Annotated in this window: 50 protein-coding genes and 2 pseudogenes (1 of these 52 running past the window's edge); 17 read left to right on the top strand and 35 right to left on the bottom strand. The window is 69.7% G+C overall.

The features are described 5' to 3' along the window. From ABZV93_RS25255 to ABZV93_RS25240, 4 genes are all read left to right on the top strand, one after another. Positions 1-1,545 carry the 3' portion of a DUF222 domain-containing protein gene (locus ABZV93_RS25255; protein WP_354940534.1) on the top strand. 570 nt of this gene lie to the left of the window's left edge, so 1,545 of the gene's 2,115 nt are visible here — the last part of the coding sequence; its start codon lies beyond the left edge, outside the window; it ends in the stop codon at positions 1,543-1,545. 71 nt (positions 1,546-1,616) lie between these two features. After that, positions 1,617-2,120 (top strand): NUDIX domain-containing protein, encoded by a 504-nt coding sequence (locus ABZV93_RS25250; RefSeq protein WP_354940532.1) that lies wholly within the window; start codon positions 1,617-1,619, stop codon positions 2,118-2,120. 327 nt (positions 2,121-2,447) lie between these two features. Beyond that, a complete protein-coding gene (locus ABZV93_RS25245) occupies positions 2,448-4,298 on the top strand; it encodes a transketolase (protein ID WP_354940529.1) in 1,851 nt (616 codons plus the stop codon). Between the two features lie 317 nt (positions 4,299-4,615). After that, on the top strand, positions 4,616-5,641 hold the full coding sequence (locus ABZV93_RS25240; protein ID WP_354940527.1) for an alcohol dehydrogenase: 1,026 nt from the start codon (positions 4,616-4,618) through the stop codon (positions 5,639-5,641). Between the two features lie 303 nt (positions 5,642-5,944). Here ABZV93_RS25240 and ABZV93_RS25235 read toward each other — a convergent pair whose 3' ends face one another. The 9 genes from ABZV93_RS25235 to ABZV93_RS25195 all read right to left on the bottom strand — a co-directional run bounded on the left by ABZV93_RS25235 (position 5,945) and on the right by ABZV93_RS25195 (position 17,122). Beyond that, positions 5,945-6,805, bottom strand: a complete 861-nt coding sequence (locus tag ABZV93_RS25235; protein ID WP_354940524.1) for a hypothetical protein — start codon at positions 6,803-6,805, stop codon at positions 5,945-5,947. 246 nt (positions 6,806-7,051) lie between these two features. After that, entirely contained in the window at positions 7,052-7,474 is a 423-nt protein-coding gene (locus ABZV93_RS25230; protein WP_354940521.1) for a cupin domain-containing protein, read from the bottom strand. Positions 7,475-7,496: 22 nt separating this feature from the next. Further along, positions 7,497-8,252, bottom strand: a complete 756-nt coding sequence (locus ABZV93_RS25225; RefSeq protein WP_354940518.1) for an SDR family oxidoreductase — start codon at positions 8,250-8,252, stop codon at positions 7,497-7,499. A 284-nt stretch (positions 8,253-8,536) separates the two neighbouring features. Continuing rightward, positions 8,537-8,938, bottom strand: coding sequence for a hypothetical protein (locus tag ABZV93_RS25220; protein WP_354940515.1), 402 nt, complete (start codon positions 8,936-8,938; stop codon positions 8,537-8,539). Between the two features lie 31 nt (positions 8,939-8,969). Then, positions 8,970-10,643 carry a sodium:solute symporter family protein gene (locus ABZV93_RS25215; protein WP_354940512.1) on the bottom strand — a complete coding sequence of 558 codons (1,674 nt, stop codon included), beginning with the start codon at positions 10,641-10,643 and terminating at the stop codon, positions 8,970-8,972. Positions 10,644-11,046: 403 nt separating this feature from the next. Then, the gene (locus ABZV93_RS25210; protein WP_354940509.1) at positions 11,047-12,477 is read right to left on the bottom strand and encodes a cytochrome b N-terminal domain-containing protein; all 1,431 of its coding nucleotides are present in this window, start codon (positions 12,475-12,477) and stop codon (positions 11,047-11,049) included. An 844-nt stretch (positions 12,478-13,321) separates the two neighbouring features. Continuing rightward, a complete protein-coding gene (locus ABZV93_RS25205) occupies positions 13,322-15,658 on the bottom strand; it encodes a glycosyl hydrolase (RefSeq protein ID WP_354940506.1) in 2,337 nt (778 codons plus the stop codon). Between the two features lie 44 nt (positions 15,659-15,702). Further along, entirely contained in the window at positions 15,703-16,545 is an 843-nt protein-coding gene (nadE, locus tag ABZV93_RS25200) for an ammonia-dependent NAD(+) synthetase (protein ID WP_354940503.1), read from the bottom strand. Between the two features lie 79 nt (positions 16,546-16,624). Next, positions 16,625-17,122: a GNAT family N-acetyltransferase gene (locus ABZV93_RS25195; protein WP_354940500.1), complete on the bottom strand. Its 498-nt coding sequence runs from the start codon at positions 17,120-17,122 to the stop codon at positions 16,625-16,627. A gap of 88 nt (positions 17,123-17,210) precedes the next feature. Between ABZV93_RS25195 and ABZV93_RS25190 the strand changes: the two genes are divergently transcribed. Next, complete coding sequence (locus tag ABZV93_RS25190; protein ID WP_354940497.1) at positions 17,211-17,555, top strand: hypothetical protein; 345 nt, start codon at positions 17,211-17,213, stop codon at positions 17,553-17,555. A 127-nt stretch (positions 17,556-17,682) separates the two neighbouring features. Here ABZV93_RS25190 and ABZV93_RS25185 read toward each other — a convergent pair whose 3' ends face one another. The 12 genes from ABZV93_RS25185 to ABZV93_RS25130 all read right to left on the bottom strand — a co-directional run bounded on the left by ABZV93_RS25185 (position 17,683) and on the right by ABZV93_RS25130 (position 33,154). Beyond that, positions 17,683-18,741: a Gfo/Idh/MocA family oxidoreductase gene (locus ABZV93_RS25185; RefSeq protein ID WP_354940494.1), complete on the bottom strand. Its 1,059-nt coding sequence runs from the start codon at positions 18,739-18,741 to the stop codon at positions 17,683-17,685. A gap of 46 nt (positions 18,742-18,787) precedes the next feature. Continuing rightward, a complete protein-coding gene (locus ABZV93_RS25180) occupies positions 18,788-19,672 on the bottom strand; it encodes a sugar phosphate isomerase/epimerase family protein (protein ID WP_354940491.1) in 885 nt (294 codons plus the stop codon). Then, a complete protein-coding gene (locus tag ABZV93_RS25175; protein WP_354940488.1) occupies positions 19,669-20,997 on the bottom strand; it encodes an ROK family protein in 1,329 nt (442 codons plus the stop codon). The genes ABZV93_RS25180 and ABZV93_RS25175 overlap by 4 nt, the downstream gene beginning before the upstream one ends. A 188-nt stretch (positions 20,998-21,185) precedes the next feature. Further along, positions 21,186-22,166 (bottom strand): acetoacetate decarboxylase family protein, encoded by a 981-nt coding sequence (locus tag ABZV93_RS25170; RefSeq protein WP_354940485.1) that lies wholly within the window; start codon positions 22,164-22,166, stop codon positions 21,186-21,188. After that, positions 22,163-23,245: an alpha/beta fold hydrolase gene (locus ABZV93_RS25165; RefSeq protein ID WP_354940482.1), complete on the bottom strand. Its 1,083-nt coding sequence runs from the start codon at positions 23,243-23,245 to the stop codon at positions 22,163-22,165. The genes ABZV93_RS25170 and ABZV93_RS25165 overlap by 4 nt, the downstream gene beginning before the upstream one ends. After that, a complete protein-coding gene (locus ABZV93_RS25160) occupies positions 23,242-25,017 on the bottom strand; it encodes a metallophosphoesterase (protein ID WP_354940479.1) in 1,776 nt (591 codons plus the stop codon). Before ABZV93_RS25160 ends, ABZV93_RS25165 begins: the two co-directional genes overlap by 4 nt. Beyond that, positions 25,014-27,491, bottom strand: coding sequence for a GMC family oxidoreductase (locus tag ABZV93_RS25155; protein ID WP_354940477.1), 2,478 nt, complete (start codon positions 27,489-27,491; stop codon positions 25,014-25,016). The genes ABZV93_RS25160 and ABZV93_RS25155 overlap by 4 nt, the downstream gene beginning before the upstream one ends. Positions 27,492-27,768: 277 nt before the next feature. Further along, positions 27,769-29,205: a cysteine--tRNA ligase gene (cysS, locus tag ABZV93_RS25150; RefSeq protein ID WP_354940474.1), complete on the bottom strand. Its 1,437-nt coding sequence runs from the start codon at positions 29,203-29,205 to the stop codon at positions 27,769-27,771. 46 nt (positions 29,206-29,251) lie between these two features. After that, the gene (locus ABZV93_RS25145) at positions 29,252-30,151 is read right to left on the bottom strand and encodes an NAD(P)-dependent oxidoreductase (RefSeq protein ID WP_354940471.1); all 900 of its coding nucleotides are present in this window, start codon (positions 30,149-30,151) and stop codon (positions 29,252-29,254) included. Positions 30,152-30,187: 36 nt separating this feature from the next. Then, positions 30,188-31,165, bottom strand: a complete 978-nt coding sequence (locus ABZV93_RS25140; protein WP_354940468.1) for an aldo/keto reductase — start codon at positions 31,163-31,165, stop codon at positions 30,188-30,190. Positions 31,166-31,169: 4 nt separating this feature from the next. Then, a complete protein-coding gene (locus tag ABZV93_RS25135) occupies positions 31,170-32,090 on the bottom strand; it encodes an aldo/keto reductase (protein ID WP_354940465.1) in 921 nt (306 codons plus the stop codon). Between the two features lie 173 nt (positions 32,091-32,263). Continuing rightward, the gene (locus ABZV93_RS25130) at positions 32,264-33,154 is read right to left on the bottom strand and encodes an NAD(P)-dependent oxidoreductase (protein WP_354940462.1); all 891 of its coding nucleotides are present in this window, start codon (positions 33,152-33,154) and stop codon (positions 32,264-32,266) included. Positions 33,155-33,296: 142 nt separating this feature from the next. Here ABZV93_RS25130 and ABZV93_RS25125 point away from each other — a divergent pair, with 142 nt between their 5' ends. Beyond that, positions 33,297-33,809 carry a hypothetical protein gene (locus ABZV93_RS25125; RefSeq protein ID WP_354940459.1) on the top strand — a complete coding sequence of 171 codons (513 nt, stop codon included), beginning with the start codon at positions 33,297-33,299 and terminating at the stop codon, positions 33,807-33,809. A gap of 24 nt (positions 33,810-33,833) precedes the next feature. On the opposite strand, the gene ABZV93_RS25120 is transcribed toward ABZV93_RS25125, so the two are convergent. The 5 genes from ABZV93_RS25120 to ABZV93_RS25100 all read right to left on the bottom strand — a co-directional run bounded on the left by ABZV93_RS25120 (position 33,834) and on the right by ABZV93_RS25100 (position 40,638). Beyond that, the gene (locus ABZV93_RS25120) at positions 33,834-35,996 is read right to left on the bottom strand and encodes an alpha-amylase family protein (RefSeq protein ID WP_354940456.1); all 2,163 of its coding nucleotides are present in this window, start codon (positions 35,994-35,996) and stop codon (positions 33,834-33,836) included. Beyond that, positions 35,993-37,447, bottom strand: coding sequence for a hypothetical protein (locus ABZV93_RS25115; RefSeq protein WP_354940453.1), 1,455 nt, complete (start codon positions 37,445-37,447; stop codon positions 35,993-35,995). The genes ABZV93_RS25120 and ABZV93_RS25115 overlap by 4 nt, the downstream gene beginning before the upstream one ends. Before the next feature lie 88 nt (positions 37,448-37,535). Then, positions 37,536-38,357, bottom strand: a complete 822-nt coding sequence (locus ABZV93_RS25110; RefSeq protein ID WP_354940450.1) for a carbohydrate ABC transporter permease — start codon at positions 38,355-38,357, stop codon at positions 37,536-37,538. Further along, positions 38,354-39,295, bottom strand: coding sequence for a sugar ABC transporter permease (locus ABZV93_RS25105; RefSeq protein WP_354940447.1), 942 nt, complete (start codon positions 39,293-39,295; stop codon positions 38,354-38,356). The genes ABZV93_RS25110 and ABZV93_RS25105 overlap by 4 nt, the downstream gene beginning before the upstream one ends. A gap of 53 nt (positions 39,296-39,348) precedes the next feature. Beyond that, complete coding sequence (locus tag ABZV93_RS25100) at positions 39,349-40,638, bottom strand: sugar ABC transporter substrate-binding protein (protein WP_354940445.1); 1,290 nt, start codon at positions 40,636-40,638, stop codon at positions 39,349-39,351. A gap of 273 nt (positions 40,639-40,911) precedes the next feature. Between ABZV93_RS25100 and ABZV93_RS25095 the strand changes: the two genes are divergently transcribed. After that, the gene (locus ABZV93_RS25095; protein ID WP_354940442.1) at positions 40,912-41,937 is read left to right on the top strand and encodes a LacI family DNA-binding transcriptional regulator; all 1,026 of its coding nucleotides are present in this window, start codon (positions 40,912-40,914) and stop codon (positions 41,935-41,937) included. On the opposite strand, the gene ABZV93_RS25090 is transcribed toward ABZV93_RS25095, so the two are convergent. Beyond that, a complete protein-coding gene (locus ABZV93_RS25090) occupies positions 41,912-42,838 on the bottom strand; it encodes an aminoglycoside phosphotransferase family protein (RefSeq protein WP_354940440.1) in 927 nt (308 codons plus the stop codon). The two genes, ABZV93_RS25095 and ABZV93_RS25090, sit on opposite strands and share 26 nt — an antisense overlap. Positions 42,839-42,940: 102 nt before the next feature. Between ABZV93_RS25090 and ABZV93_RS25085 the strand changes: the two genes are divergently transcribed. The 3 genes from ABZV93_RS25085 to ABZV93_RS25075 all read left to right on the top strand — a co-directional run bounded on the left by ABZV93_RS25085 (position 42,941) and on the right by ABZV93_RS25075 (position 46,083). Further along, on the top strand, positions 42,941-43,996 hold the full coding sequence (locus ABZV93_RS25085) for a hypothetical protein (protein WP_354940437.1): 1,056 nt from the start codon (positions 42,941-42,943) through the stop codon (positions 43,994-43,996). A gap of 84 nt (positions 43,997-44,080) precedes the next feature. Further along, positions 44,081-44,884 carry a polysaccharide deacetylase family protein gene (locus tag ABZV93_RS25080; RefSeq protein ID WP_354940434.1) on the top strand — a complete coding sequence of 268 codons (804 nt, stop codon included), beginning with the start codon at positions 44,081-44,083 and terminating at the stop codon, positions 44,882-44,884. Then, entirely contained in the window at positions 44,881-46,083 is a 1,203-nt protein-coding gene (locus ABZV93_RS25075) for a hypothetical protein (RefSeq protein ID WP_354940431.1), read from the top strand. Before ABZV93_RS25080 ends, ABZV93_RS25075 begins: the two co-directional genes overlap by 4 nt. A gap of 167 nt (positions 46,084-46,250) precedes the next feature. Here ABZV93_RS25075 and ABZV93_RS25070 read toward each other — a convergent pair whose 3' ends face one another. Then, positions 46,251-47,030 (bottom strand): ElyC/SanA/YdcF family protein, encoded by a 780-nt coding sequence (locus ABZV93_RS25070; RefSeq protein ID WP_354940428.1) that lies wholly within the window; start codon positions 47,028-47,030, stop codon positions 46,251-46,253. Between the two features lie 134 nt (positions 47,031-47,164). Between ABZV93_RS25070 and ABZV93_RS25065 the strand changes: the two genes are divergently transcribed. The 5 genes from ABZV93_RS25065 to ABZV93_RS25045 all read left to right on the top strand — a co-directional run bounded on the left by ABZV93_RS25065 (position 47,165) and on the right by ABZV93_RS25045 (position 51,374). Next, the gene (locus tag ABZV93_RS25065; protein WP_354940425.1) at positions 47,165-48,169 is read left to right on the top strand and encodes an acetamidase/formamidase family protein; all 1,005 of its coding nucleotides are present in this window, start codon (positions 47,165-47,167) and stop codon (positions 48,167-48,169) included. A gap of 102 nt (positions 48,170-48,271) precedes the next feature. Continuing rightward, complete coding sequence (locus ABZV93_RS25060) at positions 48,272-48,490, top strand: hypothetical protein (protein ID WP_354940422.1); 219 nt, start codon at positions 48,272-48,274, stop codon at positions 48,488-48,490. Positions 48,491-48,664: 174 nt separating this feature from the next. Continuing rightward, positions 48,665-48,970, top strand: a complete 306-nt coding sequence (locus ABZV93_RS25055) for a hypothetical protein (RefSeq protein WP_354940419.1) — start codon at positions 48,665-48,667, stop codon at positions 48,968-48,970. Positions 48,971-49,116: 146 nt separating this feature from the next. Then, positions 49,117-49,902 carry an alpha/beta fold hydrolase gene (locus ABZV93_RS25050; RefSeq protein WP_354940416.1) on the top strand — a complete coding sequence of 262 codons (786 nt, stop codon included), beginning with the start codon at positions 49,117-49,119 and terminating at the stop codon, positions 49,900-49,902. Further along, complete coding sequence (locus ABZV93_RS25045; protein ID WP_354940413.1) at positions 49,899-51,374, top strand: NAD(P)/FAD-dependent oxidoreductase; 1,476 nt, start codon at positions 49,899-49,901, stop codon at positions 51,372-51,374. The genes ABZV93_RS25050 and ABZV93_RS25045 overlap by 4 nt, the downstream gene beginning before the upstream one ends. Before the next feature lie 123 nt (positions 51,375-51,497). Here the strand turns inward: ABZV93_RS25045 and ABZV93_RS25040 are convergent, their stop codons facing one another. The 3 genes from ABZV93_RS25040 to ABZV93_RS25030 form a co-directional block, all read right to left on the bottom strand. Next, a complete protein-coding gene (locus ABZV93_RS25040) occupies positions 51,498-52,601 on the bottom strand; it encodes an FAD-dependent oxidoreductase (RefSeq protein WP_354940410.1) in 1,104 nt (367 codons plus the stop codon). Between the two features lie 150 nt (positions 52,602-52,751). Beyond that, positions 52,752-52,931 carry a hypothetical protein gene (locus ABZV93_RS25035; RefSeq protein WP_354940407.1) on the bottom strand — a complete coding sequence of 60 codons (180 nt, stop codon included), beginning with the start codon at positions 52,929-52,931 and terminating at the stop codon, positions 52,752-52,754. A 132-nt stretch (positions 52,932-53,063) separates the two neighbouring features. Beyond that, positions 53,064-53,213: an alcohol dehydrogenase catalytic domain-containing protein gene (locus tag ABZV93_RS25030; protein ID WP_354940741.1), complete on the bottom strand. Its 150-nt coding sequence runs from the start codon at positions 53,211-53,213 to the stop codon at positions 53,064-53,066. 200 nt (positions 53,214-53,413) lie between these two features. Between ABZV93_RS25030 and ABZV93_RS25025 the strand changes: the two are divergent. Then, positions 53,414-53,566: pseudogene (locus ABZV93_RS25025) on the top strand (LysR family transcriptional regulator); the annotation flags it as partial. A gap of 328 nt (positions 53,567-53,894) precedes the next feature. Beyond that, positions 53,895-54,674 carry a methyltransferase domain-containing protein gene (locus ABZV93_RS25020; protein WP_354940404.1) on the top strand — a complete coding sequence of 260 codons (780 nt, stop codon included), beginning with the start codon at positions 53,895-53,897 and terminating at the stop codon, positions 54,672-54,674. Positions 54,675-54,756: 82 nt separating this feature from the next. On the opposite strand, the gene ABZV93_RS25015 is transcribed toward ABZV93_RS25020, so the two are convergent. The 4 genes and pseudogenes from ABZV93_RS25015 to ABZV93_RS25000 all read right to left on the bottom strand — a co-directional run. Next, positions 54,757-56,454, bottom strand: coding sequence for an FAD-dependent oxidoreductase (locus ABZV93_RS25015; RefSeq protein WP_354940401.1), 1,698 nt, complete (start codon positions 56,452-56,454; stop codon positions 54,757-54,759). Positions 56,455-56,527: 73 nt separating this feature from the next. Next, positions 56,528-56,791: a UBP-type zinc finger domain-containing protein gene (locus ABZV93_RS25010; RefSeq protein WP_179788576.1), complete on the bottom strand. Its 264-nt coding sequence runs from the start codon at positions 56,789-56,791 to the stop codon at positions 56,528-56,530. A 54-nt stretch (positions 56,792-56,845) separates the two neighbouring features. After that, on the bottom strand, positions 56,846-57,310 hold the full coding sequence (trxA, locus tag ABZV93_RS25005; RefSeq protein ID WP_354940398.1) for a thioredoxin: 465 nt from the start codon (positions 57,308-57,310) through the stop codon (positions 56,846-56,848). Between the two features lie 28 nt (positions 57,311-57,338). Further along, positions 57,339-57,671 (bottom strand): annotated as a pseudogene (locus ABZV93_RS25000) (type VI secretion system ATPase TssH); the annotation flags it as partial.

Raw genomic sequence — 57,671 nt, 5'->3', positions numbered from 1 at the left:
GACCCCGAAGCCGCCGCCAAACGCCACCGCGAAGCCCGCACCGGGCGCAACGTCGCGATCTGGCCCGCCGTCGACGGCGTCGCCGACCTCGCCATCCGCGGACTGTCCGCGGACCAGGCCGCGGAGGCGTACGGCTACATCGACGCCATCGCCCGGGCCGTCAAGTCCAGCGGCGACCCCCGCAACCTCAGCCAGTTGCGCGCGGACGTGGCCTACTCCCTGCTCGCCGGCACCGCCGACATCACCGACTGCTCGGCCCCCAGGCAATCCGGCCAGCCGCAGGGTAAGACCAAGCAGAACCAGGCGGCGCAGAACCCGGCGGCACAGAACCAGGCGGCACAGGACCAGGCGGCACATGACGAGCCTGGGCAGGAGCAGTCTGAGCAGGACGAGTCTGAGCAGTGCACCGCGGAGGGTGAGCCGCCGCAGGAACGCCCCCACAGCGAGCAGGACGACCCCGAGCCGGTCGACCCCGAGACGGTCGACCCCGAGCCGGTCGACGGTGAGCAGTCGGCGAACGAGCAGGGCCAGAACGAGCAGGGCGAGAACGAGCAGGGCGGGCAGGGGCACTGTGGTGTTCACCGGTTCCCCGACCACGATCTGCACGACAGTTGGTGTGAGTGTGGCGACTGTTCTCCTGTGCCGGTCGCCACGTGCACGGTGTGCGGCGGCGCCGCGACGACCGGCGTTCCGGTCCATGACACCGCAGCTCACCTTGCCGCCGACCGCGGCTCGGCTGGGGAGAGCGCGACGGAGTGCGGCGACGTGGCCGGGGAGAACGTGGCCGGAAGCGGTGCAACCGGTGAGAGTGCGGCTTCTGCGACCGGGCTTTCGGCTGCGGGTCAGATCCCGCTGCAGAACCGGCCACCGGATGAGACGGCCGACCCGCCGGGTCCACCAGATCCACCCGACCCGCCACCGGACAACTCGACACCACCACCCTGGTCTTCCACGCAGCCAAGCTGGGGTGCCATCCGAACACGCGCCAAGATCCAGCTGAACGTGCCGTTGACCACGTTGATGGGACTGTCCGCGCAGCCCGCTGAACTTGGCGGGTTCGGACCGATCATCACCGAAGTGGCCGAGCGGCTGGTGGCGAACAATCTCACCAACCCCGAAGCCAGATTCAGTGTCGGTGTCACCCACCCGGTCACCGGACGCCTGTTGCATCTGCATCCGCTACCGGCGAGGTTCCTGCGCGGACTCCAAGCCGAGTTGGTGGCTGCCCGCGACCAGCGGTGCGTATGGACCACCTGCCGCAGGCCCGCCGCCACCTGCCACCTCGACCACAACACCGAATACCGGGACGGCGGGGAAACCGGCGTGGACAACATCGCACCCCTGTGCCCCCGCCACCACAAAGCCAAAACAGAACGCGACTGGAAACTGAAGCAGACCGGGCCTGCCGAACACACCCTCACCGACCCCTTCGGCCGCAGCTACAGCAGCCGGGCGCCCTCCCTCACCGACCCGGCGACACCCGCCGAGGCCGCAACGGCCACCGCCGGCGCCCGAACGGCCAAGGATGACCTGCCGCCGTTCTGAGGATCAACTACCACGAGCGAAACGGTAGGTTGACGCCCATGGAACCACCGGGCACGGCAGTCGGAGCAGGCATGACGGACGCCGGAAGGGTTCCCCGGCACTCCGGACGCGTGATCGTGGTGGACGACAATGAGCGGGTACTCCTCTTCGGTATGGACAACCCGGAGGGGCCGGGTCGGCAGTGGATCACTCCGGGCGGACGCCTCGAGCCCGGCGAATCCCCTCGCGACGCCGCGGTTCGCGAGCTCGCGGAGGAGACCGGGCTCGTCGTCACCGCGGATAAACTCGGCAGCCCGGTCGCGTACTTCGAGACGTCGTGGGACGCGCCGGACGGCGTCCAATACGAGGTACGGGACGACTTCTGGCTCCTCCGTACGACGTCGTTCACCCCGGACACCACAGGCATGGTCACCGGCGAGGAGGACGTGCTGACAACGCACCGCTGGTGGCCGATCGCGGAGCTGTCGCCCACACCGGAAGAAGTCTTTCTGCCCGTCGGGCTCGGTGATCTCACGGCAAACCTTCTCGGGAGCGGCGTCTCGAGCGAGCCCAGGCGGCTCACGGGCGGAGCGTGACGCCCCCGTGCGACGGTGCGTACGAACTCCTCCAGCTCCGCGTTGACGAGTGTGCCTCCGGCGCCGCGAGCCGTGTCAGCGTTTCCGGCACCCGAAGATCTGCCGGTGTTCGTTCCCGCCGCGGCGGCACCGATCGTCCCCGTCGAACCGATGACCACGCTTCACCCGCCCAGCACAGGCAGTCCGGAGGCCGTCCGGAGAGGCCGCCAGCGCACCGTCGGCCCGTACGCGCAGGACGGGGCATAGGCTGGCCGTCCTACTTCGTACGGTGGACGTGTGTCGCGGCAGCGTCGCCGACGAAACGTCGTGTCGACGGAAGGTGGCTTCATGAGGGCCAGCAGCGACCGCTTCACCGAACTCGGCCAGCAGCTACGCGTCGACTCGGTCCGTGCCTCGGCGGCGGCCGGGTCGGGACATCCGACCTCGTCGATGTCGGCGGCCGACCTGATGGCGGTACTGATCGACGGTGGTTACCTCGCCTGGAACGTCGACCACCTGAAGGACCCTGCGAACGATCACCTGATCTTCTCCAAGGGGCACGCGTCGCCGCTCTACTACTCGTTGCTGAAGGCCACCGGCATCATCGACGACGCCGAACTTCTCACGTTCCGCAAGCTCGGGAGCCGGCTGGAAGGCCACCCGACGCCGAACATCCCGCCGACGGACGTGGCGACCGGCTCGCTGGGACAGGGCCTCCCGATCGCCGTCGGCATCGCGCTGGCCGGACGACGACTCGACCGGCTGCCCTACCGTGTGTGGTGTCTGTGCGGCGACTCCGAGATGGCGGAGGGCTCCATCTGGGAGGCGTTCGAACACGCCGGTTTCAACGGACTGGACAACCTGACCGCGATCATCGACGTCAACCGGCTCGGCCAGACGCGGGAGACGATGGTCGGCTGGGATCTCGACAGCTACAAGGCCCGCGCCGAGGCGTTCGGCTGGCACGCGATCACCGTCGACGGTCACGACGTGAACGCCATCAAGGCCGCCTACGACGAGGCCCTCGCCACCACCGGGCGCCCGACCGTCATCATCGCCAAGACGAAGAAGGGCAAGGGCGTCAGGGCGGTCGAGGACCAGCCCGGCAAGCACGGCAAGCCGCTCGACGAGCCGGAGGCCGCCATCGAGGAGCTCGGCGGCGAACGCGACATCTCGGTGCGGCTGAGGCGGCCCGAGGATGCGAAGCCGCACGTCTTCGACACCTCCGGCGGGCACCTTCCGTCCTGGGACGTGGGCGAGAAGGTGGCGACGCGCCAGGCGTACGGAGAAGCCCTGGCGGCACTCGGCTCCATGCGGGGAGATGTCGTGGCGCTGGACGGCGAGGTCTCCAACTCCACCCACTCCGAGCTGTTCCGCGAGGCGCACAAGGACCGCTACTTCGAGATGTTCATCGCCGAGCAGCAGATGATCGCCGCGGCGGTCGGCATGCAGGTGCGCGGCTGGGTGCCGTACGCCTCGTCGTTCGCGGCGTTCTTCTCCCGGGCGTACGACTTCATACGCATGGCCGCGATCTCGCAGGCGAGCCTGCGGCTGTCCGGCTCGCACGCCGGCGTCTCGATCGGTGAGGACGGCCCGTCGCAGATGGCGCTGGAGGACATCGCGTCGTTCCGCGCGATCCACGGCTCGACCGTGCTGGCGCCCTCCGACGCCAACCAGACCGCCCGGCTCGTGGCGGCGATGGCCGACCGTGAGGGCATCTCGTTCCTCCGTACGTTGCGCGGCAAGACGACTGTGCGCACACCGGCCGACGAGCAGGTCAGGATCGGCGGCTCGCGCGCCGTCCGCGAGGGAAACTCGGTCGCGATCGTCGCGTGCGGTGTCACGGTCGACGAGGCGGTCGAAGCCGCGGAGATCCTTGCTGGGGAAGGCATCGAGGCACGCGTCGTCGACGCCTACTCCGTCAAGCCGATCGATGCCCCGGCGATCCAGGCCGCGGCCCGTGAGTGCGGCCGGATCTTCACGGTGGAGGACCACTGGGCCGAGGGCGGCCTCGGCGACGCCGTACTGGACGCACTTGCCGAGACCGACCAGAGCCCGCCGGTGCACAAGCTCGCGGTGCGGAAGATGCCGGGTTCGGGAACACCGGCGGAACTCCTGCACGAGGCCGGCATCGACGCGGACTGCATCGCCGACGCCGTACGAACCCACGTACGACCAACCGACCAAGAGGCCAAGTAGCCTTGTGGGTAAGGGTGTCGGGCCCGGAGCGTCGCTCGGTCTGATCGGCCGATGACCGTACGGACACTGACCGTCGAGAACCTCGACTGAGCCGTCGCCGAACTCGGCCGCCGGCGTGGGGCACTGGTGGAGAAGGCGTCCGGCGGCGTCGGCTACCGCACCGACACCGCCGTGCGGAGGTGGCGAAGTTCTGGTGGCTGCTGGAGCTGTCGCCCCACGGTGTCTCGGCCCGGAGCGTGGTGGACCAGCGTGAGGGCCCTCTGCCGGGGCTAGGCTGGCCGGTGACGGACGCCCGGCTTTGATCTCCGGAGGAACGCATGAGCGCATATCGGGTCGCGCAGGTCGCCGAAGCGGGTGGCACGTTCGAGCTGGTCGAGCGGGAGGTGCCGCGGCCCGGGCCGGGTCACGTGCGGATCGCCGTGCAGGCGTGCGGCGTCTGCCACAGCGACTCGATGTTCGTCAACGCGGGCGCGCCGGGCATCACGTTCCCCGTAGTCCCCGGGCACGAGATCGCCGGGCGGATCGAGGAGCTCGGCGACGGGGTCGAGGAGCGCGGCTGGCAGGCCGGTGACCGGGTGGCGGTCGGCTGGTTCGGCGGCAGCTGCGGCCACTGCCGATCCTGCCGGCGTGGCGACTTCATCGTGTGCGAGACGCTGAAGGTTCCCGGCTGGGCGTACGACGGCGGGTTCGGCGAGAAGGTCATCGCACCCGCCGACGCGCTGGCCCGGATCCCCGACGGACTGGACGCGAGCGACGCGGGACCGATGGCGTGCGCGGGCGTGACGACGTACAACGGCCTGCGGCGCAGCTCCGCCCGGCCCGGCGATCTGGTCGCCGTACTCGGGCTCGGCGGTCTCGGGCACCTCGGAGTGCAGTACGCCGCGGCGATGGGCTTCGAGACCGTCGGCATCGCCCGTGGACCGGAGAAGGCAGAGTTCGCCAAGCAACTCGGCGCCCACCACTACGTCGACAGCACCTCCGGCACCCCGGTCGCCGAGGCGCTGCAGGCCCTCGGTGGCGCCAAGGTCGTCCTGGCCACCGCCGGCAACTCCGCGGCCATCACCGCGACCGTCGACGGTCTGGCTCCTCGCGGGGAGCTGGTGGCCATCGGAGCCGACCCCGAGCCGCTGGGCATCAGCCCCCTGCAGCTTCTGATGAGCGCCCGCGTCATCCGGGGACATCCGTCGGGCACCTCGCAGGACGTCGAGGACACGATGGCGTTCAGCGTCCTGCACGGAATTCGCCCGATGACGGAGAAGCTGCCCCTGGACCGCGCAGGCGAGGCGTACGACAAGATGCTCGCCGGTAAGGCCCGTTTCCGGATGGTGCTCACGGCCGACTGACATCGCCGGTGGCTCCCGACGGGATTCGGGGATTTCCGGAACCTTCCGGGGATGGGCGGGGTGTCATCCCGGCCGTGGCGCGGCGACAGCGGCGTCGCCGCGCTCGGCACCACCCGCGCGGGGCGCCGGATCCTCCGGCCGTTGCGACTGACCGGCACCTCCGTGCCGGGGACGTCCGCCCGGATCCGCGGACCCCACCCCCACGGCTGCGAGTTCAGCGCTGCCGAAGAAGCGGCCGATTGCCGGCAGGTGTCGCCACGCTGGCCGACGCGATCCGCCGATCCTGACGTGCACCCCGGGCCGTCACCCGACAGCCAGGTGGGAACCGAAGAACGCGAGTGCCTCGGCGGCGACCGACTCGTGCACCGCTGCGTCCTGGTCGCCACCGTCGCCGTCCCCGAACGCGAAGTGGCCGACCTGCTCTCCCATCGACCTGCCGTCCGCGCCGGGAATCAGCCGGGCGTAACGACGGCCGTTGTGGTCGGGAGCCTCCACGTCGTCGGCGTCGCCCCAGCGCACCAGTACCGGCCGCCGGATGGCCGCCAGGCTCTCGTCGTCGAGGATGGGGCAGATCGCGGGCGCGAGCAGCACACCCGCTCCGAACCTGCGGTCCCGGAAGTCGGTCACGGCCCTCGCCGTCACGGCGTCCCGGCCGCCGTGTCTCGCCAGCAGGCCCGCGACCTCCGCGACGATGTCCGGTCGCCCCGGCGGGATCGGAAGCACCGCCTCCCCGGCGTACAACCGCTTCAGCTTTCCGCTGTCGATCCGCGCGCCGAGCACGGCCGCCGCGGCGTAGCCGCCGAGTGAGTAGCCGACAACGCCCACACTCGCGAGGCTTTCGGTCCGCTCGAGGTGGTCGACCACGACGGACAGGTCGGGTGCTCGCTCCCACCAGAACGACATCCCCTCGGGGAGGTTCTCGTCGTTGTGGTTCCCGTGGTGTCGGACGGCGGCGACCAGGAAACCCTTCGAGGACAGCGGCTCCGCCAGCCAGGCAAGGTCTTCCGGCGCCCCTCCCGAGCCGTGTGAGACGACGACCAGCGGGTGAGCTCGTCGCTGATCCGGCGTCGGTCGCCACAACAGAGTGCGTACCGGCCGCGGCCCGCCGCCCTGCCATGCCGTCCGCGTCGGGTCGAGAAGGTCAAGGACCTGCGGATCCGCCATGTCGCGAAGTTACTGCATTTCGCGAGCGTCCCGTACCGGTGTGCAGATCATGACCGCGACCAGCAACACGCAGGTGGCGGAGATCGCCGCCACCACTGCTGCCACACCAACCTCGGACGTCGCCAGCGGCAGAAGCAGGACGACGAGAACGCACCCTCACGGATCCGCCTCGTGGACTCCACCGGCGCATGCCCCGCTCCGTCACCTCGCCGCTCACGGTCGGTGTCAGACGTCGCCGCGAGGGCCTCACGACCGACGCGGTGCCCGGCGGTTGCTGCGCTGGGCGAGTTCGTCGTCGTCGACCAGTGTCAACATCGGCTTGCCCGGCTCGCACAGCATCGTGACGACGAACCGGACGGGAATGTCGTCGCGGTTGTTGCCGTCCTGGTAGTGGATGACGTCCCCGCCGGGCTCCCAGAACGTCTCGCCGGCGCGGACGACCCGCTCGGGCTCGCCTTCGAGCTCGAACACCATCTCGCCTTCCAGTACGTATCCGAACGCCGGTCCGCTGTGCCGGTGCGGCGGCGCACCGGGGTCACCGGGTGGGTACGCGACGACAACGGTCATCGCGTGCGCACCCGAAGGAACCGAAGGCGGCTCGACCTCCTGCAGCACGGTGAGCGCGGTCTTCCACGCATCGGACCTGGGCTTGGCCTGGACGTTGGACATCGGAACCGCCCTTCGTGGTTGGCTACTTCGCGGGCGCGTTCTGGGCAAGCCAGTCGCGGTAGTGGATCGTCCCGAGCGTTGCCCCCTCGTCCGGGACCAAGGTCCGCTCGCCAGGGACGCTCCCGAAGTACTTCGCCTGCGGGTCGGACACCACCTGTCGCGGGTCGCCCCAGGCAGCCAGGGCGTCCCGGAAGAACTCGTCCATCCGGAACTGCTCCGGCCCGCCGGTCTCCACCCGGCCGTTCAACGGCGCACCGACCGCCACCCGGGCGACCGCCCGCGCTACGTCGTCTCCTGCCATCGGCTGGAAGCGCACCGGCGCGATCCGCACCGTGTCGCCGTCGGTGGCCTCGTCGGCGATACCCCGGACGAACTCGAAGAACTGGGTCGCGTGCACGAGGGAGTACGGGATGCCGGACTTCTCGATGAGTTGTTCCTGGGTGATCTTCGCCGCGAAGTAGCCGTTCTCCGGCATCTGCTCCGTACCCACGACCGACAGCGCGACGTGGTGGCCCACACCGACGGTCGCCTCCGCCGCGAGCACGTTGCGGGTCGAGGTCTCGAAGAACTCCATGACGGCGGTGCGCTCGAACGACGGGGAGTTCGACACGTCGATCACCACCTGCGCCCCGGTCAGCACCTCGGCCAGCCCCTCGCCGGTCAGAGTGTTCACGCCGGTCTTCGGCGACGCCGGCACCGCCTCGTGTCCGTGGTCGCCGAGGCCGGCCACGAGTTTCGACCCGATCAGGCCGGTTCCTCCGATGACGACGACTTTCATGCCAAACCTCCTCGGTTTCCCGGGAGCAGCTCTTGCCCGCCGGTCACCAACCAGGACAGGGCAGCGGCCGCGGGCGTGACAGCCGGCACGAGAGTGACCGCCATCACCCAGCCAACGCCTGGGCTCACCCGAGGTCAAGGCCGGTCCCCGCGGGCCGAAGCCGGCCGGGACGGGCCGGGAAACTTCGAGAAGGGCGGGTCACCCGAAAGTGTCACCCAAAGGAAGAGGGGCTGCTCCCTCAGGAGCAGCCCCTCTTGGCAGGTGGCCTCGCGGTACGCCGGAGCTCAGCGCCTCGACTTCTTCTTGCCGGAAGACGTCTTCTTGGCACCCGACGTCTTCTTGGCGCCCGGCGTCCTCGTGCCGGCGCCGCGTCCCCCGGCCGTGCCGGCGTCCTCAGTGGCACCTTCCGGGACGGTGACGACCACGGGCCGCAGGCGGGCCCAGACGGCGAACGCCACGGCGAAGATCACCATCCCGACACCGGCCCACAGGTTGGCGTTCACGCCGCCGGTCTTGGCCTGGGCCGCGGCGTCGTCCGCGACCAGGCCCATGACGACCAGCACGACGCCGTAGAACCCGATCAGACCCGCGATCACGACACGGACGTCGAAGGCACCGGCCTTCGTCTTCTTGCTGTCTGCTTGCGCGCTGCCGCTCCGGCTCGCGCTGCGCTGACGGTCGTTCATGTGCCGATTCCCTTCCACCGAAGACCGATGCTCACCGGAAGACCACGTTGAGCGCGATGACGAGCACCAGGGAGACGCCCGCGAGCTTCACCGGTGCCTGGTACCAGGGCTGACGACCGGCGGCCGGGTCGGTGCGCTGTTCCTTGGGGGTCAGCGAGAGAACGAACCCGCGCAGCTCACTTTCCGGCTTGGGCTGGGTCACCAGGCTGACCAGGATGCTGACCACGATGTCCACGACGAACGCCGCTCCCGCGGACAGGAACGCCGCACCCTGGCCGGGCAGGCTGATCACGCCCAGTTCGTTAAGCCCCCACACGAAGACCGCGCCCAGCGTGCCGGACACCAGGCCGACCCAGCCGGCCGTCGCCGTCATCCGCTTCCACAGGATGCCGAGGATGAACGTGGCGAACAACGGGGCGTTGAAGAAGCCGAACAGCGTCTGGAGGTAGTTCATCAGGTTGTCGTACTGGGAGGCGATGAACGCGGTGCCGATCGCCAGGATCGTGGCACCGACCGTCGCCAGCCGGCCGACCTTGAGGTAGTAGCCGTCGGGGCGGTCCTTCTTGAAGTACTGCTGCCACAGGTCGTAGCTGAAGACCGTGTTGAACGCCGAGATGTTGGCAGCCATGCCGGCCATGAACGCCGCCAGCAGGCCGGTCAGCGCGATGCCCAGCAACCCGGTGGGTAGCACGTCACGCATCAGCAACAGGATCGAGTCGTTGTAGGTGACTCCCGAGGCCGCGTTGCCCGACTTCATCTTGATCACCTCGGGCACCAGCACACCGGCGATCATGCCCGGGATCACCACGACGAACGGGATGAACATCTTCGGGAAGGTGGCGATGATCGGCGCACTGCGCGCGGCCGACATCGAGTTGGTGGCCATCGCGCGCTGGACCTCGACGAAGTTGGTGGTCCAGTAGCCGAAGGAGAGCACGAAGCCCAGGCCGAACACGATGCCCACGACGGACAGGAAGGAGCTGCTGAACCCGGCGAGATCGTTGCCCGGCCAGGAGTTGAGCTGCTCGGCACCGCCACCCATCGCGGCGGTGATCTTCCTGGTGAGCCCGTCCACACCGCCGATGCGGTGCAGCCCGACCAGGGTCAGCGGCAGCAGCGCGGCGACGATGACGAAGAACTGCAGGACCTCGTTGTAGATGGCCGCGGACAGCCCGCCCAGGGTGATGTAGCTGAGCACGATCGCGGCGGCGAGGACCAGGGCCACCCACAGCGGCCAGCCGAGCAGACCGTGCACCACGGTGGCCAGCAGGAAGAGGTTGATGCCGGCGATGAGCACCTGGGCCAGGGCGAAGGTGAGCGCGTTGACCAGGTGGGCGCCCGTGCCGAAGCGGCGGCGCATGAACTCCGGAACGCTGCGTACCTTCGACCCATAGTAGAAGGGCATCATCACCACGCCGAGGAACAGCATGGCGGGAACGGCGCCGATCCAGTAGTAGTGCATGGTCGGCATGCCGTACTGCGCGCCGTTGGCCGACATGCCGATGATCTCCACGGCACCGAGGTTGGCCGAGATGAACGCGAGGCCGGTGATCCAGGCGGGCAGCGAACGGCCCGAGAGGAAGAAGTCGAGACTGCTGGAGACTCCGCGGCGCGCGGCGAGCCCGACCAGCAGGACAACGGCGAAGTAGATGAAGATCAACGCGTAGTCGACGAACCCGGCGCCGATCCTCAGTGAGTTGTCCACGGGTGTTCCTTTCTGGTCGGGCGGCCCGCCGACCCTACTCCGGTGTTGCAACAGGCGCTTGGGGCGCCTGGGCGGACTGTACGCCTCACAAGAGGAAACCCGCGACCGGTGGCCGGGCCGGAGCGCAAACCCTTGTCAGGTTCGGATGTCACGGCCGGGTGCCGTGCCGGCGGGCCGGTTCGCGCTTCGCCTCGACAACGTCGAGTAACCACTCGGTCACCGAGACCGTAGGAAACTCTGCGGGCCGCGGGACCGTGCTTTCCAACTGTGGACAGGGAAATCTCATTCCCGTTCGAGCAAGGGCCATGACGTCCGGTCGCGGCACGGCGACCGCGCGGGTGAGGGAGAAACCCCGGCTCGTCGGTGGCGACGTCGGCCAGCAGGTTGAGCACCGCCCAGCAGGTCACTGCTCCTTGCGAGGCGTCGCCGCCGCCAGCTCCCGGACACCCGGCTCGCCCGACTCGTGGCTCTCGAGCGGCTCGAGCTGCTCGGCCGGTTCGTGGATCTCGACGTACCCGCCGCTCGGCGTCCGCACGATCCGCCCCGTCTCGCGTCCGTGCAGACGGATCTCCCGGTCCTTTCGCTGCAGTCCGAGACAAATCCGACGAGTGACGTCGAACCCCACCACCGGGCCGAGCACGAGCATCACCTGCAGGAAGTACATGAGCCCCTCCACCGATCCGTGGAAGACGAGGGCGATCGTGTTCGCGCCCGCGGCGGCCCACAGCACGCCGTAGAAGACCATCCCGGCCACGCCGACGCCGGTACGAACCGGATGGTTGCGCGGGCGCTGGAGCAGACAGTGGTCCGCGCGGTCTCCGGTCACCCGCTGTTCGAGGTACGGATACGCGGCCAGGACCGCGAAGAACAACGTGCTGACGAGCAACGGCGCCAGGAGGGCGACCGACCAGGTGCGTCCCAGCCAGACGAACTCCCATCCCGGAGCGAGGCGAAGAGCTCCGTCGAGGAAGGCGAGATACCAGGTCGGGCTCGACCCGGCGGTCGCGCTGGCCGGGTCAGCCGGACCGTAGTGCCAGATCGGGTTGACAGTGAGCGTCGCGGCCATCGAGACGACCACACCGGCGACGACCAGGAACAGACCCGCGCTCCGGACCACGAACGTCGCGAGGTTCAGGCCCGGCCGTTCCCGTCCTGCGTACTGCACGGGCTTGCCGCGCAGCTCCACGATCGCCATCAGCACAAGGGTGATGACCAGTGCCGCGGGCAGAACCACCACGTGCAGGGGATAGAAGATCGCGTTCACCCCACCGTGCGAGCCGCCGAACAGCAACTGCGACAGCAGCCCACCGACGAACGGCGTCGCTGCCAGCACACCGTCCAGGACCGCCATGCTGCTTCCGGACAGCAGGTCGTCGGGCAACGCCGAGCCCGTCAGGCCACCCGCCATCGCCAGCAGCAGGACCGTGACGGCGAGCAGCCACGTCCACTGCCGTGGCCTTCGGACCGCGCCGGTGAAGAACAGCCGCAGCAGGTACGCCACGAGCGCGGCCGTCATCACCAGTGAGCTCCAGTGGTGCAGCTGGCGCATCAGCAGGCCGCCGCGTACCCCGACCGAAATGTCCAGGGTGGACGCGAACGCGCGCGACATCTCTACACCGGTGAGCGGTGCGTACGACCCGTCGTAGGTCACCCTCTCCGCCGACGGGTCGTAGAAGAACATCAGCACGACACCGCTGACCGTGACCAGGACGAAGCTGAAGACGGCGATCTGCGCGAGCAGAACGGACAAGTCGTCCGGAAAGGCCCTGGCCCGCATCCCGGCCGCGATCCGGCCTGTGCGCGGCTGATCCCAGATCCTGCGCAACCGGCGCATCGGGTGCCTCCCATCGCGATCGACGTTCGTCACCACCAGGACAGATCTCGCGGCCGGAACGTGACGCGCTGCGGGCTTTCGGGGCGGAGACCTTTCTCACATCGCTAGATCCGCTCCCACCGCCAGCCGCCGTTGTCCTCGCACCTGATGGCCTTCCCGTACGCGTCGACCCCGGTGGCGCCGTGGTCGGACTTCCGGCAGAACTGTCCCGGGTGGTAGCAGTTGCCGCTGTTGCTGCGCGGGTAGCAAGCCGGCTTGGGCGCGGGCGCCGGCCGCGGCTGTGTGGTCTTCGTTGGCCGCGGGGGCGCCTTCGGTCGTACCGGCACGGGCTTCGGCGCCGGCTTCGGTGCCGCCTTTGCCCGCGGAACCGTCCGATGGACGCTTGCCTGCGCGGTGACCGTGACCGTCGGAGTGGGCTCCGGCGTCATCGTCACGTGATAGTGGGCGCGGCCTCCGGCGTCGCCGTCACGGTAACCGTCGGCACGGGCTTGGGCGTGTCGGCTGCAGTCGTTCCCGGCTCGTCCGATCCGGCCGCACACGACGCGAGTGCGACGCCCAGTACCAGGCCGCCGACCGCCACCGCGGCCCGGCCGGCCCTCCCGCGACGCCACCTCCCGCCGGAACGGGCCGATGCGGAAGCACACTGCAGGTGTCGATCGGTCATACCTGAATCCCCCAAGGTTTCCCGTCGGCGCCGAAACCCTGTCGGCACCCGGGAGCACGGGAGCCGTCCCCAAGCGGCTCCTTCCGGCGGTCAAACGCCCCAGGTCATCCCCCGGTTGCAGGGTCCGAGAAATCGGTGGCCGGTGCGTCGACCGGCCCGAGGGTCACGCGCAGGTGGAACTCACCGCGACCACTCCACCAGCGCCGGGGTCGTGAGCAGGCCGGAGTGCAGATCGTCGCCGGCCCGGTCCAGTTCCTGCATGGCGAACCGCCGGCCGTAGCGCCGCTCGCTGTCGGCGGCCAGCCGGTGGATCTCGGTCTCCTCCGTCAGCGCGTTCGCGGCCGTGTTGCTGACGACCAGCCGCAGGGTGTTGTCACCGGCACGCACCAGGTGGGTGATCTCGATGCGGTAGGGCGCCGACCACACCGCGCCCGCGTCCGAGCCGTTGACGTAGACCCGGACCACCTCGCCCACCGGCGGGCGTACCAGCGCCCGGAAGGACCGCAGCGTCCGCGGCCGGTCCTCGGTGATCGGCCGCGGGTCGCCGAAGTCGAGGAACAGCCGGCGGTCGCCCACCGAGTCCAGGTGGACGTGCGTTTCGTACTCCCCCTGACCGGAATACCCACGACGCGTGTCCTCCCACCGGTGCGGCAGCTCGACCGCTTCGCCGCCGAAGGTGAAACCGGTGAGCGGTCGCCGGCCGGCCTCGGCCCCGGGCGTCCGTGCCTGGACCGGCCCGTCGAACGTGACGATCACGGTCGCCTCGTACGCGTCCAGGGCGAGGTCGACGGTCGGTCCGCTGCCTGACCGGACGACCGAACCGTTTCTCGCATCCCACTGTTCGTACGACGACCGACGGGTGCGGGGCGTGAAAGTCGTTACCTGGCGAGTGTTCGCGGTGTTGGCGGCGAAGTAGATGTCGATGTCGCCCAGCCGCCGATGGGTCACCCCGATCGCGTCCGACCCCACCTCGACGTCCGGCGCCGGTATGCCGGGCAGGTTGCACAGATCGGTCAGGTCGGGAGGTGTCAGCACGGACTCCAGTCCCAGTTGGGCTATCGCCTCGTCGTCGACCAGGTCGAAGTCCCAGCCTCCCGTACGTATTCGGCGTACGACGTCACCCAGCTTTGCCGCCGTCGCCTTCCACAGGTCGAGCTGGGGATAGACGTCGTCGAAGGACACGTGCAGCTTCACGTCCGCCACCGGTTCGCCCTGCCGCAGCAACCAGCACAGCCGCTGGAGGTACGCCGTGAGTTCGGGCGCGGCATCGTCCCACCACGGGTTCCGATCGTCGAGGGCGCCGGCGGCGTAGAAGAACCAGCCGAGCCCGGGCGCGCCGGTCGGTGTGTACGGCAGACCGTGACCGACCAGCTGGTTCACTCCGCACAGGAAGTGCTCGTGCGCCTCTGCCTGCAGGTCCAGCGGCGTGGCACGAAACGACGGTGAGTGGACCCACGTCCACACCTCGGAGGAGACGATCTTCTGCCCGTAGAGGTGGGCGGCCGACGACGCCCACCTCGTCTGCGGAAGGCCGCTCCAGCCCCAGCCCTCCCCCTCGGCGACGTCGGCGTACCGGTAGCTGCTGACCGACGCCGGCGGCACTCCGTAACTTTGGATGCGGAACGGAACTCCCCGCCCGCGCGCCCAGTCACCGAAGACCGCGACGAAGTTCTCCTGGTACAGCTCTGACAGCGTGCGCAGGAAGTCGGCGCGGAAGGCGCGGAAGTCACCGATGTCGAACCGCAGCAGGGGAAGCAACGGCAGTGGGTCGTACCCTCGCCGTTTCCCGAACTCCGCCAGCACCTCCGGAGTCCAGTCGGAGCTGTAGACCTCGAGGCTGTCGCAGAAGACCGAGCCGACGGGCGCGGGCGCAACGGCGTCCAGCAGCGGCTCGGCGACGCCGCGGATGTGGGCCAGGGTCGCCGCGGTCGAGTAGTGGTCGAGCACCGGTCCCTCGGCGCCGGCCGCGGCCCGCTTGACGTTCTGGCCGGTCGGGCGGGACGTGGCGACCAGCAGCGTGCGGGGCCCGATCCCGTCAGGCACGTCCAACGTGTCGAGCAGGGTGTACGCCTCGGTTCGGTCGTGGACCGATCCGGCGAACAGGTACGCCGCGACGAACTCGTCGCCCGGCATCACCGGCACCCGCGAGGGGCCCGGTGTCAGCTCGCGGAGCTCCCAGTGCAACCTCCGGGCGGCGAGGTCCGGCGTGATGTCCGGGCCGCCGAACGACCAGCCGCTGCCCAGCGTGAGGTCGAACCGCAGGCCCAGTTCCTGGCAGCGCAGCCCGGCATGGCGAAGCAACTCGTGGAAGTGCGGCGAACCGAAGTCAGACGTGGCGGGCGCGAGCGGATAGACGTAGGCCACCTCGACACCGCCGAACCCGGCCGCCGCCACCGTCTGGAGCTGTCGGTCCAGCGAGGCCTCGTCGACGGCCGGTCCGAACCACCACCAGCGCAACATCGGGCGCGCGTCCTCTGGCGGCTCGGCGAACGTCCGTCGCAACTCCTCCAGCAGCATGGCGACCAACCCTATGCGGCCCTGATCGACCGCGGCCCGTCCGGTCAGGCGCGCCACCAGTCGTCGAGGGGGGTGACCGGGACAGTTCGCTTGTGCCGGGTCGCGAGGTAGACCGACTCCAGCCGTGCCGCCACCTCCGGAGTGACGTCGGCGCCTTCCAGGTAGTCGTCGATCTCGGCGTACGTCAGACCGAGCGCCACCTCGTCCGGCAGGGCCGGACGGTCGTCCTCCAGGTCGGCGGTGGGCACCTTCTTCCACACGCTCGCCGGCGCGCCCAGCTCCTGCAGCAGCGCGGCGCCCTGACGCTTGGTCAGCCCCGTCAGTGGGGTCAGGTCGACTCCGCCGTCGCCGTACTTGGTGAAGAAGCCGGTGACCGCCTCGGCGGCGTGGTCGGTGCCTACGACGAGGAGGTTCAGCTGCCCGGCGACGGAGTACTGGATGACCATGCGCTCGCGGGCCTTGATGTTGCCGCGTACGAAGTCACGCAGCCCCGCCTCGGCACCCGGCAGCTCGCCCAGGCCCTTCGCAGACTCGGCGGAGACGGCGTCCGCGCCGGGCTTGACGTTGACGGTGATCGAGTGGTCGGGCTGGACGAACTTCAGCGCGACCTGCGCGTCGTCCTCGTCGGCCTGCACGCCGTACGGCAACCGCACCGCGACGAACGTCGCGTCGCGTCCCTCGGCACGCAGTTCCTCACAGGCGAGCTGGCACAGCCTGCCTGCGAGGGTGCTGTCCTGTCCACCGCTGATCCCCAGGACGTATCCCCTGGCCGGAACCGACCGGAGGTAGTCCTTGAGGAAGTCGACGCGTCGCCGGATCTCGGCCTCGGGTGTGATGGTTGCCCGGACGCCGAGCTCGACGCGGATCTGATCACGTAGGTTCGCCACCCGCACAATGTAGCGGCCGGGGAATCGGCGGGATCCGAGCGCTCGGGCGGCTGCCGAGCCTCCCCCAGCCCGTCGGGCCTCACTCGGCGGCGGTGTCGCGCTGGTACCAGCTGCCCTGCTTGCCACCGATACTGGCCGGATCGGCCGGGCCGACCTCTGCGAAGCCGGCCTTCCGCAGCACCTTCTGCGAGGCCACGTTGGCGTCGGCCGCCGCGGCCCGGATGACGCGGATCCCGTGCTCGCAGGCCGCGACGCGGCACAGCTCCAGCACCGTCGCGGTCGCCACGCCACGGCCGGCGGCACGCTCGGCGACCCGGTAGCCCAGCTCCGCCACGCCGTTCCCGGTGAACTCGAGGTTGAACCGGCCGAGCACCGACCCGTCGTCGGCGACCAGGACGTAGAACGCCCCGGCTCCCGCGTCCTGATCCGTCAGCAGGTCCCGGAGCCGGTCGGCGAAGTGCTCGAAGTAGTCGTCGCCGCGGTCGGAGACGAAGCCGGCGAAGTATGACCGGTTCGCCGTCTCGAAGGACAGGATCGCCGACGCATGGTCGGGCCGAAGCAGTTGCAGTTCGGGCACGACCGAAGTAAACATCGACGCAGTCGGCCCTGGCCAGGCAATAACCCGGCCACTCGGCGCGGACCTCGGCGCGCCTCTGCATGCCCAGGTGCTGGCCGCGGACCTGCTCGCTCGCCCTCTGCCGCACCAGCGGTGGAAGCAGGTGGCCGACAACCACGACGTGCTGGTCCGGGAGCTGCGCACCCGCCTTCCGACGTGGCGGATCGATCCGGTCGACGGCGGCCTCAACCTGTGGTGCCACCTGACCGCCCGAAACTCCGAACAACTGGTGAGAGCGGCGGGCAGCCGAGGTCTCCTCCTGGCCTCCGGGCATGTCTTCTCGCCCAACGGGCACGGCTGGGGAGCCCGCTTGCGGCTGCCGTTCACCGCGCGCTCCGACGACCTCGTCCGGGCAGCCGGAATCCTCGCGGAGGTCGCGGGCGAGCACCCCTGACATCGGCGACAACGCTCGACTGCCAGGCACGAATCCCGACGCCTCGGACCGTCAGTGGCCTTGAACAGCCGTCGGCCCCGGCCAGGCGCTGAGCCCGGCCGGGGCCGACGAGAGGGGGATTCAGCAGCTAGAGCTGGACTTCCTTGCCCTGGGCGGCGGAGGTGTAGACGCCGTCCAGGATCTTCATCATCTCCGCGCCCTGCCAGGCCGGCGCGATGCTCTCGGCCTCACCCAGGCAGGCGGCGACGAAGTTCCCGATCTCGTTGCCGAACCCGTCGTCGAGATCGAAGGACTCGAACCCGATCTGCGGCGTCACCTTCAGCAGCGTCTCGTGCTTCTCCGAGGCGATCTGCAGCTTCGGCTCCAGGTCCGCACCACCCTTGTCGCCGTACACCGAGACGTTGAGCGAGTCGCTCGTCGCGTGCAGCGAGAACGACGTGTCCATGATCAGCGAGGCGCCGTTGTCGAACCTGATCAGCGCGTTGGCCATATCCTCGACGTCGTTCTTCGTCGGGTCGTAGTCGGCCACCTGGTAGCGCGGCAGGGTGGTGATGTTGGACCGGTTGCCCAGCTTCTCGTAGGTGTTCGCGCTGACCGACGTCACCCGCGGCGTCCCCATGAGATACCAGCACAGGTCGATCACGTGCACCCCGATGTCGATCAGCGGGCCGCCACCGGAGATCGACTTGTTCGCGAACCACCCGCCGGGGTTGCCCATCCGGCGGATGCAGCTGGCCTTGGCGTAGTAGATGTCACCGAGGTCGCCGGCGTCGATGAACGACTTCAGCACCCGGCAGTTCGCCGAGTGCCGGCGGACGAAGCCCACCTGGACGACGCGGTCGTGCGCGTTCACGACGTCCTCGAGTTGCTGCGCCTCGGCGTAGGTGCGGCACATCGGCTTCTCGACCAGCACGTGCTTGCCGGCCTGCACCGCGGCGATCGCGAGCTCGGCGTGGGTGTTGTTCCAGGTGCAGATGCTCACCGCGTCGACGTCGGGGTCGGCGAACAACTCGGCCGCGTCGCTGTAGGCCCTGGCGGCACCCCACTGCTTGGCCACCGAGTTGGCCCGCTCGGCGTTGATGTCGGCGACGGCGACGAGCTCGGCGCGCGGGTTGTTCTGGTACGCCTTGAGGTGCAAGGCGGCGATGCTACCGACGCCGACGACGCCGATTCTTACCTTCTGCATGATTCTCCTTGTGGGGAAGCGTTCTGGGCGTGAACGGCTGTTCGGCTCAGGCCTCGGCGTAGATGCGCTTGGCGTTGGCGATGCCCCGGCTGCAGCCGATCAGGCAGTCCTCGTGGCCCTCGAACTCGATCGAGGCGAAGCCGTCGTAGCCGGACTCCTTGATCGACTTCGCGACGCTCCAGGTGTCCAGGTCGCCGTTGCCGACGATCGCGCCGCGGAGGTACTTGCCGCCCCTGCTGCGGAACCAGCCCTCACCGGGGTTGCGGCCGGCCGGCCGGACGTAGAAGTCCTTGAAGTGGACGATCATGGCGTACGGCAGGTTGGACGGGACCGCGACCGTGGGGTCCTCGTCGACACAGAGGAAGTTCCCGATGTCCAACGTAGTCTTGAAGTTGGGCTCGTCGACGGCGTGGATGATCCGGCGTACGCGGTCGCTGCTCTGGACGAAGAAGCCGTGGTTCTCCAGGCTGGTGGTGACACCCTTGGTCGCGGCGTACTGCGCGATTTCCTTTGCCGCCTTGACGATCTTCGGCAGCGCGTCCTCGAACGCCGGCGTGTCGTCGCCCTGGATTCCGGCGTGCGCGACGACGTCGTGGCGCATCAGCTTGATGCCCAGCCGTTCGATGAGATCGACGTGGGCCTTGACCCGCTCGACCTCGGCGGCGTTCTGGGCCTCGTCACCGATGAAGCTCGCGCCGATCGCCATGTTGGACAGCGTGACGCCGCGGTTGGCCGCGTGTTCGACGATCTTGTCGACGAACGCGGGGTCGGAGTCGGTGTTGGGGACCGGGCTGTCCGGCCCGGAGTAGATCGAGGCCAGCTCGAGGTGTTCGCCTTCGCTGTCGGCGATCCAGTCGATGACGTCGAAGAGGGTCATCTCCCCCGTGCTGAGCCGCTGGTGGAAGCTGTAGGAGCTGAATCCGAACTTCATCTGGACATCCTTCTCGTCGATCGGGTGAGTGCTGTTGGTACGGCCGGTGCTTTTGGCGCTGCTGGTGCGTGGGACATGCTTCGGTCGGATACGAGTACGTCGGGCGGGACCGGGTCGGGAGGAGCTTGGTCGAGCGGCGGGCCGTCGAAGGTTCCCGGCCAGCGATGCCAACGGGTCGGCACGCGGGGAACTCCGAGGATCTGCGTCGAGTGGGTCTCGAAGGTGGAGCCGAGGGCGCCGCAGAGGGTTCCGCTGGACTTCAGCAGCGAGGTGGTGATCACCGGCTTCTCGTCGGTCATCAGCATGTGGTGGACGGCCTCGGTCAGCGGAGCGAGCAGGTCGTCGCCGGCCCGCGACAGGCCACCGCCGATGACGATCAGCGCCGGGTCGACGGTCAGCGCGATGATGGCGATCTTCGGCGCGATCTCGGCGCAGAACTCGCTGATCTCCGCCGCGGCCCGCCGGTCGCCGTCCCGCGCCCTGGCGAACACCTGCTCGCCCGTACGCCCCGTACGCCACTGCAGCCGGCCGCGCCGGGAGGACTCGGTCCAGCGCATTCCGCGCAGGCTTCCCAGCTCGCCGGCCAACCGGTGCCGGCCCTGCAGGATCGCGCCGTTCATGATCAGCGCCGTCGAGATGCGGTGGCCGATCTGCAGGAAGATCAGGTCGTCGTCACGGCTGGCGCCGGGTGCGGGCTCGGTGCCCGGCTCCGGCTCCGCGCCACCGGCGGGCGCGGCCCGGAGTCGCTGCTCTGCCAGGGCGGCCAGCTTGATGTCGTTCTCGACCAGCACCGGGCAGTCCCAGGACGCCGAGAGGCGGCTCGCCGGGTCGACGCCGATCCAGTCCGGCACCGCCAGGCTCTGGGTGATCCGGCCGTCGCGGTCGAGGATTCCGGGTACGCCGATGCCGGCGGCACGCAGGTCGGCGAGGTCCGCCCCCGAGGCGCGGACCGCCTGCCGAACGCTGCTCCGAACGATCCGGAGCCGGCCCGAGGCGTCGGTCCCGGCCGGCACCTCCGCCTCCGCCCGGCCCACGATCTCGCCGGCCAGATCGGCGATCCGGACCCGGACGCCGCCGCTGCCGATGTCGATTCCGGCGACCCGTCCGGCGCCGGCGGTGAACGCGTACGCCCGCGCGGGCCGGCCGGCTCCCGAGCCGCGCTGCGGCTGGGCCGGGCGCACCGGTCCGGTCCGGAGGAGGTCACCGACGACCGCGTCGACGGTCGGCCGGGCGAGCCGGGTCGCGGCCGCGAGTTCGGCGATGGTCAGCGGGCGCTGCTGGTCACGCAGCGCCGCCAGACACGCCGCCGCGTTGGCCCGGCGCACACCGGAGCCGGCCGGATCCTGGGTGGTCAGGTGAACTCCGTACAGACGAGGAAAGGCAATGAACAGAGATTATGAAACCCGGTTGCCTAATTAGACAGTAGGCGTCCCGTCCGCACCGGGTCAACCCCGTTCGGGTGGGATCCGGGCGATACGACCGGGCTCGGTCACCCCCCGGACCCTTGGTTGGTTCAGACCCTCGCCACCGGCGCCGGCGGCCACTCCTCCGACAGCCCGAGGTCGACGACGCTCTCCAGCCCCTCGGGGCGCTCGCGCACCCGATGCTTCGAGGTGAGGAACCACGACTCCACGTGGTCGTCGAGCACCCCGCTGACCGCGGGCAGGAACGCCGTGAACAGGGGAAACTCGCCGATGCCGAGGTCGTGCAGCGGCCGGATCACCGGCGCGTCCCCCAGCACGAGGCGGCCGGTCGCGCGCGGTGCCACCGCGACGAAGGCGTCGCCGGCGAAGTAGATGGTGGACCGCATCAGCATGCCCCGGAACGGCGCGTAGGCGACGGCTGCCGCTTGAAGTGGAAGCGGCCCCCACGACGGCCGGTCGATCTCCACGCGCGCGGCGAGCAGCCCGTCGCTGTCGTACTGCGCGGCGACCCTCGAGTCGGTGACCTCGAAGCTCAGCGGCGCCCGGTGCTTCGGCATGCCCCAGATGCCCTTCCCGCCCTTGACCGAGATCTCGGTGGACACCGGCAGATCGAGGATGTAGAGCCCGGTGCCGAACTGTCCGCGCAGCAGCCCCGGCAGCAGCCGCGGCGCCTGGCGGGTGCCGTGCGTGCACATGATGCCGAGGGAGTACTCGATGTAGCGACCGATGTCGGTGTGCTGGTAGCTGAGAACCGTGACGAGGAGCACGCCGCGGCCGTTGGCCAGCCGCACCGGGTGGAGCTCGTCCCCGGGCAGCTTCGCCGCCGCGGCGCGGCCGTCGATGCTGAACGCGGCCATCATGGACGGGGTGCCCCGGGAGTCGACGGGCATCACGAAGGGCACGCCGTCGACAAGGGCGTGCCGTCCGGCCTCGCGCCGCTGGCGGCGCGGCACGGGCGAGGGCACGAGCCGGAGCGCCAGACCGGCGGCGCGAAGCAACGAGCGGTTGACACGGCCGCGAACAGGGCCGCGCACCAGGTCGAGCGCAGGGCTGAGCACAGAACCGTTCATCGGGCCAGCTCCTCGAGGATGAGTGGGTAGGTGTCCCGGGCCGCGTTCTGACCGATGAACACGTCCAGGTGCCCGTAGCCGGGCAGGATGTGCAGAGCGTCCTTGCCGGGACGGTGCCCGGCGAAGAAGTCGTAGGAGCGGCGCTGGCTCGCGGGCAGGAAGCAGCGGTTGTCCTCCCCCGCGACGAACACGAAGCGCGCGTCCGTCCTGGGCGCCTCGGCCACGTACGAAGCCGGCAGGCCCGGCAGTTGCCGCACGGGTACGAGGTGGCCGGCGTTCACCGACCGGCGCATCTGGGCGAAGAAGGTGAGCGGCACGTCTCCGAACTCCCCGCGGATCCACTGGTGGGTCGTCTCGTCGAGGTTCCGGTGGGACCAGAGGGCGGGGAAGCCCGCGCCGTACACGAAGGAAACCATCCGGCACACGGTGTTGCGGCACTCCCGGTGGGTGGCACGTACGAGATCACGCACCACGTGTGCGAACGGGCCCACGGGACGGTCACCCCAGGCAGGCGACACGTGGCTCACGAACCGCGAGACGACCGGCGCCACAAACTGGATCTTGAAGCGGGACCACTCCGGGATCACCGGGTGCAGGGAGACCGCGTTGGAGACGACCGTGTCGACCTCGGGCACCAGGCCCGACACCGCGGAGATCGTGAACGACGTCGAGCCCTGGCAGTGGACGACGGCCTTCATCCGGTCCCGCCCGGTGAGCCGGCACACCTCCCGCACCGCGGCCGGATGGTCGTGGGCGGCAGCGTCGTCCAGCGTCCAGGAGAGTGGCGGAAGGTCGATGGAGGCACGCCAGTTGAGCAGCCACACGTCCCACCCCGCGGACAGAAGTGCGTCGACGAACGTGCGTTCCAGCGGCGGGCGGAACAGCTCCGCACGCACCCCCGAGCCGTGCACGACCAGCACCGGTCCCCGCCGCGCCGTGCGTCCCGTACCCTCCCCTGTCTCCACGTGCACGAGGGTCAGGGGCACGCCGTCGAGCGCCCGGAACGGGTGGATCGTGGTGTGGTGGCGCCCGGCGGCATCGGTCGAGCCGGGGGCAGCCGGGGCCACGGTGGCGGTCATCGGCGTTCCTCCCGCGGACTTTGCCGAGGGACCCGGAACGGCGGCTCGGCGAGCCGGGGAACGGGCGGCTCGCCGGCCGGGGCGATCCAGGCGGCGCTGGGCTCGGCGTCGGGGGTCGCCTTCCATGAGCGGCAGACCCGGTCGACGACCACCGGGTGCACGGTGAGCGTGCCGTCACGACCGATGTGCATCCGCAGGAACCCCTTGTGGTCCTCGATGCCCCGGCCGGAGAAGATCCACCCACGGGCGACGGGCAGGTCCCGGTAGGCGTACAGCCAGGCGGCGAACAGTTCGACGCCGGCGATCCCGGCGATCGACACGGCCGCGGCGAAGGCCGCCACCGCGGCGACCAGGCCCGCCACCCCTCCGGGCAACGGGACCGCCGCGAGCCCGGCGAGCACGACCAGCGCGAGGACGACCTCCGCCGCGGCGAGCGTCGTCAGCGGTCTGGTGGCGACCGGACGGCGCCTGCGCACCAGAGCGAACGCCACGTCGACCACCACCGCGGCCGCGACGACCAGCCCGATCCGCAGGCCGAGACCCAGCACGTCGCCGACGTCGCCGGCACGCAGAGCCGCCACCGGCGAGCGGCGCGTCGTCAGGGCCAGGGCGGCGACCAGCACCACGAGCAGCCCGCCCTGCAGGACGGCGGCGAGCCCGGCCAGGCCGCTGTTGCGCCACGGGATGTCCCACACCTGCCTGCCCAGACGGCGGGAGGTCTGCTGGTCCGGGTACGCCGAGTCCGCCCTCACCATGGTCAGGGGCTCGGACTTCTCCCGCGCCCTGGATCGCTCCGGCGGAACCTCCAGCGCCTCCGGCAGGTCGTGGGTCGCCGACAGGTACGCGCCACCCAGCCCGCACGTGACCATCTGCCGGGACCCGTCGCGTTCGGCGTACCGCACGTAGTGGTGGCTGTCGCCGGACACCCACAGCCGGACCTGTGCACCGGAGTCCCCGAGCAGTTGGCGCTGCAGGTAGTCGAGAGTGGCGAACGCGTCCGGGTCGGTGGCGGTGTCCACCCAGCTCGGCTTGCCGGTGGCCACGACGACGCCGTCACCGGGCCGGAGCAGCGGCCGGACCTGTTCGGCGAAGAACCGCAACTGCGGCTCGTCGACGTACCCCTCGAGCTGGATGTCGACGCCGACGAGCCACCACCGTTGCGGAAGCCGGACGGCGAAGTACGACCGCGGCTGGCTGGTCTGCCAGCCGCCGGTCGCCCGACCTTGGCAGAACACCCGCAGGAACGAGGTCAGGCCGTCGTACCAGTCGTGGTTGCCGGGCAGGGCCACCAGCATCGGGGCATCCTCGCCGGGGCCGGCGGGCTCGGGCAGTGCCGCGCGGTAGGGGCCCTTCGTACGGTCCTCGTACTCGCGGGTGGACGCCGTCGGGTACACCTCGTCCCCACCCATCAGCAGGAGTGCCGAACGTGGCAGGGTCAGTGTGCCGCCGTTGCCGTTCCCGTTGCCGCGTTCGCCGGCGGGGGCGACGTCGAGCTTGTCGTGGGCGAGCAGCCAGGCGATCGTGTACGTCGCGTCGAAACCGTCGCCGAGGTCGGCGACGAAGTCCAGCCACAGCTCGTCCGCGTCCGGCTGACACGACAGCAACGGGCGGTCGAAGGTGCCCTGCAACTCGCGCTTGTCGGCGTACGCACCGAACATCTCCGAGATGACCACCTTGGCCGCCGCGCGCCACAGCTCACGCGGAGCCAGCCATCGCACGGACTGCCTCCTGGCGAACCCGAGCGAGGACTCGGCGAGGTCGGCGGGCCTCATCGCCGCTCCTCCGACGCTTCCTTCGCGGCGGCTTCCTGTGCAGCGGCTTCCTTCGCGGCACCTTCCTGCGCGACGGCCTGTCCGTCGGCCTGCGTCCTCGGCCCGTACACCGACCACAGCTCACCGAGGAACAACCGGCCGAACGACGCCAGAGCCCTCGGCCCGTCCGGCCCGCGGGTGCGGAACGTCGTGAGCTGGTGCAGGAAGTCCAGCGGCGCGATGGTGATGACCGCGGCGCCGAGCACGTCGGCCCGACCGTCATCGGCCGCGTCGACGTGACCGCTGAGCAGCCGGACGTACAACGTGGTCGTGTCCGGCCACAGATCGGGTCCGGCGTCGTCGTGCACCTCCTTGCGCCCGACGAGGGTCACCGGGTTGCCACCGCCGTCGGTGAAGCACAGCCGATACCGCATCTCCCGGTGGGTGCGGTCACCGTCGCTGGTGAACAGGTTGAACACACCCCGGCTCACCGGGAGTCTTCCGCCGAGCAGGTCGCAGTCGACCCAGCCCTCCGCGCGGCCCTCGTGGGCGGCATCGGTGACGAACCGCTGTACGTCGTCCGCGGTGATCGTGAGGCGGAACATCAGCCGGTCGCCGCGGGCGCGACCGATCTGCGCGCCCTGCCCGGGATCGGTGACACCGAGCGCGACGAAACCCTTCATCTCCTCGGTGAACGACAGCGAGGTGAGGTCGGTGACGTCAGCGGTGGCACCTCGTTGTGCGGGCACCCGCGGCACCCGCGGCACCCGCGGCGCCGGGCCCGGAACGCCGACGCCGCGTGAGACGTCCGCGGACAGCAGCCGGTCACAGGCACGGTCGGCGAGAGCGGCGATCGTGAAGGACGGGTTGGGCCCGACGGGCCCGGGCATCAGCGAGCCGTCCGCGACGGCCATTCCCGGGTATCCGAACACCTGGCCGCTCGCGTCGCACACGCCCTCGCCGGGGTGGTCGGCCATCGGCGCCCCTCCGACGGGATGCACGGTGACGACGCGCTTCCCCCACCACAGCGGGTTGTCGGCGAAGCCTCCGCCCGCTGCGTCGGCGATCGAGCGCATGGTGTCCCGCATGCGGGTGAAGTACTCCTCGGACGTGGCGAGGGTCCACGTCGACTCCAGGTAGCCGCGGTGCAGGAACAGCCGCCCGTCCGGCACGTCCCGGCCCATGCCGATCAGCGGCAGCGTCGCCGCGGAGGTGTCACCGGCCCCGAGCAGCGCGGCAACCTCGGCGCTGATCCCGGTCTTCGGTGAGTGTCCCAGCCTCGCCTGCAGCCGGCGGAGCCCGAACCGGATCGTCCGTCCCAGCGAACGATCCGCCCGGGTGGTCTCGACCAGCCAGTCGGCGAAGCCGGGATAGCCGGCGTCCTCCACGTAGTAGCCGCGGCCGGCGCCGCCGTCCACCGTGTCCGGCACGCGGATGGCGCTGGTGATGACCGGGCCGCGACTGCCTTCCAGGCGCTCCGGGCGACCGCCTTCGCGCGCGTGCTTGACGAACGTGAGCAGATCGCCGTTGCCGGAGAACCGCGTGCCGAGCGCGCCGCTCAGCTCGGGGAACGCCGCGCGGTTGCGCAGCAGCAGGTAGGTCGTGCCGAACGTCCCGGCGGCGAGGACGAGTTTGTCGCAGGTGATGGTGTGCAACGGCAGCCTGTTGGTACGCGTGCGCCGCCCTTCCCGGTCCGGCTCGTGCACGACGTACCGGACCTCGTACCCTCCCTCCGCACGTGGGGACAGGCCGCGCACCTCGCACCGGGTGCGGAGGTCGGCGCCGTGATGCTGCGCGGCCGACAGGAAGGTGTGGTCGAGGGTGTTCTTCGCGCCGTCGTTGCAGCCGATGTCGCATTCCCCGCAGAGCCGGCAGGTGCGCCGGGGCAGACCGTGCAGGTTGCCGTACTCAGGGGTGGGAATCGGCGCGCCCACCACTGGCGCCTGACCTTGTTCGGGCGCGAAGGACACCGCCAGCGGCGGCAACTGCCAGTCGAGGTCGAGGCGCGTCGCGGCGCGGCGCATGGCCAGCGTCTTCCCCGTGCCGTCGTAACCGCGGGTGTCGAGCGGGAACCGCTGCGGCCGGAGCATCTGCTCCACCCGGTCGTAGTGCGGGTCGAGGTCGGCGCGGGTGACCGGCCACGACTCGTAGCCGCCCCCGGGAATCGGGGACTCGTGCACGAACCACCGTTCGTCCTTGCGGAGCAGGACGTTCGCGTAGATGAGCGAGCCGCCCCCGAGGCCCGCGGACACCACCGCCTCGATGCCCCGGAACGTCCACACGTCGAACATCCCCTGCAGTCCCTCACTGGGGTCCCAGAAGGCACGGGAGAAGTCGGCCGGAGAACGCGGGAACGAGCCGGGAGGATACGCCTTGCCGCGTTCGAGTACTACGACCCGCAGTCCCGCCTCGGCGAGCCTGAAGGCAGAGACCGAGCCACCGAATCCCGACCCGACCACCACCGCGTCGACGTGCTCGGACCTGGTCCTGGCCATGGCGCCTCCCCCCAATCTGCCGCTTGCCGGGCAAGCCCGCGTTGACAGTTGCTCGGGGGACGAACTTCGACCGGCACACGGGCGGAGGAGCAGGTGCCACAGAAGAACAACACTGCCTGGGTCGCGGAGTCCCGGCGACATCGCTTCACCGGCGGGCGGGGACGCTCGGTCCGACCGCACCGCCTGGCGTTTCTCACAGTGTCGCCGACGATGACGGCTGGCGGTAATAGTGCGCTCTGCGGTGTTTGGTGGCTTCCCGCCGGGAGGCCGGTAACACCTACGTCGAGCTGCGCCGGGCCCTGGGGCCGTCGGGGGTGTCGGTGATCTCGATGCCCGACGCGGCAAGTTCGTCGCGGATCGTGTCCGCGGCCGCGAAGTCTCGGGCCGCCCGGGCCGCCTGCCGCTCGGCCAGGCGTGCCGCCACCGCGGGGTCGGCGGAGACGTCCCAGGCATCTTCGGGATCCGACGCCGTGGCCAGGTCGAATCCCAGCGCCCGGTCGAAGTCGGCGAGCAGTGCCCAGCGTTCGGCGGCGGTGAGTTCGGGGTCCCGGGTGACCGTCGACGCGATCGACAACGCGCGCGGTGAGTTGAGGTCGTCGCACAGGGCCGCCCAGAACGCCGTACCAAGCTCTGCGGCTCGTCCACCGGAAGGGCGGACGTCCTCTCCGCCCACCGCTTCGCGCGCCGCCACCGCGTGGTGGGTAAGCCGCCGTAGCGCGGTGCCCGCGGCCGCCACGGCGTCGAAGGTGAACGCCTGCTGCTGGCGGTAGTGCGCCTGGAAGGTGAAGTACCGGAAGGCCACTGGGTCGATCCCGCGTTCGGTCAGCGTGTCCACGACCAGCACGTGTCCCCTGCTCTTTGACATCTTCTCCCCGGCCAGGTCGAGGAACTCGCTGTGCACCCAGTACGACACCCAGGGATGTACGTCGAGCGCGCACTCGCTCTGGGCGATCTCGTTGGTGTGGTGCACCCGGATGTGGTCGACGCCTCCGGTGTGAATGTCGATCTTCTCGCCGAGGTAGCGGCCGGCCATCGCAGAGCACTCGATGTGCCAGCCGGGAAATCCGACGCCCCACGGGGAATCCCACTCCTGCAGGCGTTTGCCCTCACCCGGACTGAACTTCCAGAGGGCGAAGTCCGCCGGATGCCGCTTGTCGGCAAGGTGCCTGACCCGCCCGGTGGCGGCCAGGTCGTCCAGGGCGATGCCCGCGAACTCTGCGTACCCGGGAAACGCCGACACGTCGAAGTACACCCCGTCCTCGATCACGTAGGTGAGCCCGCGCTCCACGAGGGTCGCCACCATGGCGATCTGGTCGCCGATGTGCTCACTGGCCCGGGGTACGAGGTCGGGTTCGAGGCAGCCGAGGCGGCGCCGGTCGGTGGCCCACTGGCCGGTCCAGCGCCCGGTGATCTCCTCCACGGACGTGCTCGCCCGGAGGGCCGCCGCCTCGACCTTGTCGTCTCCCTCGTCGGCGTCGCTGGTCAGGTGGCCGACGTCGGTGATGTTGGTGACGTACGTGACCGCCAGGCCCGACGCGAGCAGCACCCGTCGCAGCAGGTCGGGGACGAGCTGGCTGCGCATGTTGCCGAGGTGCTGCGGGCTGTAGACGGTCGGGCCGCAGGTGTACATCCCCACCCGGCCTGGTTCGGACGGCTCGAACGGCCGCACCGCGCGACGTCGGGTGTCGTACAGCTGGAGTGCCGGGATCGTCACCGGCCGATCATCACACACGTTTCGCCGAACCGGAGGCGTCACAGGGTCAGTAGGGACAGGTGAGGGCGCGGACCGCGTCCGGTCCGCCGGCGGCGTCCAGCGCCCGCAACTCCTCCAGGAACGTTCCGAAGTGGCGAGTCGGTGTGTAGCCGATCGCGGCACCGGCTCCTTCCTCACCACCGGCCACCACCGAGGGACGGCGGCGTACGTCGATCCCGTACCGCTTCACGAGATCACCCGAGCCCGGGAACACCCGGTCGCAGGCGGCGAGCGGGTCGTCCTCCCACTCCCGCACCTGTTCCTCGGAATAGACATTCGGCCGTACGGCGTCCACCACCAGGCCTTCAGGATCCGCACCGCCGGGCAGTTCCGGTCCCAGGTGCTCGACCGCCGCCTCGACGTATCCGAGCACGTCCTCCCGGTCGACGCCGCCGTACAGCAGACGCGCGCCGTAGCGGTTGAGGTAGTCGTCACCCCAGGGCGTGAAGTCGTGGGGACGGATCGCGACGTAGCGCAAGCCGTGGTTGCGCCGGTGGTACTCGCACAGCTCCTCACCGACCTGCTTGGTGAAGCCGTACTTGCCGTAGTGGTCGTGCCAGGACTGCGAGGACAGGAAGACCAGCCTGCTGATGCCGGCCGAACGCGCGGCCTGCAGCGCCCAGAAGGTGCCGTCGACGTTCAGCCGCCAGAAGTCGGCCTCGGTCTTCACCCGGGAGTGGATGCCGTGCCAGGCCGGCAGGTGGAGCAGCAGATCGCAGCCCTGTGCGGCTCCTTCGAGCCCGAACCCGGCCTGGATGTCGCACTGCACGAACGGCACGTCGGCGAACTGCGGCAGGTCAGGAAGGGGTACGAGGTCGGACAGCACGAGGCTGTGCCCGGCCTCGCGCAGTCTCGCCACGATGCCCTTCCCGATGTTGCTGCCCGCGCCCGTCACCAGAATCCGCATGCTGCGTTCCTTTCCCACGAGGATGTTCGCTCGGGTCTAGCGTCCGAGCGCGGACTCCACCGCGGCCATCTCATCGGCCGACAGCGGGCCGTGCCGCAGCGCACCGGCGTTCTCCCGGGCCTGCGCGACCGTCCGGCAGCCGGGGATGGGCACGAACGCCGGACTGCGGGCCAGCAACCAGCACAGCGCACCCTGGGCGAGGGTGCGCCCGTCGGAGGTGAGGACCTCGCGGACCCGGTCGACCGCGGCGAGAGTGTCCGCCTGGTTTCCCTGGAAGTCCCAGCCGTGGCGTACGTCGTCGGCGGCGAACTTCGTGTCGCCGCTCATCTTCCCCGACAGCACGCCCATGCCGAGCGGGCCGCGGACGATGCTGGCGAGGCCGTTCGCCTCGCAGACCGCCAACGTCTCCGCGTTGCCGCCGAGCACGTTGAACGCCTGCTGGATCGCCGCGCAGTGCGGGCTGGCGGCGAACATCGCGGCGCGTTCGGGGTCGTCGGTGCTCCACCCGAACGAACGGATCTTGCCCTCGTCGACCAGGTCCTCCAGGACGGCCAGCACGTCCTCGGCCGCGGCCGGATCACACCCGCCGAGGTGGAACTGCAGCAGGTCGATGACGTCGGTCTCCAGGCGGCGCAGGCTCGCCTCGCACGCGGTGCGGACGTACGCCGGAGAGTCGTCGGTGCCCGGTGACTCCCGCCGCTCCTCGTCGTAGGTGAACCCGAACTTCGTGGCCACCACCACCCCGTCGCGCCGCCCACGCAGAGCACGGGCCAGCACTCGCTCGCTGTGCCCACAGCCGTACACGTCGGCGGTGTCGAAGAACGTGACGCCCTCGTCGAGTGCGGCATGGATCGCGGCGACCGACTCGTCGTCGTCGACCTCTCCCCAGCCGATCGGCTCTCCGTTGCGGCTGTGCGGTCCACCGATCGCCCAGCAGCCGAACCCGATCGCGCTGACCTCGAGTCCGGAGCGCCCCAGTGACCGGCGCTGGGCCGGCATCGTGTTCTCGGTCATGTCGTCAGCCCTTCTCCGGGGATTCGCCGGCCCCGTCGAGCCGGCGCTTGGCCTCTTCGTAGACGTCGTCGGCGAGCGGACCCGCCTGGGCTGCCCGGACGTTCTCCGCAAGGTGTGCGGGGTTCAGGGTGCCGACGATGATCGTGTCGACGCCCGGGTGGCTGAGGGTGAACCTCAGCTGCCACTGCGTACGACTCTCGCCCTCGTCGAGGAGTTCGTCGAGCTTCGCGCGTTCCCAGATGTCCCACCGGTCGGCCGCACCCAGTCCTGCACCGGGCTCTCCCCGCGCCACACCGCCGCGGATGATCGTGCCGGCACCCGCCGCGTGCGCCTTCGTGATGAGGTCCTCGTGGCGTCGTTCGAGTGCGGAGTAAGGGATCTGGAACGCGTCGAAGACGCCCCAGTCGATGTAGGTGCCGAGGTCGGGCGACGTCGACGAAACTCCGATGAACCTCGCCTTGCCCGAGGCCTGGATCTCCCGCAGGGTGTCGACGAGCCGGTGTTCCTCAGCGAGCGCCACCGACGGATTGTGCAACTGCAGAAGGTCGACCTGGTCGGTGCCGAGCTTGTAGAGACTGTTGTCGATGTTGCCCAGCAGGTGCTGCCGGTCCCACTGGTGCGGGGTCTCGTCGTGGTCGCCGGCCGGGATCATCGAGCAACCGCACTTCGTCGCGAGCACGTACTCTCTGCGGCGCTCGGAGATGTAGCGCCCTATGTAGGCCTCGCTCTTCCCGTAGTCGTTCGCGGTGTCGACGAAGGTGATCCCGGCGTCCAGGACCGCCCCGAGAATGTCGCGGGCCTGCTCGTCGCGGACCGGCCGACCGCCCCAGATCCGTTCGCCGCGTACCTCCATGGCGCCGAATCCCAGCCTGGTGACCTCCAGGCCCGTCGAGCCGAGCTTTCGGGTGGCAAGCGTGCCGGTCATGACTCTCCTTCGCCCACTGTCGTCATTCGGTGGCGGTGTGTCGCCGTCGCGCGATCCGTATGGTGGCCGCCGGCGTGGCGCCGGCGGCCACCCAGCCTGGCCGGTACGGATCCGGCATGTCCAATAGCCAGCCCTGCTCGACCTGAGCGGCCGCGGTGCTGAATGCGAGTGACTCAGTCGGGTGTCTGTCCGGGTGCCCACAGCGAGGTCACGTCCTGCCCTCGGGCGGTACGCTGCCGAAGGTCGGTCAGGAAGTCGGTGATCCCGTACGCGGGCCGCCAGCCGAGCACCCGATCCGCCTCGGAGAGGTCGTGCTGCTCCACCTGGGCGGGCAACTCGATCCCGTACCGATCAAGCAACTCCGCCGAACCCGGCACCTGCTCCTCGCACCAGGCCCTGCCCCGCTCGGCGAAATCGCCGGCGACGGCAGCCGGCATGCCGTGGTCGGTGTGCACGATCGTGCCGAAGACCTCCACCTTGTGGTCTACGACACCGTTCAGGGCGGCGACCGTGGCCGAGGCCACGTCACGCCGGTCGACACCGTTACGCAACAACATCGCGCCCCAGGCGAGGTACGGCTTGGGTACGAAGTCGTGGTAGCGGAGCAGCGCGACGGAGGCACCGGTGGTCTCGTGGTGCATGCGCCACAGGTCCTCGCCGATCACCTTCGTCACGCCGTAGACGCCGCCCCGCCCGTAGGCCATCGACGACGCGAAGACCACCGACGAGACGCCATGAGTGCGGCAGGCCTGGACGACATTGAAGGTGCCGTCCACGTTGACGGCGAAGATGGTCTCGTCACTGACCGGAGGCACGTGGGCACAGTGCCACGCCGCCAGGTGAACCACCGCGTCGCATCCGCGTACGGCCCGGTCCACGTCGGCCGGCGTCCGGGTGTCACAACGAACGAACTCCACGTCACGAAGATCGTGGTCTGCCGGCGGCGCGACGTCGGCCGTGCGTACGTCGAAGCCGGCCTTCCGGGCCAGCCGGACGATCGCGGTGCCGGCGTTGCCGGAAGCTCCCGTGATCAGCACCCGGCGTCCTTGCTGTGTACCTGTCATGCGCGAACCCTCTCAGGGTCGCCGCGCCACAGACCTCGGCGTCTCACAACCAGAACGTGTTTTCCCGACCGGATCTGAACCATCGCCTCACGCGGCCCGTGATACCGGCACATCACCGCCGTACCGAGGAACGGAGACAACGATGAAACGACGCCTGACCCTTCTGGTCGCCAGCGTGCTCGCCGTGTTCCTGGCCCTTCCCGTGGCCGTCGCGAGCGCGGGCGGTGGAAGGAAGATCCTTTCGTTCGACGAACTGGCTCCGGTCACCGAGCCGTACACCGGGGCGGGCAACGCCATCCGGGGAGTACCCGGGGGTGGGCTGCCGTGGGAGATCGAATCCGCCCAGGGTGACCTGCGAAGCGACGGAAGACTGCAGATCACCGTCGAAGGGCTGGTCCTCGCCCGCCGCGCGCCTGTGCCCGTCGAACGCCAGGGCACCAACCCGGCTCCGGGCTTCAAGGCCGTCGTCAGCTGCCTGTCCGCCAGCCCAGAAGGCACCGCCACCACCGTGAACGTGGCAACGGCCACCGCACCGGCCACGTCGGCCGGCGATGCCGTGATCAAGGACAAGGTCCGGCTCCCCTCCTCCTGCCTCGCCCCGATCGTCTTCGTCACCTCACCCGACGGCGCCTGGTTCGCCGTCACAGGCCAGTAGGCCGAAGCGACCCGTGAGCTCAGTTCAGCTCAGCACGACCACCTCGTGATCGGCGATCCGCTCGACCCCGAACGTCACCCATCCGTCGTCCAGGCCGAGTTCACTGTCGCCCTCGCTGACGAGAAACTCCGCCCTCGTGGGCGAGACACCGGCCGGCGGCCGGACACGAACCTCGAACGGGCCCGACGGGGTGAGCTCCTGCAGCCGTCCCCGCCAGGCGCCGCCCTGGTCGAGGTTGACCAGGTGGAGCACCAGGGAGGCGCCCTTGCGGTAGAGATGGCAGTCCAGTACGCCGGCGCCCTCGACCGCGAGCGGCACCTCGCCGTGTGCCGCCCAGCGCACGACGTTGGCGAGCAACTTCCCGTGGTCGGGGTGGTGATGTCTCGCGTAGCAGCGATCGACGTCGGCCGCGAGGTACACCGCCCTCCTCCCGTTCGCGCCCGAGCGGGTCACCACTGCCGGCAGATCCGTGCGCGGCGTGGACATCCAGGACTTCTCCGGCGGGTAGATCGGGAACGGCGGCACCCACGTCAACGCGACGTTGACACCGGGCTCGGGCCGGACGACCTCCAGGCGGCCGCCGAACGGCAGCGTCTCGGTTTCCTCCAAGCCGGTGGTGAGGTCCGCACACTCCGGGGTCCCGCGGTCGAGCCGCAGGTAGGTGTGGGCGCCGTAGGTCTCCCAGTTCGCCGGTGAGGTGCCGGAGTCGCCGTGATGGCTCCAGGTCGGGAGCACACCGAGCAGATCGGCCAGGCCGTGGTCCGGCCGCCGGCCTCCCCACTCGTCGTACCCGCCGGACTCGCCGCTGACCACCAGTCCCCCGCCCGCCTCCGCGTACGCCCGGATCGCCCCGCACTGCGCCTCGGTGAGCACTCCGACGTTCGGCACGACCAGCGCGGCGAGGTTCGCGGCGTCGCGGCCGATGTGGTCGGCATGCACCGGCAGGTACGGGATCCGGGCGCGGATCAGTGCGTCGACGAACCCGCGGTAGGGCAGCATGCTGCGGCTCTCGGCGTCGTCACGGCCGTGGAAGTCGATGCTCCGCTGGCTCCACACGACGCCCACCGTGGCGATCGGAGTGCGGTCGAGCAGGACGTCCTGGTGCCGCTCGTGCCAGCCGAACAACCGTGGCGCCGTGGCGAACTGCCGACGGTCCTCGTGCACCGACCCGATGTGGTGCCACCACGGCTGGATTCCGGCGGCGAACCCCTCCACCGCCCACATCCGGGCCTCGGGCTCGGGTTTGCTGCCCAGCCGGAAGGTCGGCGTGCCCGCGTCGTACATCGCGGTGCTCTCCGGGATCAGCGCATCCCAGCCGAGCAGGCCGTGCAGGACCTTCCCGCTGTCGCCGTTGGCCTGGAAGCCGGACCGCTCGTGCCGGAACTGCGAGTCCAGCATCAGGATCGGCGTCCGCTCACAGATCGCCTTGTGGTCGCGAAACCGCAGGCTCTGCGACACCAGGTCGCCGCCGTTCATGCCGATCCACAGGCAGTCCGGCCCGCCTGCCCGGGTGGTCACCTCGTTGTTGAGGTCCCAGACGGCGAGCCGCTGCCGGTAGCTCCACTCGACCCAGCGCCGGTAGGCGGGATCGGCCCAGTCCACCGAGGCAGGCAGGTCGAGGTCGACGTCGCGGCCGAAGGCTCCCCGGCAGCTGTCGCAGTAGCAGATGTGGTCGCGGTCCAGGCCGCTCCAACTGTTGTCGGTGATCCCGTCCGGGGCGCTGCGGGCGATGATCTCCTCCAGCACCGACGGCAGGTACGACTGGTAGTACGGCCCGTTGACGCACGCGACGTACAGGTCACCGGCACGGTACGGCCGGCCGTCGGCGTCGACGGCGAACCAGTCCGGATGCTCGAGGTAGAAGTCCTCGGCGGCGCGGTTGGAGTCCATCCGGGCGAGGACGGTGAGACCCTCCTCCTCCCGCGCGGCCCGGACGACCTCACCGTAGAGATCACCGTCGCCGAGGAAGGCCGCACGGTGCTGCAGCCGATGGGCGCTCGGATAGTAGGCCACGATTCCACCGGCGTTGACGATCACGCCCTGCACCCGGGTCCGGCGCCAGTACTCCCGCCACCACTGCGCGTCGTAGCGCACCGGGTCCTTCTCGGTGAGGTTCGTCTGTCCCCAGCGCACCGTGCGGCGGTACCACGGATCCTTCCGTGCCGGCTCCTGCCGGGCGGAGGTCATCGCTTCTCCAGCGACCGCACCGCGTCACCCGCACCGGACAGGTTGTCCAGAGCCATCTCGGAGTACTTCCGGGACAGGACCACTCCCTGCGCGCCACCGTCGAACGCGGCGAGCACGGCGTCGCGCACCGACTCCCGTGTGCACTGCGTCAGGTCGCCGTGGGTGGTGTCCCAGTTCGCCTTGCCCACATGGGTCGCCGGCTCGAGGTTCTCCCTGGGCAGACCGACCGGGATGTCGATGTCGATGCCCGGGTAGATCGCCGCCTGGCCGGCCACCCCCTGAACTGCCCGGGCCGTCTCCCGGCGCACGTAGTCGGCCGAGAAGCCGGTCTGCGGCAGCTTCTCGTAGGTGCCCTCGTCGAGCTGCAGCAGCTTCAGCATCAGCGGGTAGACGTCCTCGGGCTCTGCGTCGGCGAAGAGTGCTGCGCAGATGTTCTGCACCCACGTGTAGAAGCGGGGGCCCGCGCAGTTGTTGTAGATGACCACCTTGATGAAGTCGGAGAACTTCGCCATCTCCTCGTAGTTCTGGTCCGCTCGGTAGAACGGGCTGAAGGAGATGTTGTGGTAAACGTGCCAGCCGACCTCGATGTCGGGCGAGCCCGCCTTCGCGACACCGTAGATGTCGCGGTAGAGCTGGCGCTGGCTCTCGGTCCACAGCGTCTGCCAGGCGAGCACCTCCGGGTAGGTGAGCAGGATCCGCCAGAACGTCACGAACGCACCGTCGGCCGGCCGCTCCCCCGCACCGACCTTCCCGTTCCAGTCCACCAGTGCGCGGTATCCCTCCTGCGCACGGCGAACGTCGATGCCGCGGTCACGCGCGATCCGGGCGCAGTGGGTGCAGAAGCAGCCGACGTCACCGACCTGGACCGGCCCCTGCAGGAGGAGGTTGAGCGGGCCGGGGCGTTCCGAACACCAGGCGAGCCCGTCGAGCTCGTAGCTGTGCACGTAGTCCTCGACGAAACCCAGGTGCCAGTTGCGGTAGTCGGGGTTGTTGAAGCACGGCCGCAGGCCCGGCCGGGACCACGCGTCGACCTCGAGCACCTTGGAGAAGTTCGGGTAGGTCCGCAGCTCCTTCGCCGAGCCGCTCTCCTCCATCCAGGCGTATGACTTCATCCCGCGGGCACGGGCCCGCGGTACGAGGGTCGCCAGCAGGTCGAGGTCGGGGTGCTCGGGAGCCCGGCCGGCCGAACCGAGAACGGTGTTGCCGTAGTACTCCGGGTGCGGCGTGGCGTAGTTGCCGCCCCGCCAGCCGAGGTCGTACGACTGCACGCCGTGGTCCGGCAACGGGTAGCCGGGGACCTGGCGGCCACCCGTCCCACGCGTCCAGGTCGGCGTGGCGAGGAACAACGCGTTCACCCCGCCCCGCTCGGCCAGCACGTCGAGGGTGGCGTCGACCCCCTCGTCGACGAACGACACCGCTCCGATCTGGACCGCCACCACAGGATCGTTCACAGGAGATGCTCCTTCTTCGTCGGTGTCACTTCAGACTCCGTCGGTGCCACTTCAGACTTCGTCGGTGTCACTTCGACCATCGTGGGTGTCACTTCAGACCGGTCATGGTGATGCCCTGGATGAAGTACCGCTGGGCCAGCAGGAAGACCACGATCACTGGTACGACCGAGACCGTCGCGCCGGCCATCAGCAGGCTGAGCTGGCTGAAGTACTCACCCTGGAACTGCGCCAGGGCGACCGGCAGGGTCTGGAGGTTCTCGGAGTTGAGGTAGATCAGCGGGCCGAACAGGTCGTTCCAGGAGTCGAGGAACGTGAAGACCGCGATCGCCGCGAGCACCGGCTTGGTCTGCGGCAACATGATGCGCCAGTAGATCCCGAACGTGGACGCACCGTCGATCTTCGCGGCGTCCTCCAGTTCGTTCGGAACGGTCTTGAATGCCTGCCGCATCAGGAACGTCGCGAACACCGGCGTGAGCACCCGCGGCACCCACAGCGGGTAGTGCGTGTCGATCCAGCCGATCTGGCGGAACACGATGTACTGCGGGATCAGGTACGCGATGCCGGGGATGATCGAGGTGGCCAGCAGGACCATGAACGCGATGTCCCGCCCGGCGAACCGCAACCGTGCGAAGGCATAGCCCGCCATCGACGACACCACCAGGATCCCGACCACGTTGTACGTCGCGAGCTTGACGCTGTTGAACACGAAGACCGGGATGCGGTCGAACACCGCCGCGTAGTTGCTCCACAGCGGGTGGTTCGGGAAGAAGTCCGGCGGGATGGTCAGCACCTGCGCCTCGGGCTTGAGGGAGCTGGCCAGCATCCAGACCAGCGGTAGCAGGAACGCCGCCGCGAGCACGAACATCACCGCGTAGATGAGTGCCCGGGCGCCGAGTCTCGCGATGCTCATGCGTAGAACACCCACCTGTTCTGGAGCTTCCACTGCGCGTAGGTCACGCTCGCGATCACCGCGAAGAGGATCCACGCCAGAGCACACGCGTAGCCCATCTTCCCGTAGGCGAACGCGTTCTCGTACAGGTTGTAGATGTAGACACTCGTGGAGTGCCCGGGCCCGCCCTTGGTCATGACGTAGATCAGGCCGAAGACCTGGAACGAGCTGATGAACTGCGTGATCAGCAGGAAGAGGAAGTGCGGCGTCAGCAGCGGCAGGGTGACGTACCTGACCCTGGCCAGCGAGCTCGCGCCGTCGATCTTCGCCGACTCGTACAACATCTCCGGGATCCCCTGCAACCCGGCCAGCAGGATGATCATCGGGTAGCCGACTCCCTGCCACACGCTGACCACGATCACCGCCGGCATCGCCCAGGTGGAGCTGGACAGCCACTCCGGGCCGTGCACCCCGACCTGCCCGAGCAGGCCGTTGACCACCCCGTCGCTGGGGTGGAAGAACCAGAACCACACGAAACCGATCGCGACGACGTTGGTGACGTACGGCGCGAAGAACGCCGTGCGGAAGAACGACACTCCGCGTACCCGCTGGGCGCAGAGCACGGCGAGGAAGAAGCCGATCCCGACCGTCAGCGGGATGCTGGCCAGGGTGAAGTAGGTCGTGTTCCACAGCGTGGTGTAGAACAACGGGTCGTCGGTGAAGATGTCGGTGAAGTTCGACAACCCCACGAACTCCGGGGAGGAAATCCCGTCCCACTTCGTCAGCGACGCCGCCATCGACACGAGGATCGGGAAGAACTGAAAGGCCACCACGCCGACGACGATGGGACTGATGAAGAGCCAGCCGGTGAGGTTGTGCCGTCGTCGTGCCGCCCGGGCGGGATCCGTTGCCGCGCCGGGTGTTTCGCGTGTCGTACCGGCCGACACCAGTGACTGCATCCTGGCTCCCACCTGACCCTAGCTCGCTTCTCCGGGACAGCTGCCGAGAGACCTCAACCCTCCAAGGCTTTCTCGACCTGTGCCCTGACCCCGGTCAGCACGTCGCGCACCGGCTTCTCGCAGTTGTAGGCGTCGTCCAGGGCCGGGCGGTACAGATCCCGTGCGCCCAGCGTGTTCTTCGTCTGGTTCGGCGCGGTGAGGTGTTTCGCGGCCTCACCGAAGAGGTTGAGATGCGCGGGTGGCTTGCCACCCGCTCCGAGCTGGGCGGCCGCGGCGTTGTTGATCGGGGTGAACTGCCCGCCCTCGAGGAGGATCCTGCCGCCTTCCTCGCTGGCGAGGAACTTCAGCAGCTCCCACGCCTTGTCCGGATTCTTCGCGGCCTTCGGGATCGTGAAGACAATGACGCTCGACTCGGTTCGCTGCTGCACGTCTCCGGGTGGCGGCGCGACGTCCCAGGTGAAGTCCTTGATGGTGCTGCGCAGGTAGGGCACCGCGCCGAAGGTGGCGAAGTACATCGCCACCTTGCCCTGCGCGAACAGCTGGTTGTCGATGCCGTCCTGCTGCAGCTGCGACCAGGGTGGTTGGACCTTCTCCCTGCAGGTGAGGTCGGTCGCCCACTGCAGGGCCTCGCTCTCGGTGCTGCCCGCGAGGGTGAACTTCGTGCCGTCGTCGGAGAAGATGCCGGTGCTGCTGCCGTGGTTGATGGTGAACGTCTGCTCGTAGCCGGTGTCGTAGTAGACGAGCGCTCCCCAGCGCTTGCCGGGCACGGTCAGCTTCTTCGCCCGGTCGGCGAAGTCGCCCCACTTCCAGCCGTCCATGGTCCACGTCGTCGGCGGCAGTTCGACCTTCGCCTCCCTGAAGGCGTCGACGTTGTAGAACATCAACCGGGGTTGGTATCCGAGGACCCAGGCGGTGTGCTGCCCGTTGGGCTGCCGAGGGAACTCGAACGACTCCTTGGCGTACGCGGTGACGTCGAGCTTGTCCTTCCTGATGTACTTGTTCAGGTCGAGCAGGGCACCGCGTGCGGAGAAGCCCCGGACGAAATCGTCGTTGATCCGCATGATGTCCGGCGGCTGGCCGCCGGCCAGCAGCGTCCGCATCTTGGTGTCGTAGTCCGCCGTCGGCGTTGGTTGGACGACGACCTTCGTGCCGCTCTTCTTCTCCCACGCGGCAAGGGCCTTCTCCAGAGGCGTGCCCTTCAACGTCTCCCAGTTCAGGAAGGTCACCTCGTCGGAGGAGGACGACGCCTTACCACCACATCCGGACACGAGACTTCCGCCGGCGAGGCCGAGTGCCCCGGCCACGAACGAGCGGCGGCTCACCGCTGAGGCCGTCTGATTCACCGGAATCTCCGATCGTCGACCGTCGCGCGGGCAGTCGCCGCGCTCGAAGGGTCCCCCTCGCCAGTCGCCTGGCGCCGGTGCCTGTCCCTCCTGGTCGGCGGACTTCGGCATCGGGTGGATCGGGTTGTGAATACGTATCTACGCTTGCCCCGCAAGGACGGTCAACGGTTCCACGGGGATCACGTCCGGACTAGGACGGCTCGGACGGTGAGGTGATTTCCTTGTCCGACGGTGAAGCGCAGGCGGAGGTCGCCAATGGCGAGAGTGGAACGAGTGGGTACGAGCAGGGACCTCGCGCGGCTGGCCGGCGTGTCCCAGTCCACGGTGTCCCGTGTGCTCACCAACCACCCGCGGGTCAGGCCCGAGACCCGGGCCAGGGTGCTGAAGGTGCTGGCGGAGACCAACTACACCCCGCACGCACTGGCACGGGCGATGAAGACGGGGCGGACGGACACCATCGGCGTCTTCATGTCCCGTGTCACCAGCCCCTTCCACGCCACCCTGCTGGACGTGATCGCGCGGCGCCTGCGCAGTCTCGGGCTGCACATGACGCTCTGGGACGTCGAGCACGACGACCTCGAGGCGTCCAGCCGGTTCATCCAGCAGCGCCTGGTCGACGGGCTGGTACTGACGTGTGCCACCTTCGACACCTCGCTGCACACGGTGGCGGTCGCCTCGGGACTGCCCACGGTCCTGCTGCATCGGGGCATCGACGACCTCGCCTGTGACCAGGTGATCGGCGACAACTGGCAGGGCGCGTTCGACGTGGGCAGGTACCTCGTCGACGCCGGCCACACCACCGTCGGCCTGGTCACGTCTCCCCTGGTGGTGTCCACCGCTCGGGACCGGGAGCAGGGTTTCCGGGCCGCGCTCGACGAGGCCGGGCTCACGGTCAGCCGGCGGAACACGGTCGTCGGCGGCTTCTCCCACGACGACGGTCATCGCGCCGCGCACCAACTGCTCGCGCGGCGGAACCCTCCGTCGGCGATCTTCGCCATCACCGACGTCCTGGCGTTCGGACTCCTCGACGGCGCGCGCTCCCTCGGCGTCGGCGTTCCCGGCGACCTGTGGGTGGTGGGCTACGACAACACCGACATGGCGTCCTGGGAGGCCTTCGATCTGACCACGGTGAACCAGCCCGTCCAGGCCATCGTCGAGACCGGCCTGGACCTGCTTCGCCGCCGCATCACGGATCCGGTCGGCTCCCCCACAGTCGTGCGGCTGCCGTGCGAGCTTGTGCCCAGAGGGTCGACGGGGAACACCCCTCCTCCGGTCACCCGAGCAGCTCGGCCGTCCTGAGATACGGCCTGGCCATCTCCTCGGCACCGAAGCTGAGCGCGTACAACCCGGTCGACACCCGCTGGAGGAATCCCCACTCCCAGATGGCGGCCTCGTCCAAACCCGTGTGGTCTGCCAGCAGCGCGCAGTAGTGGCGCGCCAGGGCGGGAGCGTCCCCGGCGAGGAGTTGCGCACTCCAGTCGCGGAGCACGACACCGAGGTCGTACGTCGGATCCGCGAGGAAACCGTCCGGGTCCACGAAGACGAAGCCGGACTCCGCACCCGGCCTCGGCGTGAGCACCCGCAGGGTGTTGGCCGGATGCGGATCGCCGTGCGCCACGACGCAGCGGTCGAGGTCGAAGGCTGCCGCCCGCATTTCGGCGTAGGCGAGTGCCCGCTTCACGACCCGTTCGGAGCACGGGTGGTCGAGCCGTTCCCACAGGTTTCCGACGAGCTCGATCAGACCCAGGGCCGGGTCGACGCTCGGTCCTGGGGGCCGCGGCACCTGCCAGGCCTGGCGAAGGGTCGTGCACAGGGTCACGATCTTGTCCTCGGGAGGGACGTCGGTGTCCTCCAACGACTGGCCGAGGGCCTCCATCAACATCGCGTGCCGGTCGACGTCGTGCGCAAGCACCCGGACATAACCGTGTCCGTCCGCGTCGACGATGGTGCGTACCTGGCCGGCGAAGTCGAGTTGGGGGATCGCGATCTTGAGAACGGCGTCCCGACCGTCCGCCGTGCGCACCCGCGTGACGTAGGACGCGGTGCCACCGGACAGCGGCCGGCCGATCGTGATCGACCACCTGCGAGCAAGATCGTCGACGAGACCGGGCAGCCCCGCCAGCCACGCCTCGCCCTGGGGGCCGAGGGCCGCTACCTTGCGGCGTACCACGTCCTGAAGCTGGATCACCCGGTCGGTCACGGCGACGATGCTCCCACACGACGCCGCGAGCGGGCCGCGGCGTCGCGCCGGCCGACGGCGGCACGCCATGCGAACCCGCCGAGCTGGTGGGATGCTCCTCGGGTGGCGAGCCCCAGCAGCGCATCCTCCCCTGACGGCGACGGCATCGGCCGGGCCGATCGGACCACCGACACCGAACGCGCCGTGCACGGTACGGAGTCGGCGGCCGAGCTGCGGGACTTCCTCAGCGCGTACGCGCGCGAGCATCTCGGCAGCCCGATCCGGAAGGTACAGTTCCGCGCCGGGCGCATCGACGCGGTGTGGGGAGTAGAGCTGGACGACGGGCGGGCCGTGGTGATCAAGGGCCACCGCCCACCGGCCGACGCCGACGCGACCGCCAACGACGCCATCGTCGCCGCGAGGGACGCGCAGCGGTTCCTCGCCGCGGCCGGCTTCCCCTGCCCGGAACCGCTGTCGGGTCCCGACGAGGTGGACGGCCGGGTCCTCACCGCGGAGACCCTGCTTGCCGGTGAGGTTCCGGACGGCCGTGACCCGGCCACCCGCCGGCTGCTGGCCGAGGGCCTCGCCCGCCACATCGGCGTTCTGGGGGCCCGGTCCGACCTGCTCCACCGAGTGGGGCCGGGACCGTCCTGGTGCCAGTACCAAGGCGGCCCCTGGCCCGTACCCCACGACCCGATCGTGAACTTCGACGTCACCCCGGTCGGCTACGACTGGCTCGACGCGTACGCGCGGCAGGTCTGCGACCAGCTCCTCACCTGCCGCGACGGTGCCGACGTGGTCGTCGGTCACGCCGACTGGTACGCCGGCAACACCGCCGTCCGCGACGGGGTGCTCGTCGGCACCTTCGACTGGGAGCTCGTCGCCGACACCGAGGCGGTCGTCGCCGGCTTCGCCGCGGCGTGTTACGCCGCCAGTTCCACCAGCGGTGGCGGCCTGTCCTCACCGGGCGAAGCGGCAACCTTCCTGCACGACTACGAGATCGCTCGCGGCACCGGCTTCGTCGAGCGCGAACGACGGACGGCGAGCGCGGCCACCGCCTGGATCATCGCCTTCAACGCACGCTGGGAGGCCGCCATGCTCGGCATCACCGGCGGGGAGGGCCCGAACCTGTCCCTGGCCCGAGAACACGGACCGGACTACCTCGACCTGACCTGGTAGCGCAGCGATCGCACGAGCCGGCCGGTTGTCCTCGAAAACTCCCATCTTGGCCTCCGCCGGCCCCCTGCTCCCTAATGTTGAGCCGTGACGATCCCGCGGCGCCGCCTTTTGTGGCGTACGGTGTCGTGCACCGCCGCCGGGATTCTGCTCGGTGCCTGTGCGGTCGCGAGGCCCAAGGACCGCTCGTCACCGGCCACGTCCCACCCCGGACATCCACCCCGTCCGGACCGCCACGGTGGCTCGGTCCGGCACTCTCCGACGACCGCAACCCGGGCACGCACGCCGGCCCGCACCGTCGAGATCGGGCACGGACCACGGTCGGCACCTCGGGTGGCGCTCACGTTCCACGGAGCAGGTGATCCCTCCACGGCGGAGGCGCTGTTGCGCGCGGCCGAGCATGTCAACGTGCCATTGACGGTGCTGGCCGTCGGCACGTGGCTCTCGCAGAACCCCACCATGGCGGACAGAATCCGGCACGGCGGCCACGAGCTCGGCAATCACACCCTGCACCACCTGCCGATGCGCACGCTGGACCGATCGCAGGCGTACGACGAGATCTCCGGCTGCGCCACAGTGTTGCGCCGGCTCACCGGCAGCGCGGGCATGTGGTTTCGCGCATCGGGGACGCAGCACACCACCCCGCTGATCCGGACGGCCGCGACCCGGGCCGGCTACCGCTTCTGCCTGTCGTACGACGTGGACACCCTGGACTACCTCGACCCGGGGCCGGCCGCGGTCGTACGCAACGGAGTGGACTCCGCGAAGCCGGGTTCGATCCTGAGCCTGCACATGGGACATCCCGGCACGGTCCGTGCCCTGCCAGGGCTCGTCGCCGGACTCCGCGCCCGGGGTCTGCAACCGGTGACAGTGACGGACCTGCTCCGATGAACCGGCCACGCATGACGCACCTGCTCGCCGCCCTGCTCGTCCTGGCCGCACTGGCCTCCGCCGCGGCCGGCTGCCGGACCACCGCCGGAACAGCCCACCCCACACCGACCCCGAACCCGGACCGGGCACGTCCCGAGGCCACCGCGGCGCACGCGGCGCCGCACACCTCGGCGTGGTTGCCCGGCATGCCGCCGCCGCTGCGTGCCGACGACGTGTGGGCGGCCGACCGCCCCGGCCGGCTGGCTCCGGCCGTGCGGAAGGACCCGTACCGGGTGTACGTCCCCAACACCAACAGCGACACCGTCACGGTGATCGACCCGAAGACGTTCAAGGTGATCAAGACCATCCCGGTGGGCAGCCAGCCCCAGCATGTCGTTCCCAGCTGGGACCTTCGCACTCTCTGGGTCAACAACGACGTGGGCAACTCGCTGACACCGATCGATCCGCGCACGACGAAGGCCGGAAAGCCCGTGCCCGTCGACGATCCGTACAACCTCTACTTCACACCCGACGGACGGTATGCCGTCGTGATGGCCTCACTGCTGCACCGGATCGATTTCCGCGACCCGCACACGATGCGGCTCGAGCACTCGATTCCCGCGGACTGCGCCGGCGTCAACCACGCCGACTTCTCCGCCGACGGACGCTACTTCGTCGTGAGCTGTGAATTCTCCTCGGAGTTGCTCAAGGTCGACACCGCCGGACGGCGGATCGTCGGACGGATCGAACTACCCGGTGACGCCAAGCCGCAGGACGTCAAGCTCTCCCCCGACGGGCGGACCTTCTACGTCGCCGACATGAACGCGAACGGAGTCTGGCGGGTCGCCGGCAACCCGTTCAGAATCAGGAACTTCCTGCCGACCGGCCTCGGCGCGCACGGCCTCTACGTCACCCGCGACTCGCGCCGCCTCCTGATCACCAACCGCGACGAAGGCTCTGTCTCCGTGCTCGACTTCGCCACCGACCGGCTGGTCGGCAAGTGGCGGATACCCGGAGGCGGAAGCCCCGACATGGGAAACCTCTCCCCCGACGGCAGGATCTTCTGGCTCTCCGGACGCTACGACGGCGTCGCCTACGCGCTCTCCACCGTCAACGGCGCCTTGCTGGCAAGGATCGACGTGGGCAGTGGCCCACACGGCCTGTCGGTCTGGCCGCAGCCGGGCCGCTACTCCCTCGGGCACACCGGCGTCATGCGCTGAACACGTCCGTCATCCACGGCCGGTCACGGCCAGAGCCTCGCCGTGCGGCGCGCCGCGACGTCCTCGATCCAGTTCTGCTCGCCTGGCCGCTGATCGGCGTCGCACCGAGACGACCCGTCCCAGCCGTCCACGACGGGCCCGTTCGCCGAGCGCGCGTGGCCGGCGCCCTACTGGCTTTTCCACCGTCCATCGGCCTGCCGGACGGTGTGTTCGGCGCTCTCCTGCAGCAGCGCGAACGCGGCCTCGACATCGTGCGGTACGTCGACGTGTGAGATGTAGTCCTGACCGGACGGCCCGTATCCGTCGGCGTCGTCCCGGAGGCGCGGGATCTCGCCCATCAGGAGCGACACGTACCGTTCGATCTCCCACATCCCGTCCGGAGCCGACTCGTACTCCAGAGCACCGTCGACCTCTCGCACCCTCGTCTGATGCGACGCGAAGTTGACCAGCTCCGTGGTCGGCGGAACGTGACGGCGAAAGCCGGCGTCCATGCGCTGCTGCATGGTCGCGTCCTGAACCAGCACGATCCGGTCGCGTCCGACGCCTCGTGCGTCCATGAGTGCCAGGGCGTTGGTCACGTTGTTGCCGCAGTTGGTGGACTCCTCTTCGAGGGCGTCCGCCACGACTCCGTGGTACTCGCGCAGGTACCGGTCGAAGAGGGCGGCCTCGGTCAGGGTGCCGACGTCCGGCCACCCCGTGCGGTCGCGCAGCTGCCGTCGCAACGCGTCGGTGCTGTGCCCCTCGCCGCCGACGACCAGGTAGAAGCCGGCGACCTCCGCCCGGATGGCGTCCGCGAACACTGCCGCGCCGGCGAGGATGCTTCCTCCGAACAGGATCGCCACGTCGGCTCGACCGCTGAGGTGGCCGGGAGTCAGCGCCTCGACGTCACGCCGCGCGCAGAACCGCACCAGGGCGTTGATGCTCTCCGCCACCGAACGCCGTCGCATCGTCCGAGCCTACGACCAGGCGATGACGGTCGGCACCGCGTCGAGTACGGCGACTGGATCACGTCCTGAATCGCTTCTACGATGGGCCGGTCGCGCGTGCGGCTCGACGGACCACGTGGAAGGAGACCGCGGCGATGGAGACGGTCGAGTACACCCCCACCTTCGACCAGTACGCCTGGACGTTCGGCGGAGCGGAGCCGGCGATGCGGGTCCGTCCGGGTACGGCCATGCGGCTGTGGACCGAGGACGCCTACTCCGGCCGGATCCGACGCGCGAGCGACCTGCCGTCGGCCTGCGTGGACATGAACTACCTCAACCCGCAGACCGGCCCCTTCCACGTCGAGGGCGCGGAGCCCGGTGACACGCTGGTGCTGCACTTCGTCGACCTGCAGCCGGCCCGCGACTGGGGCGTCTCGACGACGATCCCCTTCTTCGGTGGGCTGACCGGCACCGACCGCACCGCGCTGCTGCAGGAACCGCTGCCCGAGGTCACCTGGGTCTACCAGGTCGACGCAGGCAAGCGCACCTTGACATTCGAGGCCGCTCGCAGCGACTTCCGCCTCGACCTGCCGCTGGAGCCCATGCTGGGCACGGTCGGCGTGGCTCCGGGCGGCCGGGAGGCGCGTTCGTCCCTCGTACCCGAGCGGTTCGGCGGCAACATGGACACACCCGAAATGCGCGCCGGCGCCACCTGCTACCTCGGCGTCAACGTTCCAGGTGCGTTGTTCTCGGTCGGCGACGGCCACTACCGCCAGGGCGAGGGTGAGGCGTGCGGCACCGCGGTCGAGGGAGCCATGAACGTCACGCTGATCGTCGACCTGATCAAGGGTGGTGCTCCGGTGTGGCCGCGGATCGAGCACGACGACGCGATCATCGCCGTCGGGTCCAGCCGCCCGCTCGAGGACGCCTGGCGGATCGCGCAGGTCGAGATGGTGGGCTGGCTGGGTGAGCTCTACGGACTGGACCGGATGGACGCCTACCAACTGCTCAGCCAGACGGCGAAGGCGCCGATCGCCAACGTGGTCGACACCAACTACTCCTCGGTGGTCAAGATCCCGAAGGGGCTCCTCCCCTCGCCGGCCGCGTACCAGGGCATCCACCGGCACCTGCGGGAGTCGGCCGCCGCCCTGCGCGGTTAGCTCCAGAGGCCGCCGAGGTCGCCACCGGCGCGGCCGCCGGGTGAGGAACCCGGCTGCCTCACCAGGCGTTGTCCAGGGAGTCACCCCGACTGAGGAGGCATTGTGGCGACATCGCTGCTCGACCGGATCCTGCAGTACTTCCGGAGTCCGCAGGGCAAGAAGCTCGCCGCAAACGCGCAGGCGAAAGCGGAACGGCTCGCCAAGGACCCGCGGACCCAGCGGGCGATCAAGAAGGCACAGGACCGGGTGCAGGCGGCCGCCAGCGACCCGCGCACGCAGGCCAGAGTCCGTTCGTTCGTGTCCAAGATCAACAAACGCTAGCGCGCTCCTCCCCTGGGCCCGGTACATCGCCTCCGTTCGCAGCTCACGTGGCCGGTTCTGCCATACCCACCGCGCGCCTGATCGATTGCGCCTAGCGTCGTGATCCTCGGGACCTGTCGACACGTCGGCTGACGACGCCGGCGACGTCGCCCGGCAGCGAAGGGAGAGCGCACGATGTGGATACGCGCCACTGACGGTGAGCTCGTCAACCTCGGCCACGCACGCAGAGTGCGCATCGACAGGCACCACCGAAGGGATCGCTGCGACGTCGTGGCGTGGTTCGGCGTCGAACTCGGCAACGTCATCAAGATCGCCGAGGGGATCCCCGAGGCCGCCGCGACGACGCTGATGGCGGCACTGCAGACGCAGGTGCTGAACGCCGCCGAGATCACCGAGACAGGTGACGTTCGCCTGCACACTGCCTGGGCCGACGGCGACGGCGACGGCGCGCCGCCGCCGGCCCGGCAGTCTTCGCAGTAGACGCTGACGGGCGACGCTGATCAGCGCATACGCCAGACGTCAGTCAGGGCGTACGACCAAACAGCAACTGCTGCTCGCGGCCATCCCGCATCCGGTGGCGCATCATTGGTACAACGTCGGACCATGCACGGGATCGGAGCGCGGCCGTGGTGACTCTGGCCTACGACCGGCAGGGCAGCGGCCCGCCGCTGGTGCTGCTGCACGGCCTGGGCCACCGCCGGCAGGGCTGGGACCCCGTCGTTCCGCTGCTCGTCGACAGGCACGAGGTCTTCACGGTCGACCTGCCGGGCTTCGGCGCGTCGCCGGCCTGCGGCGGTGCACGCTGGCGGGAGGACCTGTCCACCGCGGTCGCAGGGTTCATCACCGACCTCGGCCTGGACCGTCCGCACGTGGCAGGAAACAGTCTGGGTGGCGCGCTCGCGCTGGAGCTCGCCGTCGCGGGCCGGGTGGCGTCGGCGACCGCCCTGGCGCCGGCAGGTTTCTGGCTCACCTGGGAACGCCGCTGGGCGCTCGCGCTGCTGCACACCCTTCGTTCGGTCGCCTTCCTACCTGAGCCGGTCCTGCGCACCGCCGCCGGTTCGGCCCGGATCCGGACGCTGGCCTACGGCCTGCTGGTCGGGCATCCCGAACGACTCACGGCCGAGCTGGTCCTCGCCGAGGCCCTCGCGATGCGCTCCGGCGCGGCGTTCCGGGCGGTCGCGCGGCACGGTCGCGACTACGCCCTGCGCGGCACCCCGCAATGTCCGGTGACGGTGGCCTGGGGCACCCGCGACCGGCTGCTCCTTCACCGCCAGGCCGCCCGGGCACAGGCTCTCCTGCCCGACGCCTGGCACGTCGACCTGCCAGGATGCGGCCACTCGCCGATGAACGACGATCCGGAGCTGGTCGCGTCGGTCATCTGCCGGACGACGGGAACGGAGTTCCGGCGGTGACGGCCACGCCCGAGATCGTCGTCGTCGGCGCGGGGTTCGGCGGCATCGGCATGGCGATCCGGCTGAAGAAGGCCGGCCTGGACTCCTTCGTCGTACTCGAGAAGGACGACGACCTCGGCGGCACCTGGCGGGCCAACGCCTATCCCGGCTGCGCCTGCGACGTCCCCTCCCATCTGTACTCCTACTCCTTCGCGCTCAACCCCGACTGGTCGCGGATGTTCTCACCGCGGGAGGAGATCTGGGACTACCTGCGTTCGTGCGTACGGACCTACGGCCTCGAGCCACACCTTCGCTACGGTGTGCGTGTCGCGTCGATGCGGTGGGAGGAGGCCGCTGGGCGCTGGAGGGTCGAGACAGCCGAGGGCGAGGTGATCGCACCGCGGGTGGTGGTGTCGGCGATCGGGGCGCTGCACGTGCCCGCCTATCCCGACGTGCCCGGCCGCGACCGGTTCACCGGCCGGCAGTTCCACTCCTCCGAATGGGACTCCGGCTACGACCTGACGGGCAAGCGGGTCGCGGTGATCGGCACCGGTGCCAGCGCCGTGCAGTTCGTCCCGCGGATCGCCGAGCAGGTGGCCCGGTTGCACGTCTTCCAGCGCACGCCGGCGTGGATCCATCCCCGGCCCGACGCCGAGATCCCGCCAGACCGGCGAAGGCGGTTCCGGTCGGCACCGCTGGCGATGCGGGCCTTCCGGGCCTCGATCTATCTGGCGCTGGAGCTGCGCGGACTCGGGTTCGCCGTGAGCCCGAGACTGACCGGTCCGCTGGAGCGCGTCGCGCGGGCGCACCTGCGGCGGCAGGTCACCGATCCCGACCTGCGGTCCCGGCTGACCCCCGACTACACCATCGGCTGCAAGCGGATCCTGCTGTCGTCGGACTACTATCCGGCACTCGCCCGCCCGAACGTCGACCTCGTCACCGACGGCATCGCCGAGATCACCGAGCACGGCATCCTCACCCGCGACGGCACGTCCTACGACGTCGACGCCATCGTCCACGGCACCGGCTTCCGGGTCACCTCGGCGCTCCTCGACCAGCAGATCGTCGGCCGCGGCGGCCTGACTCTGCAGGAGGCGTGGGCCGATGGCGTGAGCGCCCACCACGGCATCACGGTCGCGGGATTCCCCAACCTGTTCATGCTTCTCGGCCCCAACACCGGTCTCGCGCACACCTCCGTGGTGTTCATGATCGAGACCCAGGTCAGGCACGTCATGAGCTGCCTGCGGATGCTGCGGCGCAGCCGTGCCGACGTCGTCGAGGTCGAGGCCGCAGCACAACGACGGTTCGCCGCGATGCTCCGGCGCCGCCTCGACCGGGCGGTGTGGAACACCGGCGGCTGCACCAGCTGGTACCTCGACGAACACGGCGTCAACCGCACCCTGTGGCCGGGATTCTCGTTCGAGTACTGGGCCCGCACCCGGCGCGCCAGGCGGTCCGACTACCGGCTCAGCCGGACCCCGAAAGGGTCGTGAGACGTGACCTGCTGCCGCTGTCCGGAGGCCCGGTCACACACGTCGGATCCGCACGGCCTCGCTGGTGGGAGCGAGCGGGCTGCAGCGACTCCCTGAGTGCGGCGCCCGAAGGGTCACCGGGAACTATTGCTGGGGTTCGCCGAGGCGCGCCTCGGGCCTGAGCTCGGCGGCGAGACGGTCGCCGGTCGTGGCCCGGGCGAGGGCACGACCCAGTGATGGTGCGTGCTTGAAGAGATTGTGACCGGCCACGAAGAGGATTCGACCTGCCTCCCAGACGGCCACGCCGTCCTCACTCCACGGGAGGTCCGTCACCCAGCAGTGGACAAACTCGCGCGGCTCGGGGTCGAGGCCAGGCAGCGCCCGTGCCACGTATTCGCGCGCACGTTCGTCTAGTGATCGAACTGCCGCCGGGTCGATGAACGTCCCATCGTCGCGGACGCCGACAGTCTCGCTGAGTCCGACCGCGTAGCGGCTGTTGCCCGGGAGCGGCGTCGCGTAGACGCCGACTTCGCCGAAGTCGCCGCTGCCGTCCTGCAGGCACGCGACCCGCGCCGGGGCGGCGGCCTTCACGGCGAAAGTCAGCCGCACGTGTGCGGCCAGGCGAACTGGCAGCGAAAGGCCGACGCTCCGCGCCAGGCGTGCGGTTTCGCGGCCGGCGCACACGACTACGTTCGAGTAGACAGCGCAGTCGGTGACGCTACGCACCTCAACCGTCCTACTGCCGAGGGGTCCGATCGAGATCACCTCGCCAGTCACGACGGCGTCCCCGAGCTGACCCGCGAGCGCTTTGATGGCGGCGCGCGTACGGATCGCGCCGCCCGCCTCGTCGAACATCGCTGGTCCGGAGTACCCGGCGAGCAGCGGCATTCGCTCGGCGAGCTCGTCTGAATCGATCGCGCGCGCGGGCACGCCGCCGACACGGTCGAGCACACGCAGCCTCGCGAGCGCGCTTTCGCCGATCGCCACCGCACCATCGGATGAGACCAGCTCGACGTTGAACCGTTCGGCCCACTCAGCCCACACTCCGCGGCTCTCGCGCGCGAACGCGACGAGCCGAGGGTCGTCGTGCGCATGCCGGAAGATTCGCGACTCGCCGGCGGACTGGCCGCCGCCGGGCACACCGGCCTCGTACAGGCGCACCGCGACGCCCTGCTCACGTAACGCGTACGCAGTCGAGAGGCCAACGATCCCGCCCCCGATCACCGCGACCTCTGGCGAACCTGTCATCGGACCGCACAAGCGCAGATTGGGCCGCGATGGGCGTCCATCGCTCCGCAGCGGTCAAGGCGCGCCCGATTCACGGTCGCTTCCGACGTCGGCGCACCGCTGCGGCGGCCCCTCCGCTCGGGGTTCGTGCTCTGCGGTCGTGGCCCCAACTCAGGTGGGAAGATCGGAGGACCGTACGTCGAGTTCGTCGATCGTGGGTTCCGCGAACGACGTGCCGGTCTGCTCGCGGAGCGCTGCAGCGAGCGGGCCGGACAGGTGGGTGTCGCGGCCGGCCTCGTCGGGGAACACGTCGAAGATCGCGAACGAGGATGGTCCGAGCCGGATCCCCACGCGATGGTTGCCGACTCCTGGTTCACCGGTGCAAGGCCGCTGTCGAGGACCTCCATCACCTCCTCCTCCTCCTCCTCCTTGCCGGGGAGGGCGTCGAAGCGGACCAACAACCCCTTGGTCACGGTCATGACCTCACCGCTTTCTCGGTCGTGCTGCCCGCGAACTCGGCCGTGAGCGGCTGGTGGACAGGTCGAAGTCGGTCCGGCCCTCATACATATGCAGGTCCGAGCCGCAGATGTTGGCGGCGGTGATCCGCACGAGAACGTCGGTAGGACGTTCGATCTCCGCGTCGGGGACGTCGCTTCATGAGAAGCCTCCTGATGGGGTGTGCTGGGAAGCCTGCGACCCCAGGGGTTCGACGGGCTCTGCGGGCTGGGCCTTGACGTCGGCTAAGGGCCTCGTGCCCACTCTTGCGGTGGTCATGCGTCACTGCCATGACGCGTTTCCTCCGGCCCATCAGCCGGGGTCGCACATGGCTGGTCGTGGAGCTCCGCCAGCTCCGGTACTTCGTTGCCGTGGCCGAGGAACGGCACCTCGGGCACGCCGCCCGCAGGCTGCACATCGCCGCGCCGTCGCTGTCCCAACAGATCCACGCACTCGAACGGGACCTGCACGTCACCCTGTTCGAGCGCAGCCGAGCGCGGAAAAGACCACCCCGGTCACCGGCGGCAGGTGCAGGTAGCTGTAGGAGACGCGCGCCAGCCAGGCACAGCCCCGTTCTTGGTGCCGCGCAGCCGCCGTTCGGCGCCGCGCAGATAACCGAAGTACGACCACCACAAACCGGCCGCGATCAGCACCGCGAGGAGGACCGGTCGTAGCAGTCACCCACGCTGCCCATCGAGGGCACCAGGCCGGAGTCCCTGGCACGGTCGGTGAAGGCCCATGCCCCAACTCAGGATCCGGTGCACGTTCACCGCGTCGCTACCCCGTCGGTGATCGTCGCCGGGGCGCTACCGTATGCCCGTGGGCGTTGATCCGGTAGCGCACAACCGCGCGGCTTGGGACCTTGAGGTCGAGAGCGGCAACGAGTGGTCGCGCCCGGTCACCCCCGAGACCGTCGCGCGGGCACGCGCCGGTGACTGGTCCGTCGTGCTCATCGGGTATCGGCCGGTCGACCGGGCGTGGTTCCCCGCCGACCTGTCCGATGTAGACATGCTCTGCCTGGCCTCGGGCGGTGGGCAGCAAGCCCCGACGCTCGCCGCGGCGGGCGCCCGGGTCACGGTCTTCGACAACTCGCCGCGTCAGCTCGCCCAGGATCAGATGGTCGCGGAACGCGAGGGTCTGGAGCTGCGCACCGTGCTGGGCGACATGCGCGACCTGTCGGAGTTCGGCGACTCCTCCTTCGACCTCGTCCTCAACCCGGTCTCGAACCTGTTCGTGCCCGAGCTCGCACCGGTGTGGCGCGAGTGCTTCCGCGTGCTGCGGCCGGGCGGCGCGCTGCTGTGCGGCTTCCTCAACCCTGACGTGTACCTGTTCGACCACGAGGCCATGGACACCCGCGGCGAGCTGGTCGTCCGCCACCGCCTGCCGTACAGCGACCTGACGCACCTCCCGGCCGAGGAGCGCGAGCGGCTGTGGGGAGCCAACGCCCCGCTGGAGTACAGCCACACGATGGCCGAGCAGATCGGCGGGCAGCTCGCCGCCGGCTTCGTGATCACCGGGTTCGACGAGGCCCCGCACCATTCCGACGCCACCGCAGGCTGGCTGCCCGGCTACTACGCCACCCGCGCCTTCAAGCCCTGAGTGACATGGGCGAGGACCTGGCGACTCGGCGCCCAGCTCGTCGTCGCGCAACCAGGTGAGGCCCCGCACTGGGTCGACGGCGTCAACGCCGGCCGACGGTGTACCCCTCGCCCCTCGTCAGGTGGGCGTAGCTGAGCCGGACCGCCATCGAGCCCTCCCCGACCGCGGAGGCAACGCGTTTGATCGACCCGCTGCGTACGTCGCCCGCCGCGAACACTCCGGGAAGGCTGGTCTCAAGGAAAGTTCTCGGGTAACTTCCGTCGTGCTCGATGTCCGATCCGGTCCGGACGAAACCGTTCTCGTCGCGTGCCACGTCGTCGCCCAGCCACCATGTGCAGGGAGTCGAGCCGATGAAGACGAACAGCGCACGCGCCGGCACGTCCTCGCGTTTCCCGGTGTGGTTGTCCTCGACGACCAGGGCCTCCAGGGTGCCGTCCCCGACCAGTTCGCGGACCTCGGTGTGGGTGCGTACCTCGACCTGCGGCAGGCGGAGAATCTCGTCGACGAGGTAGCGTGACATGTTCGCTCCCAGGTCGTCCTCACGGACGATGAGGGTGACCCGGCTCGCGGTGTTGGACAGGAACAACGTTGCCTGGCCGGCCGAGTTGCCCCCGCCGACCACTGCCACCGGGACGCGCCCGCACCACAGCGCCTCCTGCTGGGTGGCGGCGTAGTAGATGCTGGTCGGTTCGAATTCCTCCAGCCGGGGCACCGGGAGCCGGCGGTACATTGCGCCGGTGGCGATCAGGACCGAGCGGGCCAGTACCGGCGGGCCGTCCTCCACGTCGACGACGTAGTGGCCCGCGTCCTGCTTCAGCGCCGTCGCGGTGGCGGGGATGTGCATCCGGGCGCCGAACTTCTCCGCCTGGATGACGGCGCGCTCGGCGAGTTCTGCACCGGAGATGCCCGAGGGGAAGCCGAGATAGTTCTCGATTCGAGATGACGTGCCGGCCTGCCCGCCGGTCGCCACCGAGTCCAGGGTGATCACCGCCATGCCCTCTGACGCCGCATACACCGACGCCGCCAAGCCGGCCGGGCCGGCGCCCACCACCACCAGGTCGTGCAGCGGGGGGGACGGCTCGGGGACGAGCAGGCCGAGCCGCTCGGCGAGTTCGGCGTTGCTGGGGTTGCGCAGCACATGGCGCCCGCCCAGGATCACGATCGGTGTGTCCTCCGGACGAAAGGCCAGGCTGCGCAGCAGCTTCTCGACGCCGGGGTCCTTGTCCAGGTCCAAGAAGCGGTGCGGCAGGCGGTTGCGCGCTGCGAACTCCCGCAGCCGGCGGGTGTCCTGGGAGTAGCAGGAACCGACGATCCGGACTCCGACGCCGAACTCGATCAACAAGGACCGCCGGAGCAGGAACGCCCGCAGGATCAGGTCGCCGAGCGCCGGGTCGTGTGCCACCACTTCCCGCAACGCCTCGGGCGGCACGTCCAGCACCTCACCGGCCTCCACCACGACTGCGGTGAAGAACGACGGCTGCCCGGTGAGGACGCCGAGTTCGCCGAGGAACCGGCCGGCACCGTGCACGCTGATGACCCGCTCCTCCGGGGTGCCGTGGTCGGCGACATTGGCGACCTTGCCCGAGACGACCACGAAGAAGTCGTACGGCTCGTCCCCCTCGCGGAAGAGGACGTCCCCGACCTCGACGGTGCGTCGCGAGCCTCGGGTGGTTAACGCGTCGATCTGGGGGGCGTCCAGTCGCGGGTAGGCGCCGTGGGCGTCCGGGGTCTCCACCTGCGTGGACGGTTCCGGCGGTGTTGAGGGGGCTCGGTCGTTCATGTGGCGGCCCTCCCTCCGATGTCGTATCAGTCGTGGTTCAGGGCCCGCTCTTGGCGGTTCACCGGTCTCGCGGTCAGACGAACTGCTCGTCGAAGTAGCACCAGCGCCAGTCCTCGCCGGGCTCGTAGGACGCCACGATCGGATGCCCGATGTGGTGCGCGTGCGCACGGGCGTGCTTGAGCGGCGAGGAGTCGCAGCAGCCGACGTGGCCGCAGGTCAGGCACAGCCGCAGGTGCACCCACGGCGAGCCCAGTCGCAGGCACTCCTCGCAGCCGGCGGGTGTGCGGGGCTCGACCGGACGGATCTGTTCCAGGTGTGGATCCAGCGCGACAGGCATCTCGGTATCTCCATTCTCCGGTGGGGTTCTCGGTTCGGGCTCGCGGCCCGGCTGTCAGGTCTGTTCACCGGCCGGTCGGTCCTCGGCCAGTGCTTCCTCGACCCAGCTGCGCAGGCGCGCGGCGGGGGCCGCGCCGAGCTGGGTGGACACCACCTGGCCCGCGCGCATCACCAGCAGCGTGGGGACGGCCTGGACGCGGAAGCGTTCGGCCACCTGGCGTGCCTTGTCCACGTCGACCTTCACCAGCTTGATTCGGCCGGCGAGGTCGCGCGCGACCTGTTCCAGCGCCGGGCTGACCATTCGGCACGGGCCGCACCAGGTTGCCCACAGGTCGACCACGACCGGCAGCCGCGAGCGGTCCACCACTTCGGCGAACGTTTCGTCGTCGGCGTCGACGATCCACGGCAGCGGTGCGTGGCAGTTGCCGCACCGGGGTTCGCCGTCCCCTGTCGCCGGAACGCGGTTGCGGCGACCGCACTTGGCGCACTCGACGACGTTCGTCTCGGTCTGTGTGGTCATCAGTCCCGTTCCTTCCTCGATCGAACCCTCAGGCGGCTTGGGGTTGGGTGGCGGGGGTGGGGTTTTGGTAGGTGACGGTGATTTCGTTGTTGTGGGCGTCGATGGTGATCACGGCGCCGTTGTGGACGTCGCCGGCGAGGAGGGTGCGGCCGATGCGGGTTTCGACTTCTCGGGAGATGAATCGGCGTAGGGGGCGGGCTCCGTAGATGGGGTCGAAGCCTTCCAGGGCGATCAGCCGGCGTGCTTGTTCGGTGATGTGCAGCTTGATCTGCCGGTCGGTCAGCCGTTGGCGTAGTTCGTCGAACATCAGGTCCACGATGCGTTCGATCTCGGTCTGGGTGAGTGGTTTGAACAGCACGAT

It is taken from the genome of Actinopolymorpha sp. NPDC004070 (assembly GCF_040610475.1).
GTDB lineage: Bacteria > Actinomycetota > Actinomycetes > Propionibacteriales > Actinopolymorphaceae > Actinopolymorpha.
This window is presented reverse-complemented; position numbering and strand designations above follow the sequence as displayed.

Excerpts from the sequence above, each read along its gene's own strand:
- ABZV93_RS25075 (WP_354940431.1), top strand. The coding sequence starts at position 44,881 with ATGAACCGGCCACGCATGACGCACCTGCTCGCCGCCCTGCTCGTCCTG.
- ABZV93_RS25155 (WP_354940477.1), bottom strand. The coding sequence starts at position 27,491 with ATGGCCAGGACCAGGTCCGAGCACGTCGACGCGGTGGTGGTCGGGTCG.
- ABZV93_RS25055 (WP_354940419.1), top strand. The coding sequence starts at position 48,665 with ATGTGGATACGCGCCACTGACGGTGAGCTCGTCAACCTCGGCCACGCA.
- ABZV93_RS25220 (WP_354940515.1), bottom strand. The coding sequence starts at position 8,938 with ATGAACGACCGTCAGCGCAGCGCGAGCCGGAGCGGCAGCGCGCAAGCA.
- ABZV93_RS25070 (WP_354940428.1), bottom strand. The coding sequence starts at position 47,030 with ATGCGACGGCGTTCGGTGGCGGAGAGCATCAACGCCCTGGTGCGGTTC.
- ABZV93_RS25185 (WP_354940494.1), bottom strand. The coding sequence starts at position 18,741 with ATGCAGAAGGTAAGAATCGGCGTCGTCGGCGTCGGTAGCATCGCCGCC.
- ABZV93_RS25125 (WP_354940459.1), top strand. The coding sequence starts at position 33,297 with ATGAAACGACGCCTGACCCTTCTGGTCGCCAGCGTGCTCGCCGTGTTC.
- ABZV93_RS25105 (WP_354940447.1), bottom strand. The coding sequence starts at position 39,295 with ATGCAGTCACTGGTGTCGGCCGGTACGACACGCGAAACACCCGGCGCG.
- ABZV93_RS25230 (WP_354940521.1), bottom strand. The coding sequence starts at position 7,474 with ATGTCCAACGTCCAGGCCAAGCCCAGGTCCGATGCGTGGAAGACCGCG.
- ABZV93_RS25010 (WP_179788576.1), bottom strand. The coding sequence starts at position 56,791 with ATGCCTGTCGCGCTGGATCCACACCTGGAACAGATCCGTCCGGTCGAG.
- ABZV93_RS25210 (WP_354940509.1), bottom strand. The coding sequence starts at position 12,477 with ATGCGCCGGTTGCGCAGGATCTGGGATCAGCCGCGCACAGGCCGGATC.
- ABZV93_RS25135 (WP_354940465.1), bottom strand. The coding sequence starts at position 32,090 with ATGACCGGCACGCTTGCCACCCGAAAGCTCGGCTCGACGGGCCTGGAG.
- ABZV93_RS25140 (WP_354940468.1), bottom strand. The coding sequence starts at position 31,165 with ATGACCGAGAACACGATGCCGGCCCAGCGCCGGTCACTGGGGCGCTCC.
- ABZV93_RS25250 (WP_354940532.1), top strand. The coding sequence starts at position 1,617 with ATGACGGACGCCGGAAGGGTTCCCCGGCACTCCGGACGCGTGATCGTG.
- ABZV93_RS25015 (WP_354940401.1), bottom strand. The coding sequence starts at position 56,454 with ATGAACGACCGAGCCCCCTCAACACCGCCGGAACCGTCCACGCAGGTG.
- ABZV93_RS25180 (WP_354940491.1), bottom strand. The coding sequence starts at position 19,672 with ATGAAGTTCGGATTCAGCTCCTACAGCTTCCACCAGCGGCTCAGCACG.
- ABZV93_RS25130 (WP_354940462.1), bottom strand. The coding sequence starts at position 33,154 with ATGACAGGTACACAGCAAGGACGCCGGGTGCTGATCACGGGAGCTTCC.
- ABZV93_RS25225 (WP_354940518.1), bottom strand. The coding sequence starts at position 8,252 with ATGAAAGTCGTCGTCATCGGAGGAACCGGCCTGATCGGGTCGAAACTC.
- ABZV93_RS25240 (WP_354940527.1), top strand. The coding sequence starts at position 4,616 with ATGAGCGCATATCGGGTCGCGCAGGTCGCCGAAGCGGGTGGCACGTTC.
- ABZV93_RS25165 (WP_354940482.1), bottom strand. The coding sequence starts at position 23,245 with ATGACCGCCACCGTGGCCCCGGCTGCCCCCGGCTCGACCGATGCCGCC.
- ABZV93_RS25120 (WP_354940456.1), bottom strand. The coding sequence starts at position 35,996 with ATGACCTCCGCCCGGCAGGAGCCGGCACGGAAGGATCCGTGGTACCGC.
- ABZV93_RS25245 (WP_354940529.1), top strand. The coding sequence starts at position 2,448 with ATGAGGGCCAGCAGCGACCGCTTCACCGAACTCGGCCAGCAGCTACGC.
- ABZV93_RS25065 (WP_354940425.1), top strand. The coding sequence starts at position 47,165 with ATGGAGACGGTCGAGTACACCCCCACCTTCGACCAGTACGCCTGGACG.
- ABZV93_RS25160 (WP_354940479.1), bottom strand. The coding sequence starts at position 25,017 with ATGAGGCCCGCCGACCTCGCCGAGTCCTCGCTCGGGTTCGCCAGGAGG.
- trxA (WP_354940398.1), bottom strand. The coding sequence starts at position 57,310 with ATGACCACACAGACCGAGACGAACGTCGTCGAGTGCGCCAAGTGCGGT.
- ABZV93_RS25040 (WP_354940410.1), bottom strand. The coding sequence starts at position 52,601 with ATGACAGGTTCGCCAGAGGTCGCGGTGATCGGGGGCGGGATCGTTGGC.
- ABZV93_RS25205 (WP_354940506.1), bottom strand. The coding sequence starts at position 15,658 with ATGCTGCTGGAGGAGTTGCGACGGACGTTCGCCGAGCCGCCAGAGGAC.
- ABZV93_RS25110 (WP_354940450.1), bottom strand. The coding sequence starts at position 38,357 with ATGAGCATCGCGAGACTCGGCGCCCGGGCACTCATCTACGCGGTGATG.
- ABZV93_RS25235 (WP_354940524.1), bottom strand. The coding sequence starts at position 6,805 with ATGGCGGATCCGCAGGTCCTTGACCTTCTCGACCCGACGCGGACGGCA.
- ABZV93_RS25170 (WP_354940485.1), bottom strand. The coding sequence starts at position 22,166 with ATGAACGGTTCTGTGCTCAGCCCTGCGCTCGACCTGGTGCGCGGCCCT.
- ABZV93_RS25145 (WP_354940471.1), bottom strand. The coding sequence starts at position 30,151 with ATGCGGATTCTGGTGACGGGCGCGGGCAGCAACATCGGGAAGGGCATC.